54 protein-coding genes and 1 pseudogene (2 of these 55 cut by a window edge) are annotated in these 56,948 nt (G+C 59.6%); 27 read left to right on the top strand and 28 right to left on the bottom strand.

Features of this window, described 5'->3' with window-relative positions:
- Positions 1-1,094 carry the 3' portion of an ATPase gene (locus FQ320_RS04815; RefSeq protein ID WP_148470467.1) on the top strand. It extends 214 nt beyond the left edge of the window, so the window shows 1,094 of its 1,308 coding nt (coding positions 215-1,308); the start codon falls outside the window, past its left edge; its stop codon occupies positions 1,092-1,094.
- A gap of 142 nt (positions 1,095-1,236) precedes the next feature.
- Here the strand turns inward: FQ320_RS04815 and FQ320_RS04810 are convergent, their stop codons facing one another.
- Positions 1,237-2,745 carry a malonyl-CoA synthase gene (locus FQ320_RS04810; RefSeq protein ID WP_148470466.1) on the bottom strand — a complete coding sequence of 503 codons (1,509 nt, stop codon included), beginning with the start codon at positions 2,743-2,745 and terminating at the stop codon, positions 1,237-1,239.
- Positions 2,746-2,774: 29 nt separating this feature from the next.
- Positions 2,775-3,473, bottom strand: coding sequence for a GntR family transcriptional regulator (locus FQ320_RS04805; protein ID WP_255509369.1), 699 nt, complete (start codon positions 3,471-3,473; stop codon positions 2,775-2,777).
- 113 nt (positions 3,474-3,586) lie between these two features.
- On the opposite strand from FQ320_RS04805, the gene FQ320_RS04800 reads away from it, so the two are divergent.
- From FQ320_RS04800 to FQ320_RS04790, 3 genes are read left to right on the top strand one after another with little or no spacing between them, the layout of a single operon-like run.
- Positions 3,587-4,810, top strand: coding sequence for a CaiB/BaiF CoA-transferase family protein (locus tag FQ320_RS04800; protein ID WP_148470464.1), 1,224 nt, complete (start codon positions 3,587-3,589; stop codon positions 4,808-4,810).
- A gap of 24 nt (positions 4,811-4,834) precedes the next feature.
- On the top strand, positions 4,835-5,620 hold the full coding sequence (locus FQ320_RS04795) for an enoyl-CoA hydratase (protein WP_148470463.1): 786 nt from the start codon (positions 4,835-4,837) through the stop codon (positions 5,618-5,620).
- On the top strand, positions 5,620-6,090 hold the full coding sequence (locus FQ320_RS04790) for a PaaI family thioesterase (RefSeq protein ID WP_148470462.1): 471 nt from the start codon (positions 5,620-5,622) through the stop codon (positions 6,088-6,090). Before FQ320_RS04795 ends, FQ320_RS04790 begins: the two co-directional genes overlap by 1 nt.
- A 194-nt stretch (positions 6,091-6,284) precedes the next feature.
- On the opposite strand, the gene FQ320_RS04785 is transcribed toward FQ320_RS04790, so the two are convergent.
- The 5 genes from FQ320_RS04785 to FQ320_RS04765 form a co-directional block, all read right to left on the bottom strand.
- On the bottom strand, positions 6,285-7,307 hold the full coding sequence (locus FQ320_RS04785; protein ID WP_148470461.1) for an Ldh family oxidoreductase: 1,023 nt from the start codon (positions 7,305-7,307) through the stop codon (positions 6,285-6,287).
- Positions 7,308-7,310: 3 nt separating this feature from the next.
- Positions 7,311-8,834: a tripartite tricarboxylate transporter permease gene (locus tag FQ320_RS04780; protein WP_148470460.1), complete on the bottom strand. Its 1,524-nt coding sequence runs from the start codon at positions 8,832-8,834 to the stop codon at positions 7,311-7,313.
- Positions 8,835-8,887: 53 nt separating this feature from the next.
- Positions 8,888-9,337, bottom strand: a complete 450-nt coding sequence (locus FQ320_RS04775; protein ID WP_148470459.1) for a tripartite tricarboxylate transporter TctB family protein — start codon at positions 9,335-9,337, stop codon at positions 8,888-8,890.
- 74 nt (positions 9,338-9,411) lie between these two features.
- Entirely contained in the window at positions 9,412-10,398 is a 987-nt protein-coding gene (locus FQ320_RS04770) for a tripartite tricarboxylate transporter substrate binding protein (protein ID WP_148470458.1), read from the bottom strand.
- 95 nt (positions 10,399-10,493) lie between these two features.
- Positions 10,494-11,168: a GntR family transcriptional regulator gene (locus tag FQ320_RS04765; RefSeq protein WP_148470457.1), complete on the bottom strand. Its 675-nt coding sequence runs from the start codon at positions 11,166-11,168 to the stop codon at positions 10,494-10,496.
- A 178-nt stretch (positions 11,169-11,346) separates the two neighbouring features.
- Here FQ320_RS04765 and FQ320_RS04760 point away from each other — a divergent pair, with 178 nt between their 5' ends.
- Entirely contained in the window at positions 11,347-12,087 is a 741-nt protein-coding gene (locus tag FQ320_RS04760; RefSeq protein ID WP_255509368.1) for an SDR family NAD(P)-dependent oxidoreductase, read from the top strand.
- A 138-nt stretch (positions 12,088-12,225) separates the two neighbouring features.
- On the opposite strand, the gene FQ320_RS04755 is transcribed toward FQ320_RS04760, so the two are convergent.
- Positions 12,226-13,299: an AbrB family transcriptional regulator gene (locus FQ320_RS04755; RefSeq protein ID WP_148470455.1), complete on the bottom strand. Its 1,074-nt coding sequence runs from the start codon at positions 13,297-13,299 to the stop codon at positions 12,226-12,228.
- A gap of 34 nt (positions 13,300-13,333) precedes the next feature.
- Between FQ320_RS04755 and FQ320_RS04750 the strand changes: the two genes are divergently transcribed.
- The 3 genes from FQ320_RS04750 (at position 13,334) to FQ320_RS04735 (ending at position 17,730) form a co-directional block, all read left to right on the top strand.
- Positions 13,334-14,017: a GntR family transcriptional regulator gene (locus tag FQ320_RS04750; RefSeq protein ID WP_148470454.1), complete on the top strand. Its 684-nt coding sequence runs from the start codon at positions 13,334-13,336 to the stop codon at positions 14,015-14,017.
- A 274-nt stretch (positions 14,018-14,291) separates the two neighbouring features.
- The gene (locus FQ320_RS04740) at positions 14,292-15,155 is read left to right on the top strand and encodes a universal stress protein (protein ID WP_148470452.1); all 864 of its coding nucleotides are present in this window, start codon (positions 14,292-14,294) and stop codon (positions 15,153-15,155) included.
- Between the two features lie 61 nt (positions 15,156-15,216).
- Complete coding sequence (locus tag FQ320_RS04735) at positions 15,217-17,730, top strand: cation:proton antiporter (RefSeq protein WP_148470451.1); 2,514 nt, start codon at positions 15,217-15,219, stop codon at positions 17,728-17,730.
- A 24-nt stretch (positions 17,731-17,754) separates the two neighbouring features.
- Here FQ320_RS04735 and FQ320_RS04730 read toward each other — a convergent pair whose 3' ends face one another.
- Genes FQ320_RS04730 through FQ320_RS04720 form a run of 3 tightly spaced genes read right to left on the bottom strand, consistent with a single transcriptional unit; the run spans position 17,755 to position 20,783 of the window.
- The gene (locus FQ320_RS04730) at positions 17,755-18,729 is read right to left on the bottom strand and encodes a nucleoside hydrolase (RefSeq protein WP_148470450.1); all 975 of its coding nucleotides are present in this window, start codon (positions 18,727-18,729) and stop codon (positions 17,755-17,757) included.
- Between the two features lie 23 nt (positions 18,730-18,752).
- Positions 18,753-19,670, bottom strand: a complete 918-nt coding sequence (locus FQ320_RS04725) for a nucleoside hydrolase (RefSeq protein ID WP_148470449.1) — start codon at positions 19,668-19,670, stop codon at positions 18,753-18,755.
- Between the two features lie 36 nt (positions 19,671-19,706).
- Positions 19,707-20,783 carry an ABC transporter ATP-binding protein gene (locus FQ320_RS04720; RefSeq protein ID WP_148470448.1) on the bottom strand — a complete coding sequence of 359 codons (1,077 nt, stop codon included), beginning with the start codon at positions 20,781-20,783 and terminating at the stop codon, positions 19,707-19,709.
- 110 nt (positions 20,784-20,893) lie between these two features.
- Here FQ320_RS04720 and FQ320_RS04715 point away from each other — a divergent pair, with 110 nt between their 5' ends.
- From FQ320_RS04715 to FQ320_RS04700, 4 genes are all read left to right on the top strand, one after another.
- The gene (locus FQ320_RS04715; protein WP_148470447.1) at positions 20,894-21,904 is read left to right on the top strand and encodes a LacI family DNA-binding transcriptional regulator; all 1,011 of its coding nucleotides are present in this window, start codon (positions 20,894-20,896) and stop codon (positions 21,902-21,904) included.
- Between the two features lie 85 nt (positions 21,905-21,989).
- Positions 21,990-23,270 carry a sugar ABC transporter substrate-binding protein gene (locus tag FQ320_RS04710; RefSeq protein ID WP_187393773.1) on the top strand — a complete coding sequence of 427 codons (1,281 nt, stop codon included), beginning with the start codon at positions 21,990-21,992 and terminating at the stop codon, positions 23,268-23,270.
- 65 nt (positions 23,271-23,335) lie between these two features.
- Positions 23,336-24,193 carry a carbohydrate ABC transporter permease gene (locus FQ320_RS04705; RefSeq protein ID WP_148470445.1) on the top strand — a complete coding sequence of 286 codons (858 nt, stop codon included), beginning with the start codon at positions 23,336-23,338 and terminating at the stop codon, positions 24,191-24,193.
- Positions 24,186-25,022, top strand: coding sequence for a carbohydrate ABC transporter permease (locus FQ320_RS04700; RefSeq protein WP_148470444.1), 837 nt, complete (start codon positions 24,186-24,188; stop codon positions 25,020-25,022). Before FQ320_RS04705 ends, FQ320_RS04700 begins: the two co-directional genes overlap by 8 nt.
- 144 nt (positions 25,023-25,166) lie before the next feature.
- Here the strand turns inward: FQ320_RS04700 and FQ320_RS04695 are convergent, their stop codons facing one another.
- The 4 genes and pseudogenes from FQ320_RS04695 to FQ320_RS25990 all read right to left on the bottom strand — a co-directional run.
- Complete coding sequence (locus FQ320_RS04695) at positions 25,167-25,502, bottom strand: arsenate reductase family protein (RefSeq protein ID WP_148470443.1); 336 nt, start codon at positions 25,500-25,502, stop codon at positions 25,167-25,169.
- Between the two features lie 207 nt (positions 25,503-25,709).
- Positions 25,710-26,186, bottom strand: coding sequence for a dihydrofolate reductase (locus FQ320_RS04690; protein WP_148470442.1), 477 nt, complete (start codon positions 26,184-26,186; stop codon positions 25,710-25,712).
- Positions 26,187-26,978 carry a thymidylate synthase gene (locus tag FQ320_RS04685; RefSeq protein WP_148470441.1) on the bottom strand — a complete coding sequence of 264 codons (792 nt, stop codon included), beginning with the start codon at positions 26,976-26,978 and terminating at the stop codon, positions 26,187-26,189.
- Between the two features lie 125 nt (positions 26,979-27,103).
- Positions 27,104-27,292 (bottom strand): annotated as a pseudogene (locus FQ320_RS25990) (bestrophin family ion channel); the annotation flags it as partial.
- Positions 27,293-27,624: 332 nt separating this feature from the next.
- On the opposite strand from FQ320_RS25990, the gene FQ320_RS04675 reads away from it, so the two are divergent.
- From FQ320_RS04675 to FQ320_RS04665, 3 genes are all read left to right on the top strand, one after another.
- On the top strand, positions 27,625-28,644 hold the full coding sequence (locus FQ320_RS04675; RefSeq protein WP_148470440.1) for a hypothetical protein: 1,020 nt from the start codon (positions 27,625-27,627) through the stop codon (positions 28,642-28,644).
- 4 nt (positions 28,645-28,648) lie between these two features.
- Positions 28,649-30,070 (top strand): surface lipoprotein assembly modifier, encoded by a 1,422-nt coding sequence (locus FQ320_RS04670; RefSeq protein WP_148470439.1) that lies wholly within the window; start codon positions 28,649-28,651, stop codon positions 30,068-30,070.
- Positions 30,071-30,132: 62 nt separating this feature from the next.
- Positions 30,133-30,561 carry a VOC family protein gene (locus FQ320_RS04665; protein ID WP_148470438.1) on the top strand — a complete coding sequence of 143 codons (429 nt, stop codon included), beginning with the start codon at positions 30,133-30,135 and terminating at the stop codon, positions 30,559-30,561.
- 142 nt (positions 30,562-30,703) lie between these two features.
- On the opposite strand, the gene FQ320_RS04660 is transcribed toward FQ320_RS04665, so the two are convergent.
- From FQ320_RS04660 to FQ320_RS04650, 3 genes are all read right to left on the bottom strand, one after another.
- Positions 30,704-31,201: a MarR family winged helix-turn-helix transcriptional regulator gene (locus FQ320_RS04660; RefSeq protein WP_148470437.1), complete on the bottom strand. Its 498-nt coding sequence runs from the start codon at positions 31,199-31,201 to the stop codon at positions 30,704-30,706.
- 82 nt (positions 31,202-31,283) lie between these two features.
- On the bottom strand, positions 31,284-31,547 hold the full coding sequence (locus FQ320_RS04655) for a succinate dehydrogenase assembly factor 2 (RefSeq protein WP_370513014.1): 264 nt from the start codon (positions 31,545-31,547) through the stop codon (positions 31,284-31,286).
- Entirely contained in the window at positions 31,544-31,936 is a 393-nt protein-coding gene (locus FQ320_RS04650) for a helix-turn-helix transcriptional regulator (protein ID WP_148470435.1), read from the bottom strand. The genes FQ320_RS04655 and FQ320_RS04650 overlap by 4 nt, the downstream gene beginning before the upstream one ends.
- 99 nt (positions 31,937-32,035) lie before the next feature.
- Here FQ320_RS04650 and FQ320_RS04645 point away from each other — a divergent pair, with 99 nt between their 5' ends.
- Together FQ320_RS04645 and FQ320_RS04640 are read left to right on the top strand one after the other, a co-directional pair.
- Positions 32,036-33,238, top strand: coding sequence for a pyridoxal phosphate-dependent aminotransferase (locus FQ320_RS04645; RefSeq protein ID WP_148470434.1), 1,203 nt, complete (start codon positions 32,036-32,038; stop codon positions 33,236-33,238).
- 3 nt (positions 33,239-33,241) lie between these two features.
- Positions 33,242-33,637: a hypothetical protein gene (locus FQ320_RS04640; RefSeq protein WP_148470433.1), complete on the top strand. Its 396-nt coding sequence runs from the start codon at positions 33,242-33,244 to the stop codon at positions 33,635-33,637.
- Between the two features lie 225 nt (positions 33,638-33,862).
- On the opposite strand, the gene FQ320_RS04635 is transcribed toward FQ320_RS04640, so the two are convergent.
- The gene (locus FQ320_RS04635; protein ID WP_187393772.1) at positions 33,863-34,672 is read right to left on the bottom strand and encodes a DUF4198 domain-containing protein; all 810 of its coding nucleotides are present in this window, start codon (positions 34,670-34,672) and stop codon (positions 33,863-33,865) included.
- Here FQ320_RS04635 and FQ320_RS04630 point away from each other — a divergent pair.
- Complete coding sequence (locus FQ320_RS04630; RefSeq protein ID WP_148470431.1) at positions 34,671-35,840, top strand: HupE/UreJ family protein; 1,170 nt, start codon at positions 34,671-34,673, stop codon at positions 35,838-35,840. The two genes, FQ320_RS04635 and FQ320_RS04630, sit on opposite strands and share 2 nt — an antisense overlap.
- Positions 35,841-35,922: 82 nt before the next feature.
- Here the strand turns inward: FQ320_RS04630 and FQ320_RS04625 are convergent, their stop codons facing one another.
- A complete protein-coding gene (locus tag FQ320_RS04625) occupies positions 35,923-37,041 on the bottom strand; it encodes a polysaccharide biosynthesis/export family protein (RefSeq protein ID WP_148470430.1) in 1,119 nt (372 codons plus the stop codon).
- A gap of 119 nt (positions 37,042-37,160) precedes the next feature.
- On the opposite strand from FQ320_RS04625, the gene FQ320_RS04620 reads away from it, so the two are divergent.
- Positions 37,161-38,018, top strand: a complete 858-nt coding sequence (locus tag FQ320_RS04620) for an NAD-dependent epimerase/dehydratase family protein (protein ID WP_148470429.1) — start codon at positions 37,161-37,163, stop codon at positions 38,016-38,018.
- Positions 38,015-38,626, top strand: a complete 612-nt coding sequence (locus FQ320_RS04615) for a sugar transferase (RefSeq protein ID WP_148470428.1) — start codon at positions 38,015-38,017, stop codon at positions 38,624-38,626. The genes FQ320_RS04620 and FQ320_RS04615 overlap by 4 nt, the downstream gene beginning before the upstream one ends.
- On the opposite strand, the gene FQ320_RS04610 is transcribed toward FQ320_RS04615, so the two are convergent.
- The 3 genes from FQ320_RS04610 to FQ320_RS04600 form a co-directional block, all read right to left on the bottom strand.
- Positions 38,613-39,347, bottom strand: a complete 735-nt coding sequence (locus tag FQ320_RS04610) for a YjbF family lipoprotein (RefSeq protein WP_148470427.1) — start codon at positions 39,345-39,347, stop codon at positions 38,613-38,615. The genes FQ320_RS04615 and FQ320_RS04610 overlap by 14 nt on opposite strands.
- Positions 39,344-41,521 (bottom strand): YjbH domain-containing protein, encoded by a 2,178-nt coding sequence (locus tag FQ320_RS04605; protein WP_148470426.1) that lies wholly within the window; start codon positions 41,519-41,521, stop codon positions 39,344-39,346. Before FQ320_RS04605 ends, FQ320_RS04610 begins: the two co-directional genes overlap by 4 nt.
- 153 nt (positions 41,522-41,674) lie before the next feature.
- Positions 41,675-43,570: a polysaccharide biosynthesis protein gene (locus FQ320_RS04600; RefSeq protein WP_370513023.1), complete on the bottom strand. Its 1,896-nt coding sequence runs from the start codon at positions 43,568-43,570 to the stop codon at positions 41,675-41,677.
- Positions 43,571-44,241: 671 nt separating this feature from the next.
- Here FQ320_RS04600 and FQ320_RS04595 point away from each other — a divergent pair.
- The 7 genes from FQ320_RS04595 to FQ320_RS04565 all read left to right on the top strand — a co-directional run bounded on the left by FQ320_RS04595 (position 44,242) and on the right by FQ320_RS04565 (position 51,922).
- Positions 44,242-45,024, top strand: coding sequence for an N-formylglutamate amidohydrolase (locus FQ320_RS04595; protein ID WP_148470424.1), 783 nt, complete (start codon positions 44,242-44,244; stop codon positions 45,022-45,024).
- The gene (locus FQ320_RS04590; protein WP_148470423.1) at positions 45,021-45,527 is read left to right on the top strand and encodes a TRAP transporter small permease subunit; all 507 of its coding nucleotides are present in this window, start codon (positions 45,021-45,023) and stop codon (positions 45,525-45,527) included. The genes FQ320_RS04595 and FQ320_RS04590 overlap by 4 nt, the downstream gene beginning before the upstream one ends.
- Positions 45,527-46,852, top strand: a complete 1,326-nt coding sequence (locus FQ320_RS04585; protein ID WP_148470422.1) for a TRAP transporter large permease subunit — start codon at positions 45,527-45,529, stop codon at positions 46,850-46,852. The genes FQ320_RS04590 and FQ320_RS04585 overlap by 1 nt, the downstream gene beginning before the upstream one ends.
- 49 nt (positions 46,853-46,901) lie before the next feature.
- Positions 46,902-47,930, top strand: coding sequence for a TRAP transporter substrate-binding protein (locus FQ320_RS04580; RefSeq protein WP_148470421.1), 1,029 nt, complete (start codon positions 46,902-46,904; stop codon positions 47,928-47,930).
- Between the two features lie 88 nt (positions 47,931-48,018).
- Positions 48,019-49,377, top strand: a complete 1,359-nt coding sequence (locus FQ320_RS04575; RefSeq protein ID WP_148470420.1) for a glutamine synthetase family protein — start codon at positions 48,019-48,021, stop codon at positions 49,375-49,377.
- A 22-nt stretch (positions 49,378-49,399) separates the two neighbouring features.
- Entirely contained in the window at positions 49,400-50,779 is a 1,380-nt protein-coding gene (locus FQ320_RS04570) for an aldehyde dehydrogenase family protein (RefSeq protein ID WP_148470419.1), read from the top strand.
- A gap of 3 nt (positions 50,780-50,782) precedes the next feature.
- The gene (locus FQ320_RS04565; protein ID WP_148470418.1) at positions 50,783-51,922 is read left to right on the top strand and encodes an iron-containing alcohol dehydrogenase; all 1,140 of its coding nucleotides are present in this window, start codon (positions 50,783-50,785) and stop codon (positions 51,920-51,922) included.
- 4 nt (positions 51,923-51,926) lie between these two features.
- On the opposite strand, the gene FQ320_RS04560 is transcribed toward FQ320_RS04565, so the two are convergent.
- From FQ320_RS04560 to FQ320_RS04540, 5 genes are all read right to left on the bottom strand, one after another.
- Positions 51,927-52,811 (bottom strand): carbohydrate kinase family protein, encoded by an 885-nt coding sequence (locus FQ320_RS04560; protein WP_148470417.1) that lies wholly within the window; start codon positions 52,809-52,811, stop codon positions 51,927-51,929.
- Positions 52,808-53,866: an ABC transporter ATP-binding protein gene (locus FQ320_RS04555; protein ID WP_148470416.1), complete on the bottom strand. Its 1,059-nt coding sequence runs from the start codon at positions 53,864-53,866 to the stop codon at positions 52,808-52,810. Before FQ320_RS04555 ends, FQ320_RS04560 begins: the two co-directional genes overlap by 4 nt.
- A gap of 4 nt (positions 53,867-53,870) precedes the next feature.
- Positions 53,871-55,355, bottom strand: a complete 1,485-nt coding sequence (locus FQ320_RS04550; protein ID WP_148470415.1) for an argininosuccinate lyase — start codon at positions 55,353-55,355, stop codon at positions 53,871-53,873.
- Between the two features lie 123 nt (positions 55,356-55,478).
- Positions 55,479-56,357 (bottom strand): carbohydrate ABC transporter permease, encoded by an 879-nt coding sequence (locus FQ320_RS04545; RefSeq protein ID WP_148470414.1) that lies wholly within the window; start codon positions 56,355-56,357, stop codon positions 55,479-55,481.
- Positions 56,354-56,948 carry the 3' portion of a carbohydrate ABC transporter permease gene (locus FQ320_RS04540; RefSeq protein ID WP_148470413.1) on the bottom strand. 293 nt of this gene lie beyond the right edge of the window, so the window shows 595 of its 888 coding nt (coding positions 294-888); its start codon lies beyond the right edge, outside the window; the stop codon is at positions 56,354-56,356. The genes FQ320_RS04545 and FQ320_RS04540 overlap by 4 nt, the downstream gene beginning before the upstream one ends.

Here is a 56,948-nt window from a genome sequence, read left to right as displayed (position 1 = left end):
CGACAGGTACGCTGCACGCCACCTCCTCCTCGGAAATGGGGTATCAGCTTTCGGATGCGGGCAAGGCGCGGGCACTGGATGCCCTGAGCCAATCGGAATATTATGGCGCGATGCCGGTGCCGCTGACCGTCTATGCCGAGCAGGTAAAACGCCAGTCCATCCGCAACATCCAGATCACCCGCCAACAGTTGACCGGCGCAATGGGCCATCTGATCCTGCCTGACGACCTGCTGGATAATCTGGGCCCGGCCGTGGGATCGGGCCGCTCGATCCTGATGTACGGCCCGCCCGGCAACGGAAAATCCTCGATTTCGAACGGCGTGCGGGATGCCATCGGCGACAAGGTTTATGTGCCGCGCGCCATCGAATATTCCGGTCAGGTGATCACGGTTTATGACCCGATCGTCCACACCGCCGCCACGTTTGATGAACAGGATCCGAACTCCCTGCGCCGGATCACACGCTTTGACACCCGCTATGTGCTCTGCGACCGGCCGACGGTTGTGACGGGCGGCGAGCTGTCGCTTTCGATGCTGGATCTGGTCTATAACCCGGTCGCGCGCACCTATCAGGCGCCGCTGCAGCTGAAATCTTCGGGCGGCATCTTTATTGTCGACGACCTTGGCCGTCAGGCCGAACCGCCGCAGGCGCTGGTCAACCGCTGGATCGTCCCGCTGGAAGAATCCCGCGACATCCTCGCCCTGCAATCGGGCGAAAAATTCGAAGTGCCCTTCGATACGCTGGTGATCTTTTCCACCAACTTTCACCCCAACAAGATCTTCGATCAGGCCGCACTGCGTCGGATCTTTTACAAGATCAAGATCGACGGACCGAACCAGTCGGATTTCCTGAAAATCTTTGCCATGGTGGCCAAGAAGAAAAAAATGCCCCTGTCAGAACCGGCGCTGATCCATCTGCTAAAGAAAAAATACCCGACAATCGACAACGTCTATGCCAACTATCAACCGGTCTTTTTGATCGATCAGATGATCTCGATCTGCGAGTTCGAAGGCATTCCCTATCAAATGACCCCCGAACTGATCGACCGCGCCTGGGCAAACATGTTCGTCGTGGAAGAAGATATCGTGCGCTAAATCTCAAGGGCGTTTTGCAGTGGCATGCCGCATAGAGAATGCAGTGCAAATCATTCCGCGAATTGTAGTTTGCGAAGGTATATTCCCCAAGGGTGCCCGCAGTTGAAACCTGCAGCATAGACCCTCGGAATCCTCCCCAAGATTAGAAAACCGACCGGTACCTGTCGCGAAGCTGGTTTTTCTGGACTTTTCCCATTGTATTGCGCGGTAGCTCTTTCACGATCTCGGTAAGGCGCGGCCGCTTGAAATTGGCAAGGTCGCGTTTCACCGCTGCCTCGATGGCCTGCAGATCCAGTGTTACGCCGGTTTGGGGCACCAGCACGGCAACCACGCTTTCGCCGAAATCCGGGTGCGGCACACCGATCACCGCACTTTCCTGCACGCCATCCTGCGCATCGAGGAACATCTCGATCTCTTTCGGATAGATGTTATAGCCGCCGGAAATGATCAGATCCTTGCCGCGCCCGACAATTGACAGGTATCCATCGGCATCGATCTGCGCCAGATCTCCGGTGATGAAAAAGCCGTCTGCACGCAACTCTTCCGCAGTCTTTTCCGGCATTCGCCAATAGCCCTTGAAGACATTCGGCCCGCGGACTTCCAACACGCCGATCTCGCCCTGCGGCAATTCGGCACCGGTCTGCGAATCGCAGACCTTCACTTCGACACCGGGCAGGGCAAATCCCACCGTGCCAGCACGCCGCTCGCCGTCATAGGGATTGGAGGTGTTCATGCTGGTTTCCGTCATCCCATAACGTTCCAGAATGCGGTGGCCAGTACGGGCCTCGAACCGTTCGTGGGTTTCCGCCAACAGCGGTGCAGAGCCCGAGATGAACAGCCGCATATGCGCCGCACGCTCGGTGCTGAAGCGCGGATCGTCCAAAAGCCGAGTGTAGAAGGTTGGCACACCCATCATCGCGGTCGCCTCGGGCAGCCGATCCAGCACGATGTCGGGGTCGAATTTCGGCAGAAAGATCATCGCGCCACCGGCCAGAAGCATCACGTTGGTGGCGACGAACAAACCGTGGCTATGAAAGATCGGCAGCGCGTGAAGCAGCACGTCGTCTGCGGTAAAGCGCCAACACTCCACCAGCGCACGGGCGTTCGACAGCAGGTTGCGATGCGTCAGCATTGCACCCTTGGACCGCCCAGTCGTTCCGGAGGTATAGAGCAGTGCCGCAAGGTCATCCTCATCCCGGGCCACTGTATCGAAATCAGACTTCTGCCCGGCAACAAGATCCGAAAGCGTCCCGCTGCCGTCGCCCGCAAGGGTGCGCAACGTACAGCCGTTCGCCTCGGCAATCGGGGTCAGGTCTTCGGCCTCGGCCGGATCACAGACAAACAACGCCGCGCCGCTGTCACCGACAAAATATTCCAGTTCAGCCGGCGTATAGGCGGTGTTGAGCGGCAGGAATACCGCGCCCGCCTGTACGCAACCGGCATAGAGCGCGAGCGCCTGCGGAGATTTCTGAATATGAACCGCAACCCGGTCACCCGGCTTCACACCCAAAGCTGTCAGCGCATTGGCATAGCGCGCCGCCTCGTCCAAAAACGCACCATGGGTGGTGGTCTGCCCGTTCACATCGTGCAGAAAGGCCGTATCGCGCCCTGAGTGAGGTGCAAAAAGCGCGTCAAATAACGGGTTGGTCATTGCTGTCCTTCGGTGCTTTCAGGATCTGGTCAGTCGGATGTGGCCGACACCCGATCCGTAATTTTCATGTAACGGGCAAAGCCGGCGACGAGGTGCTGGTGCGCGGCAGCGTGTGCAGCCTCGACTTCACCACCAATGACGGCGGCGCTGATTGCACGGTGCTCTTCAAGCGATCGCTCCATGTTCATCGGCACCGAAAGGCCCTTGCGGCGGTACAGGTGCATTTCTTTAACCAGATTGCCGTAAACCGTCTTGGCCTTGGGGTTGCCCGCCCCTTGCAGCAGCAGATCGTGAAATTCGATGTTAAGTGTGTAGTACTTCGCGGTGTCCGCTTTGAGCGCCGCCGCCTGCATCTGGGTCAGGTTCCGATCCAGCATTTTGGGAAGGCCGGGTTCGGCTCCTTCGGCAACGCGACGCGCCGCGGACGCGCAAGCCATTGCAAAAACCGCCCCCCGCAAATCATAAAGATTGCGGACTTCGGCCAGCGTTGTCACGTGCACATAGGCTCCGCGATTGGCAATCAGGTCGATCAGTCCGGAATCCGCCAGTGACCGGATTGCTTCCCGTACAGTGCCACGGCTGACCCCCATGGCACTGGACAGCGCCACCTCGTTCATCTTCTCGCCGCCGGCAAGGTCGCCCTCGACGATCATGCGCTCGAGTTCCGAACGGACTTCGCCGGCAAGCGTGACGCGTCGGTGCCCTATGGATTGACTGGTCATGATCATGTTCTTTCTTGGTACCAACAATGCAGTTCTGTCAACATTTAACATTTTTATTGTCATCAAGGAATGTATACCCTAAGGCATATGGTAGCAGATCTTCCACGAGAGGAGCCAGCATGTCGCAGCAAGCGATTCCGGTACCCGACGACAAGACCAAGGCGCACAGCGCCGCAAGCGGGGCCTTGTCCGGGCTGCGGGTCCTTGACCTGACCCGCGTCAGATCCGGCCCCACCTGTGTGCGCCAACTGGCCGACTGGGGCGCGGATGTCATCAAGATCGAGGCCCCGGTAGATACCGCACAGTTCGGCGGACCACGCTCGGGCCCTGACTTCCAGAATCTTCATCGAAATAAACGCAGCCTGACCCTGGACCTCAAATCCGAGACCGGACTGGCCGCATTTCGCAAACTGGCCGACACCGCTGATGTGATCGTTGAGAACTTCCGCCCCGGCGTCAAATCGCGGCTTGGAATCGACTATGACACTCTGTCCCAGAGCAATCCGCGTCTGGTCTATGCCTCGATTTCGGGCTTTGGGCAGGATGGCCCGATGGCCGACCGTCCGGGTTTTGACCAGATCGCACAGGGCATGGGCGGGCTGATGTCGATCACCGGTGAACCGGGTGGCGGTCCGATGCGGGTCGGCATCCCGGTCGCAGATCTCTGCGCCGGTCTGTTCGCTGCGCAGGGTATTCTCATCGCCCTCTTTGAACGGACGCAGTCGGGCAAGGGCCAGTGGGTGCAGACCTCGCTTTTGCAGGCGCAGGTCTTCATGTTGGATTTTCAGGCCGCGCGTTTCCTGATGGACGGCGATATTCCGAAACAGGCAGGCAACAACCACCCAACCTCCATCCCCACGGGCGTATTCAAGACCAGCGATGGGCATATGAACATCGCCGTGACGGGTAACAATATCTGGTCGAATTTCTGCGAGGTGATGGATCGGAAAGACTGGCTGGCGGACGCGCGGTTTGCCACCGCCCCCGCCCGTTCTGAGCACCGCGACGCGCTTGGACAAGAGATCGAAGCGATCACCCTCACCCAATCCACCGCTGACTGGATCGACTTATTCACCAAAGCCGGCGTGCCCGCAGGTGAAATCAACGACATCGGTCAGGTCTTTGCCAATGAGCAGGTCCGCCATCTCGGCCTCGCACAGCCCTTCGTCAGTCAGGAGCGCGGCGCGACCGAACTTGTCGGCCAGCCGATCCTGATGAGCCGCACACCAAGCCGTATCGCCTCTCCTCCGCCCCTCGCCGGACAGCACAGCACCGAGATCCTGACCGAAATCGGCCTGACTCCCGACGAGATCGCCGGGATGAAAGCCTCGGGCGCAACCTAACCGATCAAGAAAGCTGAGAGCCTCATGACCGATAAAGTCCTCACAGAACAATCGGGTGAAATCGCCCGCATCATCTTTAACCAGCCGGAAAAGCGCAACGCCGTCTCGCTTGAGATGTGGGAAGCGGTCGAGACCGCCGTCACCCGCTTTGCTGCGGATGACAGCGTGCGCATCCTCATATTGTCGGGCGCGGGCGGTAAGGCCTTCGTATCGGGCGCCGATATCTCCAAGTTCGAAACAGAACGCGCGAGCACCGAAGCCGTCGCCCATTACAATGCCACGACCAAGCGCGTCTACGACATGGTCGAAGGCTTTCCCAAGCCGACCATCGCGCAGATTGACGGGTTCTGCATCGGCGGCGGCGTCGCGCTGTCCTTGTGTTGCGACCTGCGCATCTGCGGCGAAGGATCAAACTTTGCGGTTCCGGCGGCCAAACTGGGTCTGGGCTATGGGTTTTCGGGGCTGAAACGGCTGGTTGACGTGGTTGGCCCGGCGTTTGCCAAGGAGATCTTCTTCACCGCGCGCCGGTTCAGTGCCGAAGAGGCGCGCACCATGGGACTTGTCAATCGCGTGGTTGCGGATGGAGAGGTTTCCGATGCCGCCGAAGAAACCGCACGGATGATTGCCGCCAATGCACCGTTGACCCTGGAGTCAGTAAAATACATCGTCGGCCAGACTGTCCTGCCGGCATCCGAGCGCGATCTTGCGGAATGCGCTGCCCGCGTAAAGGCCTGTTTTGACAGCGATGATTATGTTGAGGGCCGCCGCGCCTTTCTGGAGAAACGCAAACCCAACTTTGTGGGCGCCTGATGTCGGACACTGAGCCAAAGCGCGTGGACGAAGACATCGCCCGCGCGCATTTCGACACCGCCCTGAACGATCACGCGCAGGGCTTTGAAAGCTTCTTCTTTGCGCGGTTTCTGGGGCTGAACTTTGAGTACTTGCCTCTTGATGCGCCCGACGCCGAAAAAGACGTCTGTCGCCTGACGTTCGAGGTCGCGGACGTGCTGAGGAACCCGCAAGGTTCGCTGCACGGCGGCGCAATTGCATCGGCCATGGACATTTCGATGGGCCATCTCGTCAACAAGGTCGCAGGCCCCGGCGCCACGATCGAGATGAAGGTGCAGTTCATGCGCCCTGTCATGACTGGTACCGTCACCTGCGAAGGCCGGTTCACCAAGCGTGGGCGCAGCCTGTCCTTCATGGAAAGCCGCGTTTTTCGCTCTGACGGCAAGCTTGCCGCGCAGGCAACCGCCACGTGGAAAATGCCCAATCCGTGATATCTTGAGAAAGTCCAGATGCCGACTTTCTCGCTGGAGCTGCCTTGTCAGGTGCGCGCCCGGGTCGACACTGGCGCGTTCGAATGGCCGCGACACCCCGGCGGCCCATGCGCGTCACGTCTCATAGGTGACGGATCGGTTTGAACGGCCAGTAAACCTACGCGGCTCCCATAGGTGCATAGAGACAAAGCGCTTCAGCCCGCATCTTTGGCCAGTGCGCGAAGCTCATCAATCAGGCTTTCGGACAGGCTCAGCCCGTGCTCGCGCGCGTCCCGCAGCGCGCGGATCGCCCGGTCACCGGGCATCCGCACCGGATGCGCAGGATCGATTGGCGTGCAATGCGCCAGGCTTTGTCGGGCCAGTGCCATCTGATCGGCCAACCCGTCCTCTGACAGCAGCTGCCCTGTGTCGATTAACAGGATCATTTGACCGAGGTTCTGTCGCCTCCCCGGCGTATCGGCGGCGCCAATGTCCGACAGCATCGCCGCCCCGGACAGCCCGCCTGCCAGCAAATCAAGGCTCAGCGCGAGGTTCGCGCCCTTGTCGCCACCGATTGCCTGCATCAGCCCCTGCATCGCCGCCTTTGCGTCGGTGGTCGCGCGGCCCTTTGCATCTGTCGCCCAGCTCTCCGGGATCGCCTCTCCGGCCTCGGCAGCGGCGCGCACTCGCGATCTTGCGGCGACCGACAGCGCCATGTCCAAAATCACATGGGCCCCGTTCGGATCAGGCACACCGATGCCAATCGGGTTGTTGCCCACCACCGCATCGCGTCCGCCCGCAGGCGCGATCATCGCGGCGGTGTTGGTGGTCATGACACAGGCAAATCCAGCGTCCGCCGCGATCCAGAGATAGGGTGCAAGCGCCCCCAGATGGCTGCTGCCCCGTACAAACGCCGCCCCGACACCCACTGTCCGGGCCGCCTCCATCGCCGCATACAGTGCCCGGTGCGCGATGGCCGGTCCAAGTCCGGCGTTGCCTTGCACACGCCGCAAAGCCAGAGCGGGCGCCGAGATCAGGATTGCTGCGTCGGGAACTATTGCGCCGCTGGAAATCCGCTCGGCATAGACGGCGACCCGACTTAGGCCATGTGTGCGAATGCCCATCATCTCGGCCAAGGTGAGGATCTCGGCAGCCTCACCGGCAGCCGTCTCGGCCACGCCCAAACGCACAAAGGCGCGGGTCGCAAGCGCCCGCGCCTTCTGTTCGCTCAGGTGCACCGGCTAGGTCCCGGCCTTCTCGGCTTCACCGGCGGATTTGCCGAAACGGCTCATGAGCGGCAGCACGATCACCAACATGATCGTCACCGCAATGATCCAGCGCGACGCCGGACGTTCAAGAAAGATCATCCCCGAACCGCGCGAGATCGTCAGTGTCTGCCGCAACGCTTCTTCAGCCAATGGCCCAAGAACCAGCGCCAGCACCAGCGCCGCAGGCGAGAACCCGTAAAGCCGCATGAAAAATCCGACAATGCCCGCAGCGAACATCAGATAGGTCTCGATGAATGAGGCATGCACGCTGAAGGTCCCAAGCGCGCAGATCACCACAATCACCGGACCAAGAAGACGATACGGCACCTTGATGATCTGGACGAACAGCGGAATGGCGAAAATGCTGACCGCCAGCAGGATCATGTTGCCAAGGTACATCGAAGCGATGAGCCCCCAGGCCAACTCGGGGTTCTGCTCCATGAACAGTGGGCCCGGTCGCAACCCCCACAGCATGAAGGCGGCCAACAGAACCGCAGTCGAGGCCGAACCGGGAATGCCCAGCGTCAACAGCGGGATCATCGCACCCGAAGACGCGGCGTTGTTCGCGGTCTCGGGGGCGACCAGCCCGGCCATCTCTCCGGTGCCGAACTTTTCAGGCGTTTTCGACATGGAGCGTTCGGTGGAATATGCCATGAGCGAGGCAATCGTGGCCCCTGCCCCCGGGATCACCCCGACTACAAACCCGAGGATCGAGCCACGAACCATGGTCATCCGGGTCGACAACCAGTCATGCGCCGAGGGCCAGAACTCGGCCTCTTTGTCGTATTGCACGATTCCGCCGCTGCCGGATCTGTGCATCCCGACATAGAAAGAATAGAACAACTCGCCCAGCCCGAACAATCCGATGGCGATGGGAATGAAATAGATGCCGCCGATCAATTCCGCTGATCCAAAGGTATACCGCCCCTGACCGGACTCGAGGTCGACTCCCACTGTGCCGAGGGCAAAGCCGATCAGCGCCGATATCAGACCCAGTTTCCAGTGGTTGCCGATCATCACAACCAGCGTCAACATTCCCATCATCGCCAGCAGGAAATATTCCGGCGGGCCAAAGCTGCGCGAGACCTGTGCAAACATCGGCGCCAATATGGTAATCAGAATGACTCCAACCGTACCGCCGACAAAGGACGCAACCGCCTGCATCACCAGCGCAGGACCCGCCCGACCTTTCTTGGCCAGCGGATAGCCGTCAAAGGTGCTGGCCACCGTTGCGCTTTCACCGGGCGTATTGAGCAGGATCGAAGTGATCGTCCCGCCGTACATCGCCCCATAATATATCGCCGCCAACATCATGATGGCACCCGTCGGATCCATCCCGAAGGTCACCGGCAAAAGGATGGCAAGGCCGGCGGACGGCCCGAACCCCGGGATCACCCCGACCACCATGCCGACCATCGCGCCGACCAGAAGATAGAGCAGATTGATCGGGGTGATAGCGATAGAAAGCCCCATCAAGAGATCGCCGAAAATGTCCATCGTAGTCGCTCCTGTTGGCGGTCAGCCGTGGCCCGTCGCCGCCTTCATTGTTCTCAGATCGGCAATATGTTAATGAGACCCGGCGGCATGCTGGCATTCAACACCCGGTCGAAGAGCAGATAGACTGCGGTGGGCACGAGGATGGACAGCAGCGCATTCTGCACGAACTTACCCCGGTTCAACACCGACAGGGTCACTGCCAGATAAATCACCGTTGCAACGAAGCCGCCAAACAGCCGCAACGCCACCGCAAAGCAGAGTGCCAGCCCGATCAGCACGATGACATCGCGCCAGCGCCCGGCATCGGGCTGATCTTGGCGCCCTGCTCTCAGCGCATCGACGAGCGCCCAGATCGTCAGCAAGACAATCAACACCCCGACATTTCGCGGAAAGAACCCCGGCCCGAGACGTCCGGTTCGCGTCAGAAAGTTCAGATCCACGAAGGCGACGTAGGTGTAAAAGACACCTCCCGCGAGCACTGCGAGCAGAAATGCGATCCGCATGGTAGATTGTCCCGATAAGATCGGACCGGCCCCGACGTTTCCGCGAGACCGGTCCTGATTGCAGTTACGCGGTGTCAGTCGATTGCGCCGACGGACCTGAGAACCTTCTCAAAGCCATCCTTGGTTTCGGTCAGGAATGTGCGGAAGTCTTCACCGTAAATCACTGTGGGCGTCAGTGTGTTGGTCTTGATATAGGTCGTCCATTCGGGCGTCTCGACGACCTTTTTCATCGTCGCGATCCACCATTCCTGCGCCTCGACTGGCACGTCTGGCGGCAAAATCAGACCGCGCGGCATCGACACGCCGATGTCATACCCAAGTTCAGCCATCGTCGGCACGCCTTCAAGTCCCTCGGGCACGCTGTCGCCCGAATAAACCAACGGCCGCAAATCGCCCGAGTCGATCATGCCGAGAATTTCGCCCGGATTGCCGACCATTGCGTCCAGCGCTTCCGACAAGAGCGCCGTGGTCTGATCTGCCATCGAGTTGAACGAAACGTATTCAAACTCGAACCCGGCCTTCTCGGCGAAGAGGGACGGCACGATAAAGTCGACGTTTACGGTCCCCGTGCCGCCAATGTTCATCGGCTTCGCTTTGGCTGCGGCGATGAAATCCTCGATGTTCTGGATATCAGAGGAGCCGTTCACCACCAACACAAGGTCGTCAGTGGCCAGCAGCGCCACAGGCGTAAAGTCGGAAGGCTCCCAAGGCGTGTCTGCCTGCAGCGGTGTGGTCACAAAGCTGCCCGATGTGGTCGAGATGCCATAAGGGTTGCCGGATTGGCCATAAAGATAGCCCCATCCGACAGCGCCTGACCCGCCTGCACGGTTCTGGGGCGAGATGTTACCGGGGTAAAGTTCGTACTTAGTCAGGATGTCGATGATGGTACGCGCCATGAGATCGTTGCCGCCACCCGGCCCAAAAGCGATGGTCCAGTCCAGTTTCTGATCCGCAGACGGATAAACATCCTGAGCGACGGCCGGCGCGGCAAGCCCGACGGGTACCGCAATCAGCGCAGCGAAAAACCCGCTACGCATCCAGTTACTTTCGATGTTGAACATTGTGTCCTCCCTGTTTTCGATTTGCCACCGCAGCTCCCCTCCTCAAGGATCGTGCCGCGATGGATTATTCAGCCGGGCTGCGTGCCCGGGTCGTCTTAAAGCGTCTCGAGCAACCGCATTTTCCCGTTCATATGGTGCTGAGCGCCCTCTTTACCGGCGGCATCGCTTTCGCCTCGTTCGATGGCGGTGACGATGCGGTCGTGCTCGGAATTTGACACTTTCAATGACGTCCCACCGGTCAGAACCCGCAGCCGCATCAGCCGCACTTCCTTGCCAAGCGAGGTGTAAAGTTCTTTGGCGCGCGACGCGCCCGATACCAGCGCAACGCAGTCATGGAAGGCAAGGTTGAGCTCGAAGTACCGCTTCTCGTCGCCATCGCGCATTGCATCGTCCATCCGCACGACAAAGGCACGCAGATCGCGCTTGTCCTCCGGGGTCGCGCATCCGGCGGCGCGGGCACAAAGCAGCCCTGCAATGCCCGCCCGCAGATCATAAAGCTCAAGGACATCGTCCAGCGACAGCATCCGGACAAACACCCCCTGATTGGCAACGGCGTTCACCAGTCCTTCACGCTCCAGCGACCGGGCAGCTTCGCGCACGGGGCCCCGACTGACACCAAGCCGCTGCGCCAGGTCGATTTCGTTCAGGCGCTCGCCGGCAGGAAGCTCTCCGCGCAGGATCATCCCTTCCAACGCGTCACGCACTTCCTGCACCAGCGATCTCTGCTGCAGCTTCTGCGTCGGTTTGCGAATGTTTTGCCCAAGTTCCATAGCTGCATGACGCCGGTGGAATCGCAATATGTCAACATTATTCTGTTGATTGACAATTTAAGTGAGACTGCGGATGGTAAGTCACTGTGGGACGGATACCGTCACCACCTGCCCGATCCGAAGGGCAAAGCTGACACCTTAGATGTATGAAACAAAACATGAAAAGGTCGCCACCAAGATGAAGAATCCTGTTCTTACCGGAAAAACCGCCTTTGTCTCCGGCTCGGGACGCAACATCGGGCGCGCCATTGCGGTGCATCTCGCTCAGCTTGGATGCAATGTTATCGTCAACGGCTCCAAAGACGAGCAAGCCGCCCGGGAAACCGCAGAGCTTGTCGCCAGAGCCGGCACTCAGGCACTGGTTGCCATGGGCGATGTCAGCCGGTCGGACTGTGTTGCAGAAATCGCCGACATGGCGCTAAGCCAGTTCGGGGCAGTCGATATTGTGGTCAACAACGCCGCGCGACGTCCACATAAGCCATTCCTGGAAATGTCGGACGAGGATTGGCACAGCGTCGTTGATGCCGCCCTCACCGGGCCGTTCTACACCTGTCGTGCGTTTTTGCCCGGGATGGTGGATCGCGGCTGGGGCCGGATCATCAATTTCGCCGGGATGAAGGCGATCGGCGGCTATTTCGAAGGTGCTCCGATTTCCGCTGCCAAACATGGGGTCTGGGGGCTCACCAAGGCGCTTTCGACCGAGTTCGCGTCAAAGGGGATCACCGCGAACATCGTCTCCCCCGGCCAAATCCGCCAAGACAGCGAAACCCAGGACGACCCCGCACGCGCTGCGAAGATTCCAACCGGCTTCATGGGCGTCTCCGATGATATCGCCGCAATGGTCGGGTTTCTCGCGTCGCCCTCGGCCCGTTTTGTTACCGGCCAGATGATTGCCGTGAACGGCGGCCAAGTGACCTGAGCCACGCCCGCTGAAAAACGAAGATGTGGCCGGCCTTCTGCGCCTCGCGAAAGAATATCAAGGCGGCGAATGCACCAAGGAAAATCGCGGAAAGCAGCAATTTCCGGACAACGGATTGACCAAGTCCTCTTTCGGCGGTCAGTTTCGGGTTTTCTTGTCGCGCACACCGATAATCGCCGCAATGATAGGCGCACCGATAATGACAAGCGTGAGACGCACCAGATGGTGCACAACGACAAAACCAAGGTCGGCACCGGCAATAATGGCCAGAACCGTCATTTCTGCCTGCCCTCCCGGGGCAAATGACAGAAATCCCTCAAGCGGTGAGGCCAGTCCAAGCTGCACAACGATTTCGGTAACGATAAACGCAAGAACGGCAAGGATAACGACAAAAACCAAACCGGCAACGACGTCTCGGCGCAGCTCGTGAAGCGTCACGCCGACATATCCGACGCCGATTCCCATTCCGATAAAGAATTGTGCGGCAAGGATCGCTTCGCCCGGCGGACGGTTTTCGATCACCCCTGCCAAAGACAGGATCGCGGTAACGATCATCGGCCCAAGTATCGCGGCGCCGAACAATCCGACGCGCGCCGCCAGCAACCAGCCGCCGACGGCCGCCGCCGCCATGATCGCAAGTTCCACGGGCTCCAAGTCTGCCACGGGCGTGCCGATCGGTTCGGACAACGGACTGTCGAAGAAATAGATCAACATCGCAGGCACAATCGCGACGATGATCAGCACCCGTGTCGCATGGATCAACGCAAGAGCACGCACGTCTGCTCCGGCCTCTTCGCCGAAGATCACCATGTCCTGCAAGCCGCCAGGCATGGCGGCAAAATAGGCGGTGGGAAGATCAAATCCGCATATCTTGTGGAAATAAGGTACGCCCACAAGGCCGATGACCGCAATGTAGAGCGGAATGAAGGCCACCGACCCAGCCATCTGCGGCAATTGGGTAATCACAGCGGGGGTGATCGAAGCCCCGACCGCCACGCCAAGGATGGTTCGCGCGCTCAGGGAAAGCGAGCTTATTCCCTTCAGCGGTGCGCCAACAAGGGCAGCACCAAGGCAAGCGAACATCGGTCCGAACAAAAAGGGCAAAGGCAGATTGAGCGACCAGAGCACAAATGTGCCCAGCGCTGCGAGCAATAGCGTCAGGACGCGATGCAACGTGCTGCGGTTGAAAAAGGGCACCGAATCTTGACTCATATGTATCCAATTGTATACGGCTGGATGCATGGCGATGAAAGAGAAATTCGTGGTTCAGTCGGAAATATCAATACAGGCGTTACAGGGCGTAAGCGCATATGAACGGTTGTGCGAAGACATCCGGTCCGGCGCTTTGAAACCCGGCGCGCGGCTGACGGAAACCGAGATTGCAAAGCGACTTGCGATCAGCAGAACACCCGTGCGCGAGGCGATCAGGCGGCTCGAAGCGGATGGTCTCGTCACGCATCTGCCGCGCACCGGTGCCGTGGTCCGCAAACTGGACTATTCCGAGATCATGGAGCTTTACGAAATGCGCACCGTACTCGAAGGCACCGCGGCACGGCTCGCAGCCAGAGCGGCATCGCCGGTCGAGCTTGAAGAGCTTCAGGCGATCAATGAGGAGATGGGCGCCGCGACCGGAGATAGCGCAGCGCTCGTCCGCTTGAACCGTCAATTCCACGCGCGGCTGTTCGATGCGGCGCGCAATCGGTTTCTGCTCAAATCCATGGCCTCGGTTGAAACCACTCTGCTCATACTCGGGCCTTCAAGCATGGAATCACCAGAGCGCGTGCAAGAGGCGCTTGTCGAACACCGCGCTTTGCTGGATGCATTGTTCATCCGAGACCCGGTGGCGGCCGAGACAGCGATGCGCCAGCACATGGAACATGCACAACTGACGCGGTTGCGGATGTTGCGGCGGTCGGAACCGATGGGTTGACGATGGCGTGGCGCAACCCAAGGCAACTGTCGAGCCAAGAGTGGGGCGCTGTGATTGCTGGTGAACACTGGCACAGGACGGGTGCTTGCCGGCTCGGCCAGTAAAAAATACTCGCTGAAATTGACGAAATGGATGTTTTGCTGGGAAACTGCGGATGGCGCTCCAGACTCGACGCTTCTTGCCCGCCGGAATATGATCGTTGTCTGGACGGAGTTTGGCCCGTCCATGGTCCGTGGTTACATTTTTGGGGATATCTGAAGCCGGAGGCGACGGAATGGACAAGATACTAGTCGCGACGGACTTTTCCGAACGCTCGGACCGGGCATTGGCGCGGGCCGTCTTGATTGCCGCACGCACCAACGCGCGGCTGCATCTGATCCACTCGGTGGACGATGACCAGCGACAAAGGATCATTGACAGCGAAACCGCACTGGCCCGGCAGATGTTGCGCGAAGAGGTCCGGCGGCTGAAAGACGGCGGCGGGCCGGACTGCACCATCGAAGTTGTGCTGGGCGATCCGTTCGAGGGGATCTGCAACGCCGCCGACGCTCTGGATCCGGATCTTGTGATTTTGGGCGCGCACCGCCGCCGGGTGCTGCGCGATGTGTTCGTCGGCACCACGGCGCAACGGACGATCCGCCGGGCACGCTGGCCTGTGCTGATGGTCAACGCGGCGCCGGAACGCGATTATACCAGCCTGCTGGTCGCCACCGATCTGTCCGAAACTTCGCACCGGGCGGTCGTGCACCTTGCCGACTTGGGGCTGGGCAAACCGCACGACATTACGCTGCTGCATATTTTCGACGCGCCCGCACAACACCTATCCATGCGCGACGCAATTCCGGGGGCGCGAATGGGGCAATATCTCTATGAACTCCGGATCGAGGCCGAACAGAAGCTTGCCGAATTCGCCGCGACCCTGCCATCGGACGAGTACAAAAAGATCGCGCGTCACCACGAGACCGCCGCGTCGCTGGGGATTTTGGAGAACGCGAGTCATATCAGTGCCGATTTGATCGTGGTCGCCACCAAAGGACGTGTCGGGCTGAGCAAAACCTTTCTGGGCAGTGTCGCCGAAGAGGTGCTGCGCCGCGCCGATCGCGATGTTCTGGCGATTCCACCCGCCAAAACCTCCTGATCCGGCAAGCAACCGATCCCTTTGATCTTTCTTGCTGCGACGGTTCTGGTATTCCGGTTGCATGGACATCATTCTGATCACCACCATCATTGCCTGGCTTTTTCTGCTGATCGGCGCGGCCGAGCCTTTGGCGCACCGTCTGCGCATGCCCTATGCCGTCATCATCGCCTGTCTCGGCATTCTTGTCGGTGTGGCCGCCACGTTCTTTTTGCGAACCGAATTGACCGACGCCCTGAACCCGGTGGCCGAGGCGATCCTTGCTCTGCCGATCCGCTCCAACGTGTTCCTCTATGTCTTTTTGCCGACGCTGGTCTTTCAGGTCACGCTGGGTCTGAACCTGCGGCGGATGGCCGACGACTGGGTGCCGATTCTGGTGCTGGCCGTGGTGGCGGTGTTCGTCGCGACCTTCGTCGTCGGCTATTCGCTGGCCTATGTCAGCACCTTGTCCCTGTCGGCGGCCTTGCTGGTGGGTGCCATTGTTTCAACCACCGACCCTTCTGCGGTGGTTAGCATCTTCCGCTCGATCTCGGCCCCTCGCAGGCTGGCCCGGATCATTGAGGGTGAAAGCCTTTTGAACGACGCGGCCGCCATCGCTCTGGCCGCGCTGTTCATGGAATACGTCAAGGCCGGCGCGCCGGATCCGTCGGTGCAAAGCGCGCTGGCGCGGTTTCCCGTGCTGCTGGCGGGGGGCGTTCTGACCGGCTGGATCGCGGCGCGGATCGCAATCTGGATCATGGGCCTGTTCAGCCAGTACGAGTTGGCGGTCATCTCGGTGTCGATCGCCCTGCCCTATCTGGCCTATATCGTTGCCGAACAAAGCGTCGGCGCGTCGGGGGTAATCGCCGTGGTGGTTGCGGCGATGACACTACAACTGACCGGGCCGGGCCGCCTGCCGCCAAACACATGGCAAAACCTGCGCGAAGTCTGGGATCTTCTGGCCCATTGGGCCGGGGCGCTGATCTTTATCCTCGCAGCATTGCTGATCCCGCGGATGCTGGAATCCGTACAGCTGGCCGATCTGGGGTTGATCATGGTGGTTGTGGGGGCGGCCATCGTTGCGCGGGGGATCATCCTTTTCGGGCTGCTGCCGCTGCTGACACGGCTGCGTCTTTCCCCGGTTGTCGAACGCCCCTACCGGGTGGCGATCATGTGGGGGGGGCTGCGCGGTGCGGTCACCCTGTCGCTGGCGCTGGCCGTGACCGAGAGTTTCCTTGTCCCGGTCGAGGTGAAGCGGCAGGTGGCGATACTGGCGACCGGATTTACGCTGTTCACACTGCTGATTCAGGGCACCACCCTGCGCTGGGTGATCGGCTGGCTTGGGTTGGATAAACTGTCGCCGCTGGACAATGCGCTTTATAATCAGGTGATCGCAGTCGCACTTCAGACCGTACGCGAGGATCTGGCGAAGGTGACGGAGAACTATGACCTGACCCGCGAAACCGTACGCGCCGAAGCCAAGAAATTTGGCGAGCGGTTGGATCTTGCGATCAAATCCGCGGACGACAAGACCGAAATACTCGACCGCGACCGGGTGACACTAGGGCTGGTCGCGCTGGCCAGTGCGGAACGCGACGCCATCATCGCCCGTTTTCGGGACCGCACAATCTCGGCCAATTTGTCCGAGCGCCTGCTGTCCGAGGCCGACGCGCTGATCGAGGCGTCGCGCCACGGCGGGCGCAGCGGCTATAAGAAAGAGGCGCGGCGCAGTTTGGGTTTCGGTCACTGGCTTCGACCGGCGATCTTTCTGCACAATCGGTTGCGAATTTCGAGACCTCTGGCACGGATCACCGCCACGCGCTTTGGGCTGCTGCTATCGCAACGCCTGATCCTGCGCGACCTGCACGGCTTTATCGACGGACGTATTCGCCGGATTCACGGGCGGCGGGTCGCTGAACTGCTGCACGCGATGCTGGACCGGCGCATCGAGACGGTGGAACAGGCGCTGGAAGGGCTGCGCCTGCAATATCCCGGATATGCCGAAGAAATGGAGCGTCGCTTCATTCGTCGGACGGCATTGCGCTTTGAGGAACGGGAATATGACACGTTGCTGGAGGACGGGTTGATCGGCGAAGAGGTCCACAGCGCGCTGACCAGTGACATTGGCACCCGGCGCCTGCGCGCCGAAGCGGCGCCGCAACTGGATCTCGCGATGCATAAGACCGAACTGGTGCGCCGCTTTCCGCTGTTTTCGGATATGGAAGACCGCGTTCTGAACAGGCTCGCGCGCTCTCTGGTGACGCGCTATATCAACGTTGGCGACCGGATCCTGCGCCGCGACGATGCCTCCCGCAATGTCTATTTCGTGGCAACGGGTGCGGTCGAACTTGAGGTCGGTGGCCAGACCTGGCGATTGGGACGTGGCGACATGTTCGGTCAGATGAGCATGCTGATGCGGCGGCGCCAACGGGCCGAGGTGCGTGCCATCGCGCCTTCAACGCTTCTGGTGCTGGACGAAGCACGCTTTCTGCGGCTTCTGAAACGCAGCAAGGCGATTCAGGCCGCAGTCTACGCGAGCGCGGTGCGCCGCGGAATTCCGATCGAGCAACTTTCGGTCGAGATTGAGGCGATGGAATAAGGTCTTTCGGTCATGCAGCCTGGATCAGGTTTTCACGCTGCCTGAAATGCCGGGGTGTGTGACACTGATGGTTCCGGCCTCGAAAGCCTCGAGACGGCGGAAGAAATCCTTCATGATCGCGTCCCGATCAATGTAACGCACATAGCGCATCACATGACGCGCTTCGTCCGACTGCCAGGTGATATCGTCGGCAAGGATCGGGGTCGGCATTAGGATCGACGGTGCCCAGGCGTCATTCAACAGCCAGGCAATGGCCGCCATGTCCCATATTTCCTTGGTCCAACCTACATGATCGTCGGAATACTCTTTGAAACGCCGGGCCAGAAACGCGCCGATCTCGCCCTGCGGCTCGACATGTTTTTCAATCTCCAACACACTGCTGGTCAGATGCGAAGTTACACCCATGGCCGGTATCAAAATAACCGGCACCCCGCTGTCAAACAGAACCTGCGCCCCGCCGACATCTTGCATCAGGTTGAATTCCGCATTCTTTTTAAAGGCGCGGGGCCAGTCGAGAGCATCTCCGCCCAGCCAGATCACCACAATCCGCTCGGCAATGTCGGGCGCCTTCAGCAAGGCCGAGGCCACATTGCTGATCGCACCGATGGCGATGACATAGAGCGGGCTTTGCGCACTGTCGTCACGTGCACGGCGGATAAGATCGTCCACCGCCGCGCCGGGTTGCGCCACCTTGGCAAAGCCAACGTATTCGGTCACGCCCCGATGGGCAAAGCCGTCGTGCGGCACACCCAGCCGTTCCAGCAATCGGCCGATTTCGTCAAAGCTCAGCTCCATGCCGATCCCCGGAGTTTCGGCCCGGGTATTGCGGAACGGCGCGGCATAGATCGCCTCGACCGCCAGACGTTCAGGGGACAACAGCATCTGAACGACGGCGAACTGATCGTCGATCTCGTTGTAAGTATCGGTGTCGAGAACGACGCGAACCCGGCCTTCGGGTGGCATCAATCGCTTAAGGTGTTCTTCTTGGCTCAGGCCCATGATGCCCCCCTTTTTAATGCTGGTCAGGCGGCGTGGGCCGCGATCTTGCGGAAGAAATCCTTCAGGATCGCGTCACGGTCGATGTGATGGACATACCGCATCAGGTGACGCGAACGGTCTGTGCTCCAGGTCGGGATTTCGGTCAGGACCGGAGTTGCCACCAGATCGGACGGACACATCGACGAATCCAACAGCCAGGCCACCGGCGCCATGTCCCAGATCTCTTTCGACCAGCCCATGTGATCGTCGTTATATTCCTTGTATCGCTGGGCCAGGAACCTGCCGATCTCGCCATGGGGTTCAACGTATTTTTCAATCTCCGGAACAGTGCTGAGCAGGTGCGAGACAACGCCCATGCAAGGCAGCAGGACCATCGGCACACCGCTGTCCAGAACGACCTGTGCCGCGCCCACATCCTGTTTCAGGTTGAATTCACGGACATGGGGCCATTCCAACGCGTGACCGCCAAGCCAGACAACAACAGTGCGGTCAATGATCTCCGGCGCCGTCAGCAAGGCCGAGGCAACGTTGGTGATTGCGCCAATGGCAACGATATAAAGCGGGTCTTCGGGGGTGGATGCCTTGGCGCGGGCCACCATGTCGGTCACGGCGTCCGAGGCGACAATCTTTTTCTCCGGCCCCATGAAACGGGTTGCGCCGCGATGGACGAACCCATCAGGGCTGCGGTCCATCCGTTTCAAAAGGCGCAGGATTTCGTCAAAGCTCAGTTCCATTCCGTGACCCGCATTGTCGGATCTGTGGTTGTGGAATGGCGCCGCATAGATCGCTTCCAGATCGATTTTATCCGGTGAAAGCAGCATCTGGACGATTGCGAACTGGTCGTCGATTTCGTTGTAAGTATCAGTGTCGAGCACCGCGCGCACCTTGCCGGTGGGTGGCGTCAAAAGACGAAGTCGTTCGGCATCGCTCAGCTGGGTCATGGGTATTCCCTTCAGGTATTACTGCGGATCGGCAGATTATCGGTGTGCCTGCAGGACGGCGCGGCCGTCGTCAGCGTCGAAAAGATAAATGTGGTCGGATGCAACATTCAGCGAAACGCTCTCCCCTGCATGCAGGGGAAGCATCCCTTCAAACACCGCCTGAAGAAGATGTTGCCCACAGCGCACTGCGGCATGGGTTTGCGATCCGGTGGGTTCAACCTGTTCGATGATACCTTTCAGGTTTCCGCCGCTGTCGCTGATGCGAATATGTTCGGGGCGCACCCCAACGGCAAGATTGCGACCATCCGCGACGCCGTGCTCGGGCGGCAATGTCAGGGTTCCGGCCTCATCAGCCAAATGCACCTGATCGCCGTCAATCTTTCCATCCAGAAAGTTCATCGCCGGTGAACCGATAAATCCTGCCACGAACCTGTTCACCGGTGCGGAGTAAAGCTCCATCGGCGTGCCCAGTTGTTCGATCCGACCGGCATTCAGCACCGCGATCCGGTCGGCCAAAGTCAGCGCCTCGATCTGATCGTGAGTGACATAGATCGCCGTGGTGCGGACCTTGTTGTGCAATGCCTTGATTTCGGCGCGCATCTGCACCCGCAACTTGGCATCAAGGTTCGATAGCGGCTCATCGAACAGAAAGACTTCGGGATCGCGGACGATCGCACGGCCCATGGCGACCCTTTGGCGCTGTCCCCCGGACAGTTGTGCAGGTTTGCGATCAAGAATTTCTTCGATCTCAAGCAGGCGCGCAGCATCATCGACGCGTTTGCGGATTTCGGTTTTGGGAATGCCCGCGAGACGAAGGTTCAACGAGACATTCTCGCGCACCGTCATATGCGGGTACAGCGCGTAGTTCTGGAAAACCATCGCCACATTGCGTTTCTTGGGCGTGCTTTCATTCATCCGCCGCCCATCGAATCGGACCTCACCGTCGGTGATGCTTTCAAGACCGGCGATCATCCGAAGGATCGTCGATTTGCCGCACCCGGACGGGCCGACCAACGCCAGAAATTCGCCCTCGGCAATCGACAGGTCCACGCCATGAATCACCTCGGTCTGGCCGTAGGATTTTCGCAGCCCGACGAGTTCCACCGTGCTCATTGTCCGCGTGTCCTTTCGCAATCACCAGTTCAGAGACAGAGATTTGATTCCACTCTGCACATGTGTGCAGCATATTGTGAAGAGATGACAGGTCAAGGTAAGCAGATGCAATGATCAGAAAAACCAAAGTGCAGATTCGATCTTTGGATGTGGCCCGGCTTGCCGGTGTCAGCCGTTCAGCGGTTTCGCGCACCTACACAACCGGCGCCTATGTGTCCGAGGAAACCCGCCAGAAGGTTTTGTCGGCCGCCGAAATGCTTGGCTATGCGCCGAACGCACTGGCCCGCAGCCTGATCACGAAACGGACCGGGATCGTCGGGATCGTATCGACCGATCTGGACAATCCGTTTTACGCGGCGCTTCTTCAGCAGCTTGGCACAGCGCTTCAGGACGCCGGTCTTGCCCCGCTGCTTTTGTTTGGCGACGAGAACAGCACAGATCAGCAAATCACCCAGATGATGTCTTACCGGGTGGATGCTCTGGCGATGACAAATGCGACCCTGTCATCCCGTATGGCGGCCCGTTTCGCTGCGTCTGACAAGCCTATTGTGGCGATCAACAGATATCTGGCGCAGGAAGAGATCACCTCCATAACCTGCGATAATGCCGACGGGGCCGCCAAAGTGGTGGATCATCTGGTGGAAATCGGCTGCCGCAAGATCGCTTTTGTCGCCGGCCATCCCGACGCCTCCAGCAGCCGCGACCGCGAGTCGGGTTTTTTGCGTCAGATGGCGCAGCACGGCCTGTCGCCGACGTTGATCGCGGTTGGTGATTACACACATTATGGTGGCGCCGAAGCCGCACGGCGCATCCTGGGGGCGGGCAAGACGCCAGACGCGATCGCCTGTGCTAACGATCTGATGGCCTTCGGCGTGATGGATGTGGCCCGCAACACCTTTGGCATCAACATTCCCGGACAACTGAAAGTCACCGGTTTCGACAATTCCAGCCTTGCCGACTGGCCGTCACACGCGCTGACATCAGTGGATCAAAACGTCGCAAAAATGGTCCAGCTGGCCGTCGCACTGATACTGGCCGGCATCACCGGCACACCGCAAGCGACGCCTTCCCACCTCCAGATATCCAGTAGGTTGGTCTTGCGTGCCTCTACTATCGGATAGGTGGAACCGGTGGATTCCCAGCTTCGCTGTTGACAGTTTTTCGACCGACCTGCACACTTGTGCAGACATTTGGGAGGAGACAATGATGAACGATAAAATGAGTCGGAGAACACTGGGTGCCGCCCTCTTGGTCGGTGCGGGGATGATGACCACGGGCACTGCCGTATTCGCGCAGGACGTGACAATCAACTTTCTGAGCGCGCAGCGCGACGATATCATGCAGCCGATGATCAAAGGGTTCGAAGCGGCAAACCCCGGCATCAAAGTCGTACATCAATCCGTACCCTTCAACGACCTGAACGCCGCAACCGAGTCGCGGATCGGGCAGGGTGACACAAGCATCGACGTGCTTCATGCCGACACGCCGCGCATCCCCGCCTTTGCGTCACAGGGGTATCTTCTTAACCTCGACGACCGGCGCGACGTGATCGATGCGGCAGTTCCGAACGCAGTCGATCTTGAACAGGTCAGCTATGACGGCAGTCTTTACGCATATCCGATGTGGACATCGACGCAGTTGATGTATTTCAACCGTGACGTCCTCGAAAAAGCGGGTCTCGAGATGCCCAGCGGCGATCCCGAACAGCGCCTGACCTGGGAGGCGCTGCTGGATATGGCGCGCACCGCCAAGGACAGTGGGATCAAATACGGCCTGACGTTCCAGCAGGTCGACCGCTATTACCAGCTTCAGTTTCTGTTTGAATCCAACGGCGCGGGTTCCGGGCTGACCGGGGATGAGATGCTGACTCCGACGATCACCAACGACGGTTGGATCGAGACGGCAAAATGGTATGGCGATCTCTACGAGAGCGGATTGGCACCCAGAGGCGTCACGCCCGAGCAGACAGACGATTTGTTCATCAACGGCGAAGTCGCGTTCATGATTGCCGGTCCCTGGGCAATCGCACGTTATGAAAACGCTGCCGATCTGAACTATGGCGTTGCGCCAGTCCCGTATTTCGAGGGCGGCAAACCTGTCACCCCCACGGGTTCCTGGTCAGTGGCGATCAACCCCAACTCCGAAAAGAAGGACGCAGCGCGCGCATTCGCCGAGTATATCTCGCTCGATCCCGAAGGTGCCTATCTGTCGATCAAGAACAACCCCAACATTCTGGTAAACGCGGAAGCCTTCAAGAACTATTCTGCCGACATGGATGGTCTTACCGACAAGATCGGCTCTGCGATCGACATCATCTCTTACGAAACGAAGAATACCGCAGTTGGTCGCCCCAGAAGCCGGGGTTTCGTCACGTTCGAGACGATCATGAACCGCACCTTCAGCGATCTGCGCAATGGTACGGATGCTGAAACCGCGCTGAAAGGCGCCGAGCGCCAGTTGGACCGCGCCTTGGGCCGGATCCAGTAAACCACACAGAGACGACCGGCCCCCCTGCCCGGTCGTCTGTTCTATTCACATCAGCGATTGACGATATGACGCAACGCAGTGCCATCCTAGCAGCTCTCGCTTTCCTGATGCCCGCGCTGGTTTCAGTCTTCCTGTTGCGTCTGTGGCCAGCGGCGGTTGCTGTGAATACCTCACTTATCCCACCCGGTGGCGGTGGCTACAGTCTTGAGAACTTTAGATATATCTTCACCGATCCCGTATTTCTGAACAGTCTGAAGGTGACGATCGTCTTCCTGTTGATCGTCAATCCACTGCAGATCGCCATATCGCTGGCCTTGGCCCTGCTGATGAACACCATGGTGCCGCTGATCGGTTTCTGGCGCACGGTCATTCTGCTGCCTGTTGCAATCCCGCAAAGTGTCTCGGCCGTTGTCTGGGGCGTCGCCCTCAGACCCGATGGGTTGGTCAATGCCGTTCTCGTCGCCTTGGGGATGGAGCCGCAGCGGTTTCTTACCTCATCGGATCAGGCGTTGGCCTCGATCATTCTGATCGTCAGTTGGATTGGCGTTGGATATTGGATGACCTTCATCCTTGCCGGGCTTCAGGACATTCCGAAATCGCTTTATGAGGCGGTGCGGATCGATGGCGCGAACCGCTGGCAGCAATTCCGCTTTGTCACCCTGCCGCAACTGCGTCGCCCGCTGACTTTCGTCCTTGTCGCCAACACCGTGGCCAATTTCCTGATCTTTGCGCCTGTGCAGATCCTGACTGCCGGTGGGCCAGAGGGATCGACCGACCTCATCATGAACACGGTCTACACGCAGGCCTTCATCATCTCGGACCCTGAAAGCGCCGCCGCATCGACGGTGGTTCTGGTTGGGGTCGTCTTGTTGATCGTCATTCTTCAGTTCCGCCTGATGCGCGCCGAGGACAGCAATGAATAGCGACAAACGCTTCAGCTACGCCCGATTTGCCGTCATTGTTCTGGTCGCGATAGTCTTTTTCGTGCCCCTTTGGTGGATGACTGTCAGCGCATTTCGTCCGACCGACGCCATCTTTCGCTATCTTTCCCCTCTCAGCCCGTGGAGCTTTTTCCCACGCACTTGGACGCTCGAAAATATCACAGGGATCTGGTACGGCAACTTCGGTCGCGCCATATTCAACTCGATATTCATCACTCTGGTCACAGTCGTCCTTGGACTCGCGATCTGTTCCACGGCTGCTTTCGCCCTGGCGGTCATTGAATTTCCGTTCAGGAAGTCGGTCTTCATGGTGATGGTGATTTCCTTCCTGATTCCATTCGACGCGATCGCGGTGCCGCTTTACGGCATCATGCGCATGATGAACCTGCAAAACACCTATACCGGGCTGATCCTGCCGGGGATCGGCAATGGTCTGGCCGTTTTCCTGCTGCGGCAATTCTTTCTGGGAATCCCAAAAGAACTGCGCGAGGCAGCCTTTGTCGACGGAATGGGGTGGTTCGGTATCTACTGGCGGGTATATCTGCCGCTGTCGGGTCCGGCGATGCTCAGCGCAGCGTTGATCCTGTTCGTCTTCCAGTGGCAGGCATATCTGTGGCCTCTGCTGATCGCACCCGCCCCGGACTACAAGGTCGCCGCGGTGGCGATTGCCCAGTTTTCCGCCGAGTACAATCCGAACTTCGGTCTGATCTTCGCCGCGTCGCTGGTGATTTCAGTCATCCCGATGATCGTTCTGACGGTACTGCAAAGATATTACTCCACCTCAGTCGCTTCGACCGGTGGCAAGGAATAAAAGTGACTGAGCCCCGGCGTGGCGGATTCAACTGCCCTGCCCGGGTCGGGATTGTCGTGAAATCCGCAATCACATTCCCACCGCGCGGGTGGTGGCAGGCCAGTCAGTATTATCTCAGGCGCCGCCAAATGTGGCAGGGCGCGGTCAGCTCAGCAATGCAGTCTGAACGCCAGAATCCCAGCCCAGATACAGCTTTTCCTCACTGCGGATGACCGGGCGTTTCATCAGCGCGGGATGATTGGCCAATTGCTCTTCCGCCTCGGAGGCCTTCATCCAGTCAGACAACCCGCGATAGGTGGTCGACGCGCGGTTGACCAGACGGTCACCGAATTCAAGAATCAGTTCGTCCCATTCAGAGGGGCTGAGAGGATCGGCGCGGATATCTCGAAATGTGACATCATGGTCGGCACTTTCCAGTGCTTTAATGGCTTTTTTGCAGGTGTCGCAGGTCGGAATACCGTAGAGAGTGAGGGCGGTCATTTGGAGCCTTCGGTTGCGAAATGATCAGATGGATGCCTTTGGTGGGCAGATTATGGGGCAAAATCCAAGCGCTGTCATCCGCCAAGAAGCCCGCGCGCCGCCGATTCTGCCGGGCCACAGTTGTGCAAAGCCCTGCATCGCGCGACGACAGCCCCGACCACATAGAATGCAGACAATCCGCCGCTCCCCTCGGCAGGCTGATCGCAGTCAGGCGCGAATGAATTCATGCAAGACACATCTGGGGGATGACTCACGAATGACCGGGCTGCGTTTCAGCTTCCATTCCGTGGCGTCGAATTCTGGAAAGAACGCATCGCCATCCTCGATTGAAATATCAACTTCCGTTATCATCAGGCGATCCGCAATCGGCAACAAGGCTGCATAGATCGATTGGCCGCCGATGCCATATATCCGCGTGTACCCAGCCGCATAGCATTCCTTCACCGCATCGCCCGGGTTGGAACTGGTCAAATCAGCCTCAATGTCTGAGCGCGTCACGACACAATTGAAACGGTTGCGCAGCGGGCGAACCGGCAGGCTTTCCCATGTGCGTCGCCCCATAACAACAGCCCCGCCTAACGTTTCTCGCTGGAAAACCTTTAAATCTTCGGGGGCCGACCACGGAATATCGCCGCGACGGCCAATGGCACCATTTGTGGCGCGGGCAACAATCAAAGTCAGCATCTAGACTGCCACCGGCGCTTTAATGGGCGGAAAAGGATCGTAGTCCACAAACTCGAAATCCTCATACTTGAAATCGAAAAGCGATTTAACGTCGCCGTTGATCTTCAACCGGGGAAGAGGTCGCGGTGAACGCGAGAGTTGAAGCGCGACTTGCTCTCGGTGATTGTCGTAGATATGCGCGTCACCGATGGAGTGAATGAATTCCCCGGCCTCATATCCGGTCACCTGCGCCAACATCTGCAACAAGAGCGCATAGGAGGCAATATTGAACGGTACTCCAAGAAACATATCTGCGGATCGTTGGTAAAGCTGAAGATGCATCCGGCCATCCGCGATGCGCACCTGCCACATCGTATGGCATGGAGGCAGCGCCATTTGGTCAATATCATCCGGGTTCCACGCGCTTACAATCAGGCGCCTGCTGTCAGGAGCCTTTTTGATCGCATCAAGGAGTTTACTAATCTGATCAATTGGTCCCGAGCGCCCCGGAAAGCTGCGCCATTGGTATCCATAGACAGGTCCAAGGTCGCCATTCTCATCGGCCCATTCATTCCAGATAGACACACCATTCTGTTGTAGATATTTGATATTCGTATCGCCGGAAAGAAACCAAAGCAATTCATGAACAATCGATTTGATGTGCAGTTTCTTGGTGGTGACAAGAGGAAATCCATCACCAAGGTCGTACCTGCATTGCATACCAAAGTGGGACAACGTGCCCGTTCCCGTCCGATCGGAAGACCCGACGCCCTTGTCCAGAACCGTTTGAAGCGCATCCAGATATTGCTGCACGATGTATATTCCTTCAGAACTTGATTGCGATCAATGGACCTTTGCCCACATGCACGGGTTCAACTGACATCTATCGCATCGCACCGCAAACCAACAGTCGCCACTGCACTGGGCATCGGCGCGACTTAACTCAACACACGATTCTTCGGGTAAAGTTCTGCAGGCGGTGTCCGGTCCAGCGCCTCGCAGACCGAAATTTCACTCATTCGGCACATGGCATCCAGCGGCAATCCATTCTGCACATTGCGAAACGGCAATTCAGACTCGTTGGTCACCGCTTGCAAGCCAAAGAATACATAGGCCACGACCGCTGAAAATACCGGGGCATTTTTTCGGCAACATCAAGGAAATCCGCAGATATTTCTGCAATTATCTTCGCCTGGGGCGGGTGTAAATCCCGCTCCGGCACCGTCGGCCTGGCCTTCGTCTCTCTGGCACCAGTGCCGCACCCGCCGGATTCGACTGGGAAAGCCCGCGTCGCCTTAACCGTACCCCCATGCGGGATCGTCAAGCTCTGGCGGCTGGTGCGAAAATTCCACATCGGTTCGAAGGAATCGCGCGCGTACCGAACTTTCCTTGACTTGAATCCTCCAACCCCCGACCTTGATCGAAAATATAAAATCGGCAGAGATCGGGCAGAAAATTGATGATCAGAAAACTAATCGCCGCCAGCGCGCTGGTCGGTCTTGCGGCATGCAGCGGCGGTGAATTCCTGTTTCCCGTGGAAGAGGAAGAGGAAGGGTCAATCACCGACCCGAGCCCGATGTTCACAGGCGAGGTGAATAAGGTCGACTATGACGCGGACAACAATCAGTTGGTTGTGAACAACCTTCCCTTCGATGGTCCCGATGGCATCTATCAACAAGTGGCCGCGCGCACCGAGGTGAACGGTTTCGGCGTTTACACCAGCCTGCAAACTGCCAATACCGGTCAACGCCGGTACTTTGCCGTCTTCCGCCAGTCGGAGCACGGCGAAGTGGCGGCGATCGCGACCGGCGACTACAAAAATTTCGGTTTCGGAGGGACATCGGTTGCCCGCGATGGCACGACGGCGATGCGGGCAACGGGTGAATACGTCTATCGTGGGCTGTACGGCGGGTTGCGCACCTTCAGTGATGACACCTTCAAAGATCGCGGGGGAATTGAACTGGTCGAAGGCGATGTCCTGCTTGAGATCGACTTGGCCGATTTCGACGATACCGGCGCCGTCGAGGGGCGGGTATCGAACCGGACCGCGTACAGTATCAATGGGGTGCCGCTGCAGCCGCTGCCAAACATCGTCTTCTCAACCACATCGATTTCGGCAGGCGGGGTGATCGACCCGGGTACCGCGTCCACAAGCAACAGGGATGGCTCGGCCCGGGATAGCGGCACCTATCAGGGCTTGTTCGTGGGTCCCGACGGCGAAGAAATTCTTGGCGCCGTAGACATCTCGGGCACGTTCGTTTCCTATCAGATCACCGAGACCATTCCGACCTATGACGACACTGGCGCTCAGGTGTTCGACAATAACGGCGATCCTGTCACCGAAGGTGTCCGGATCAGTTATCAGGACTTGCTGGATCTGCGCGCGACAGGCAGCGATCGGCTGGACAGCATCACCATAGCGGAAAACAACGAGGATTTTCAGGTGCGTGAGCTGGGTGTCTTCACCTCGCAGGAATAGACCGATGCGCGCCGTTCCATTCATGACCGGGCGTCTGGCCGTCGGGGCTCTGGCCACGATGCTGGCGTTTTTCGGCGGTTTGACACCGAATTATCCGTTGGCGGGCACGGCAATGGCGCGCGAGGTCAGCGGCGAGGCCATCCGTCTGGACATCAACGAGGCGCGCAAACTGGCCGCGATCATGCTGCGCGACGGGCAATCGGGTGACGCGCGTACGCTCGCGCTGGGCCTGTTGAAACGGGATCCACGCGATGTCGATGCGCTGCTGATCCTTGCGCAGTCCGAATTTCGGCTCGGGAATCTGGATCAGGCTGTGCGGGCAGGACGCCGGGCTTTTGCGGCGGCCCGCACCGACGCTGCGCGATATCAGGCGGCCCATGTTACAGCGGCCGCGCTGAACCTTGACGGGGCGCACACCCGCTCGCAAATCTGGCTGCGGCGGGCGGCACAACATGCGCCCGATGACGGGTCGCGCCAACAGGTGAGGCGGGATTTCCGCAGTGTCGCCGCTGCCAATCCGCTTGAGTTCAGCCTGAATTTCGGCCTGCGCCCCAGTTCCAATGTCAACAACGGATCGCAACACGACACCGAGCAATTGGGCGGGTTGACCCGGGTGCTTGACGGTTCGGAAAAGGCGCTGAGCGGACTGGAATATTCACTGGACGCCGACCTGCGGTATCGGTTGTCCGAATCCAAGCGGCGGCGGTTTTGGGTTGGCGCGAGCGCGCTTGGTTTGGGCTATGCCCTGTCGGATGAGGCGAAAACCATCGCGCCCAATGCCCGGGCTCAGGACTTTTCCTATCTCAAGGCCGGCGTGAATCTGGGTGCCGACCTGCGCGACGCGTCGGGGCGAGGCGAAACCCTATTTCAATTTTCGCTTGCGCAGGTTTGGTCTGGCGGTCATCGGACCACCCATTCTGCGGAAGTTTCAGCGACCCGAAGGCATCTGATCAGCCCGACGGCTCAGCTTCAACTGCGCGCAAGTGCCGAAAACCGATGGAACCCGAAGCGTCCGATTGAGGATTCGGTGATCCTGACCCTGTCGGGAAGTTGGCAGAAACGTCTGGTCTCGGGCGCGCAATTGGGGCTGGAGCTGGGTGTTTCCGACAGCGATTCAGACTCGTATCGCACCGCGAGCAAGGCGGTCTTTGCGGGCGCCAGCCTGTCCTTGGCAAAACCCGTACTTGGCGCCGCGACAAACCTGTGGGCCCGGATGCAGATGCGCGATTTCGACCTGCCGTTCCTTGTGTTCGATGCGCGCGAAGACACGCGGATCAGCATCGGCACCACGCTGTTTTTCCGCGATCTCGACTATTACGGTTTCGCCCCGACCCTCGACATCGGATACAGCCGCAGCCGGTCGAACATCGGGGCCTATGACGGGCGGTCTTTTGGTGTCGGGGTCGGCGTCCGCTCGGTGTTCTGAGCGCCCCCCCTTTCCCGCGCGCGTATGCGTGCTAGAGTTGGGACAACATCAAGGAGTCCCAGATGAAAATTACTTACCTTCACACCATGGTCCGGGTTCTGGATCTCGAAAAGTCTAAAGCGTTCTATGAACTGCTCGGGTTGGTCGAAACCCGCCGCGTCGACAATGACAAGGGCCGGTTCTCGCTGGTTTTCATGTCGCCCCCCGGGCAGGAAAATGCCGCCGTTGAGATGACATATAACTGGGACGGCGATGATGGCCTGCCGTCGGATGGGCGTCATTTCGGCCATTTGGCGTATCGCGTCGCGAATATCTATGACCTGTGCCAGCATTTGATGGACAATGGCGTGACCATCAACCGACCGCCGCGCGACGGTAACATGGCCTTTGTCCGCTCGCCCGACAACGTCTCGGTCGAATTGCTGCAAGAGGGCGACCCCCTGCCCCCGGCCGAACCTTGGGCCAGCATGGAAAACACCGGTCACTGGTAGGCCTGGATAAAAGAATGGCTGCGGCGATGGATAGTTTTGTCCAGATCGCCGCGGTTTTTTCCGCCTGTCACGGCGATAGAGCACAAGCGGCTGCGCGATCTGCCGATAATGGCCCTGGCCGCCCCGGCATTTGCGCAGTGGATCAATAGATATAGCGGATCTGATCCGTCCAATACCGCTCGACCCGGCGCAGGGTGACGTTGATGTTTTCGATTCCTTCGCGCCCCAGAACGCCGCGCGACTGCAGACCCTCGGCGTGGCGCTGGAACAGCTTGCGCACCACATCATGCACCGCGCGTCCTTTGGACGTCAGCCTCACCCGCACCGCCCGCCGATCGATGCCGCAACGCTGGTGGTGCATATAGCCCATTTCAACCAGCTTTTTCAGGTTATAGGAAACATTGCTGCCCTGATAATAGCCGCGCGATTTCAGCTCGCCCGCCGTCACCTCGTTGTCGCCAACGTTGAACAACAAAAGCGCCTGTACCGGATTGATTTCCAGCACGCCGACCCGTTCGAATTCGTCCTTGAGAACATCCAGCAACAGCCGGTGCAATCGTTCGACCAGCGACAGGCTGTCGAGGTATTCCGTCATGAACCCGCGCTCGACGGGCGCGCCCATACGTTCGTGAACACTCATATCAATCTCCGCAAAATCTGCATTGACGACAGGAATGGCGAAGAAACCCTAATTTTTTACAAACTATGCCACGAATTCGTGCTTAACGGCCGTGATGGTGGCGCGCGATGTCATCAATCAATTCCGCGAAACGATCCGGGACCGCCAGTTTTCGGCTGACCCACATGTAAAGATCATGATCGTTTTCAGACAGGATTTCATCATAGAGATCCAGCATTTCGGGCGAAAGCCGCCCCAGCCCGGCGTCAGAATAGGCCCCGAGAATCAGATCCATTTCCTTGATCCCGCGCCGCCAGGATCGCATCTGCATCCGTTTGATTCGGTTTTCCGGCGTCTCGTCCATCATGACAGTGCCGCTTTCAGCCGCTTTTCCAACCGTCCCACCCGGTTGGCAATCAGCGCCAATTCGCCCTGGGTCTGGCGCAGATCGGTCAGGATCGCGGCAACATCATGGGACATCGGGCTCTCGCTCGGGGGGGACAGACCGTCGCCTTCTCCGGTCAACAGCCAGCGCAGGGTAACATTCAACAGTCCCGACAACATGTTCAGTTGGTTGGCACGCGGTTCGGAAACGTCGTCTTCCCATTTCTGGAGCGTGGACAGCTTGACCCCGACGCGTTTCGCCAGATCGGCCTGTGACATGTCCAGAACCTGCCGTGCATCGGCAAGACGGTCGCCAAAAGTGGCGGTTTCGTTCGAATACCAATCTTGGGCGATGGCGTCTTCTTCGGTCATGCCTGCTCCTGCGTGAGTCGTGGCCCCGCGATCGGGGCTTGATCCGGTTTCCCACGAACCCTAGAACAATCCAACCGTGACTTCTACCGGGAGACTGCAATGGATTTCCTGTCCGCCACACTGAACCGCGTCAAACCGTCGCCCACGATCGCCGTGACCACCAAGGCCGCCGAACTGAAGGCCGCCGGACGCGACATCATCGGCCTTGGCGCGGGGGAACCCGATTTCGACACGCCTGAAAACATCCGCGAGGCGGCCAAGGCGGCCATCGACGCGGGAAAGACCCGCTATACTCCGGTCGACGGCATCCCCGAGTTGAAGCGCGCCATCTGCGACAAGTTTCTGCGCGAGAACCGGCTGACCTATTCCCCCGATCAGATCAGCGTCGGCACCGGCGGCAAACAGATCCTGTACAACGCCCTGATGGCCACGTTGAACCCCGGTGACGAAGTGGTGATCCCCGCACCCTATTGGGTCAGCTATCCCGACATGGTGCTGCTGGCCGGGGGCACGCCGGTGGTGGCCGAGGCATCCATGCAGACCGGGTTCAAACTGACCGCTGATCAGTTGGAATCTGCCATCACAGACAAGACGAAATGGCTGATCTTCAATTCGCCGTCCAATCCCACCGGTGCGGGATACACTTGGGAAGAGCTGAAGCAACTAACGGATGTGTTGCTGCGCCATCCCGATGTCTGGATCATGTCCGACGATATGTATGAACATCTGACCTTTGGCGACTTCACCTTTTGCACCCCTGCCGAGGTAGAGCCGCTGTTGTATGACCGCACGTTGACGGTCAACGGCGTGTCCAAGGCCTATGCCATGACGGGATGGCGGATCGGCTATGCCGGAGGGCCGAAACATCTGATCGCCGCAATGCGCAAGATCCAGTCGCAAAGCACGTCCAACCCCTCTTCCGTCAGCCAATGGGCCGCGGTCGAGGCATTGACCGGTCCGCAGGATTTCCTTGGTCCCAATCGCGCGCTGTTTCAACGCCGCCGCGATCTGGTGGTGGCGATGCTGAATGATTGCGCCGGTATTCACTGTCCGGTCCCTGACGGGGCATTCTATGTCTATCCATCGATCGCCGAATGTATCGGAAAAACCAGCGCAGGCGGGGTTGCGATCACGGATGACGAAGCGTTTGCCACCGCATTGCTTGAGGAAACCGGCGTAGCGGTGGTGTTCGGTGCGGCGTTCGGCCTGTCTCCGAATTTCCGCATCAGCTATGCCACCGGTGACGATGAACTGCGCGACGCCTGTACCCGGATCCGGACATTCTGTGCCGGGCTGAGCTGAGCGATGGACTTGCCCGAGTATTTCTTTCGTACCCGCGAAAACGGCGCCTTCGTGTTCCGGGTCGAAAACGATGCCCGTCAGCGACGGCTGGATATGGATCAGATCGCCGTGGTCAACATTCGCAACGGCGAAGTGAAACCCCATGGCGACAGGGTCTTATCGGTCGGGGACAAGGCCGCGATTGCCGAGTGGATGCGCGACAGGCGCGCGGTTCTGGCGGCGCGTGACATCGATGATATCCACCGCGCCGTCGATTTCCTCCACGCGACCAGCCATTGGGTGCAGTCCAAGGCAACAGATGACGAGATCGATGCGGTGACGGATGCGCTTTTGCTGGCGATGCATGACCTGCGCGGCGTACTGGTCCGGAAAAAGGCTGACCGGTTGGGTCGAGCCTGAACCCAAGGATGCGGGCTTTGAGTGCGGATGCCTCCGGCGGGAGTATTTTTGCAAAGAAGAAGCCGCGGGTCATGAATTCTTAGTACTCTCGGCGCAATCTGGTGGCACGTCCGGTCGAGGCGTAGCATCAGGAGACTGTCATGGAGTACGGGCTGTACGAAATCATGATCGCGTGTATCGCCGTGCTGGCTTTGCGCGATCTGCGCCGCGCTGTGTTCGGGTCGTCTATCCGGGGATTTTCACAGTAAGGCTTGCCCACAGGCTTTCCCATTGCGCATCTTTGATGATCTGGTCACCTGCCGGGCGGCGCAGAACGACCGTGTCGAACAGATAGGTCATGCCGGGCTCCACGGGAATTGTTGCGATCCCCTCGGCATTGGTCCGGTAGGTATTGACGGTCACCGATCCTTCGGCAGTCTTGGCGAAAACTTCGATCTGGGCGGTGTCGCGGGGTTTGTCGTCATAGAAAACCTGCAGGGGCAAGCCTTGCGAAAGATCATCGGTATAGGGATTGGCCAGCGCAACGATTTCGGTCAGCAGGCCATAGCGGCGGTCGGCGCCTGCCCCGTCACCCACCGCAACGAGGCTTTTGCCATAGCGCGAGTAGGCTTCGATGATATCCACTTTTGGGGCGCCGCTGGCTTCGTGTTCGGCTGCAACCCAATCTGCGTCCTTGTGGTGCAGGAAGGCGGTGAATTTATCCCACTCTTTCCACGTCACATCATAGTCGCGGGTGACATGCAGGATCACGTTCAACCCGTCGCCCAAGGGCGCCTGGTTCAGCGCCGGACGATCGCCCACCCGGCCTGTGACCGCGACGCGGATATCGCCCCGCGCCAGCTCAAAAAGGCGAAAATTCTGCGGAATGAAAGCATAGGGCGATCCGACGAAATCCTGGCCGACGCGGATATCGGCCTGAATGTTCGCGCCCGGATCGAGTGTGAAATCAACCGGATCGATCCAGAATTCGTGGCCAATGGCCAGCGTTGTGCTAAACGCGAAAGCGGCAAGGGTCAGCACAAGAGGTTTGAACATGGTCACGACTCCACCTGATCTGCAACATAGGGGGGGCGTGGCCGCATTGCTGTCAACCCTGCTGTGGGTCACTTTGGCGTGCCTCATTGCGCCCGCCCTGCCCGCCCGTGCCCATGAGGTTCAGCCGGCGGTGTCGGATCTGACCATCGACGGCAATACGATGACGCTGGACATCGTGCTGTCACTGGAACCGCTGGTGGCGGGGGCCGATCTGGAGGGGCTGGAGGATACCAACGCGAGCGACCGCGCAGAAGAAATCGACCGTCTGCGCGCGTTGAATCCTGCCGCGTTGGAACAGGCGTTCACCCCCATTTGGCCGCGCATTCGCGACGGAATCGTGGTCCGGTCGGACGATCGGCCGGTGGTGCTCGAACTGGTCGGTCTGGAGATCCCCGAGGTGGGCGACACAGCCTTGCCCCGCCTGTCTCGACTGCACTTGGCGGCCGCCCTGCCCACCGGCGACAGCCCGGTCATCGTCGGATGGAACGCGGAGTTCGGCGCGCTGGTTGTACGACAGATGGGGGCGGGCGATGACGCCTATTCCGGGTATTTGACCGGGGGCGCGGCAAGCGTGCCAATCCCGCGCACCGGCGCAGTGCAGCAATCGGCGATTACCGTCTTTCTCGATTATGTCGGAATCGGATTTGAACATATCATTCCCAAGGGGCTGGACCACATCCTGTTTGTTCTCGGGTTGTTTTTCCTGTCGACGCGGCTTGCACCCCTTCTGTGGCAGGTGACGGCGTTTACCCTTGCCCATACCCTGACCCTCGCGCTGGGAATTCTTGGTTATGTCAGCGTCCCGGCCAGCATCGTCGAGCCGCTGATTGCGATCTCTATCGCCTATGTCGGGATTGAGAACGTGCTTTCCCGGGGGCTGACGCCCTGGCGGCCTGTCATCGTGTTCATGTTCGGATTGCTGCATGGGCTGGGGTTTGCCAGCGTCTTGGGCGACATCGGGCTGAACCCGACCCAATTCGCCACAGGATTGATCAGCTTCAACGTCGGGGTAGAGCTTGGCCAGTTGAGCGTGATCGCGATTGGCTTTCTGCTGATCGGATACTGGTTCCGCAACAAGCCGTGGTATCGCAGCCGGATTTCCAATCCCGCGTCCATTGCCATCGCATCGATGGGAATTTACTGGGCGATCGAACGGACTGTTCTCTGATTGATTGTTGAAAAAATGCAAGACCCCGGCGGGATTTACCGCCGGGGTCACAGTGAATCGCCGGAATAGCGACAGTTCGGATCTAGAGCCTGTTGGCTGTGTTGATCAGACCAAAGCCCGAACCAATCAGCTGCACCACGGTTTGTACGCGCGTGACGGGGCTTTCCGTGGCAAGCACCACATCGCCGGGCTGAATGTACAGATTACGTGCGCTGAACAGCCCATCCGCCGAGGTCATGTCGATGGCAAAGACCACCCGTTGTTTTTGCGGCCCACGCACCCCGGCCGAAAGTGCCGAGCGGGGATATTCGCGCAGCACCAGCACGCCTTCCGGATCAGCCCGAGAATCTGACAAGCCACCGATCATCGAAATCGCCTCGAGCGCCGTGATATTTTCGCGGTCGAAATACACAATCTCTTCCTTGCCGGCCGCACCCAGTGACAGGAAAAAGCGCTTGTCCTCCTGCACGATTACCTTGTCGCCGCCACTCAGGACGGTATCGATCTGCGGATCCTTGTACAGGCGTTCGATCGAGGTGACATACGTCGAATTCCCACGCTGCAATTTCACACGCGGGTTGCGCAGGGTCGGGGGCACGCCGCCGCCCTGGCTGATCAGCGCGAGTACCGAGAAATTGTTGTCAGGCAAGGGATAGTTGCCGGGGCTAGACACGCCCGCGACCAGATCGACCGTGTTCTGCCGCCCCGCTGCCATGGTCAGTTGAACCTGCGCCGAAGGGGAAATCTCCAAAAGCTGGCTCTGGATGGCCGAGCGGGCCCGCTCGGGGCCCATCCCGGCAATCCGGATATCGCCAACATAGGGGATGAACACCCGGCCCGACGGCGACACTGCCATTTCACCCAAGGGCGCCACCCGCTGACCATCGGACAGCAACAGCGAATTTTCCTGATTGTCCCAGATCGACACCGTCACCCGGTCGCCCGGGGCGATCACCTGCCCCAGTGAACCCTGATCAGACTTCGGCCAGCCGTTCGAGAACTCGGAATTCACCGGCGGCCAGGCCTCAATTGCCGGCAGCAGCGCGCGATTGACCTGATAAAATGCCAGATCATTCTCTAATGTATGGGCATCCTTGGTGATGTCAGTGCGCAACGCGGCACCCTGAGGCAGATTGCTGCACCCCGCAGCGAAAGCGGCCAGGCTTAGCGACGCCCAAAGTGTCGTGCGCAATCGGGTCATGATTCCTCCTGGACGTTCGATGTGGCGCTGCCGACACCGCCTTGTTAAACAGATCCCAACGCGGGCCCGACTTAGCCATCGGTTACAGCAATACAGACGTTTCGGACAAGAACTGTCGCATGAATTCACCGGTTTTTCTGGGCTCTGGTGCCCGTGTTGCCCGATTGGTTGCCAAAAGGTGGCCAAATTTCGACACAGGTGGCGATTTTCCGCTTAGGGTGGCGCGGAGACCGGGGCGCGATTGCGATATTCTGTGGGACATGACAGCGCCGCCACCATCCCTTGAGGTCGGGCACTCGGTTGCCGTTTGCTTTGCCGGGGCGACGCCGCGCGGCGATGGCCCACTTGATACCAACACCACTCTGGCACTGGCGGCGCTGTCTGCGGCACGCCGATGGCGGCTGAAACACCTGTTCCTGTGTTCCTCTTCGGCCGTCTATGGGGATCCGGGCCCGGACACTGTGCCCGAGGTTGAACTGCCTGCACCCGGCGCCCCCTATGGCCGCGCGAAACTGGCGATGGAACAAGCGGTGCGGGCCGATATACGCGTCGGGGATCCGGGCGTCACGATCCTGCGGCTGGCCAATGTGGCCGGCGCAGGTGAACCTTTCGACAGCGCACAAAAGCGCGATCTGCCCGCCCTGCCGCTGCACCAGTTCGCCGATGGGCTTGGCCCCAGTCGCAGCTATATTTCGCCCCGGGATCTGGCGCGCGTGCTGCACCGGCTGTGTTATCTCGCAAACGAAGCGGCACGGCTGCCCTTTTTGCTGAATGTTGCCGCGCCGCAGCCGACGGCGATGGCCGATATCCTGACGGCGCTAAACCGCCGGTGGATCTGGACACAAGCGCCCGCGAATGCGATCCAATGCGTTCACTTGGACACTGCGCGTCTCGCCGCGCTTTGCCACCTGCACCCCGACTCAGGGTCTGCCGCGCGTATGGTGGCCGATCTGTCCGGGACCGAGGCCCCGACATGACACCGCAAAAACGCGCGTTCGACCTGATTCTGGTTTTGCTGATGATCCTGTGGCTGGGGCCGATCCTGCTGCTTGTACTGGCAGTCATGTTGGTGCTGGACGGGCGTCCGCTGTTCTATACTTCGGAGCGGATGAAAACACCCGACAAGGCATTTACCCTGTGGAAACTGCGCACGATGACGGTGAACCGTGGCCCCGAAACCGGCGTGTCGGGCGGTGACAAATCCGCGCGGATCAGCCGTTTCGGGCGGTTCCTGCGCAAGACCCGCGCTGACGAACTGCCGCAATTGTGGAACATCCTGCGGGGCGACATCAGTTTTGTTGGACCGCGCCCACCCCTGCGCGACTATGTCGAACGCTTTCCCGAGCTTTATGCAGAGGTGTTGAAATCGCGCCCCGGGGTGACAGGTCTCGCGACTTTGCGCTTTCACCGGCATGAGGAAAGCCTGCTGGCCCCTTGCGGTGATGCGGCCCAGACCGATGCCGTCTATGCCCGCCGCTGTGTACCGCGAAAGGCCGAAATCGATCTGATCTATCAGAGAAACCAGTCGGTCTGTTACGATCTGAAACTGATCGGTCAGACCTTTGGCAAGGTCATTCCAAAATGAACACCTGCGGCTGTGCCTCGGGGCGGGCCGAAGATGCGACACGCGCACTTGTTCCGCCTGTACGTGGAACATATTCAATCATCAGCGAGCCGATTTCAGGGCCGCCCCACTGAACCGATTTCAGCAATCCGGCGTCAGGCGCGAACCAATACCGATTTTCAAAGCTGTAGTCGTCATTGGCGCAGGTTTCGGTGATCACCCGGGCAGAGAACCCGACACCGACAACCGTCGTCTGTTCGGTTCCCAAGGTCGCCAGCTCACAAAAGAACCGCTGTAACCCAATCCGTTCATTGCCTTGCTGATAGTAATGCTCGCGCAGGACTTCGCCCTTGCCACTGTTGACGCTGGGCACTTTGGCGGACATCAGATCGTTGCCCAAACCCCGGGTCTGGATCAGTAAACCGTTGAAAACGGTCAAAGACTTGTTGTCGGCAGAGGTCCAGGTGACAGCCGCGCCCTTTTCCGACGTCAACGTCAGCGCCGCATCCAACCCGATTTTTAGCTGCGTCACCTTCAGCAACGGACGAGGATAGGCGCGCAACTGCGCATCGGTCGAACTGATCGCCTCGGCACCCAGAACATTGCTTCGGGTTACCGTATCGCTCAGGGTTGACACCGCCGCATTGCCCAGCGCCGCAAACCCGTTGGACGACGAATTGCTGCTGCAAGCTGCCAGTCCAAGAAGCCCCAGCACCGAAACTGCCATCACTTTCATGCTCATTGCCAGAACCGCCCAAAGCTGTCGTCCATCGTCGGCCTCTGATATTGGCGCACCCGTTCATAGAGTCGTCCACCGACATCCAGCTTGGCGCCGCCGTCGCGTGTCACCGGGCGGAGCGTGGTGCCCAGACGATTGGTGTTGGGCGTGCCAAGGAACCATGACACCGGGATCGAGAACCGGATTCCCTTGTCAAAAGAGCCTTCACCGAATTCCTCGGCCGATGCGCTGGTCAATGTGGTGAACGCCCCGACCCGCCAGCCATTGCGGAACTCACGATCAAGAAACAGTGTCGCGCCAACATCGCCCGCCAGATAGCGCCCGACGTCCAGTTGCGCATGAAATCCGTTTTCAAACTGATAGTAAGCCGACACATGTCCCGTCGCCACGCTGTAGTCGCGGAACCCGAACTGCAGGTCATATTCCCGCTGCTTTACATAGTTCAACTCGGCCCCGACGGCCAAGCGGCTGTTAACCGGACGCCACAGGAGTTCACCCGACACCCCCCCGAACATCCTCTCAAGATAACCGCCCGATACCCGGCCATACAGGTTTTCACCCGGCTGGAAATAATAGGTGGCGGTCAGATGTTCGAGAGCCGGATCGCCCTGCCGGTCATAGTAATATTGATCGGTACGCACGCCGGGAAGGTTCGATTTCGGAAGCCGCGTGGGATCGTCGATATTGCCGAACGCCTTTTTCGTGACCGATCCCGAAAAGATCAGGCCCGGTGTCGGCTCTACAGACGCGCTCAGACGTGCGCCCGCCTCGAACCGGAAAGGGTTGCGCGGATCGAAATAGCTTTGGCGCAGATAGGGACCGAGATTCCAGCTGAATCGCGGGAAATATTCGGTGTTCAGCGCCGATTCTGCGGGGCGCGGCCCGGCCGGGGAATAGTCGGTCAGCGCCTGTGCCTGCGCGGTGCCGTTGGGCGCATGTTCCAATGCTTCGACATCGGACCGCCGGATCGTCACCGCCGAAACCGCGACACCGTTTACCACGGGCACGACCCGGAAATTTTCGACCGAATTGGGCATGACCCCGGTCAGGCCGCGCACGACGCGACCGATAAATTGGGCCGAATTGTCGTAGCGCCCGTTGCGCACCCGCACATCCACCGTGCCAGCGGTGGCCGACAGGGATTCGACAATGATCCCCTGTGGTTCCAGACGCTCACTGAGACGACGCAACAGGTTGGCGTTGATGCCGGGGGCCAATGCCCATTCATCGCTCCAGGCCTCGGCGCTCTGACTGCGGGCGGGGCGGGCGACGACCGGCACAGGGGCCGTGCCACGGCTGCCCTTGATCGGCGGCTTATAGGGATTCAGCGACACGTTGACGTTCAGACCAACCGCCGACCCATACAGGTAATAGGCGCCGAGATTGACAGTGTCGTTGAACTTGTAGTTCAGACCGAAGTTCAGCGGCGACTTGTGCTCGACAATGCGCGACGTTGCGACGTTGATTCCGCCGGTGCGCCCGGTTTCCGCAGCATAGACATCGGATGAATATTCGGCCAACAAGGTCAGCTTGTCCGTCGCGCGCCAAGTGATCCCGGCAAACGGCGCGGCGGGGCCACGAAACCACTGGTCAAAGTTGAACTTTCCGCCGGTATCAAAGACCGTACCCGGGCGCTCGCCAAATGGCGCTCCGATGTCCTTATATGATCCAAGCCGCCCCCAACCCAGACCACCAGACAGGGTGACCCGGTCGCCAAACGTCTTGGTTGCCACGATATACTCGCCCGAGAACAGCCCGGTTCCGACGAAATCCTGCAACCCGATCTTTACTGCTGGCAGCCATGGCGTTTCGTCAAACACCCGAAGCGAGATGTCGAACGACCGGTCGTAATAGTCTGGAAACCCGGCATAGTTCAGTCCGGCGAACTTGGTATAACGAAAGCTGCCTTCGACCCGGGGCAAAACCTGAAACGTCAGGGTTGACCGGGTGATACCGCCGAAATGCGATGCGGTGACCGAAATCTGGGCATCCGGCTGGCTCAGGGCGGAGGGCATGTCGATTACGCCGGTCACGCCATAGAAGTTCAGGTTCGGCCGGTTCGCGATCTCGCGGTACAGTGAATCCTGCGATTCAACGGGATCGCCTGTGACAACAACACCAAAGGTCGCCACTGCAGCCCCGAGCAGCCAGCGTGTCGTTCCTGCCAGTTCGTTCACTGCGATAATCCCACAAATCCGACATCCATCCGGGTGCCTGTCAATAGACGCCACCCTAAGGGCAACCGCGTTAAAATTACAATTCGTTCATGGGACTGCCGTAAACCTGTTGGCGCCTGTGACCCAAAAACCAACGGCGCAAAAGCTTGGTGCTCAGGATTTTACCGATGCGACCAAGGGCTGTGACGGGCGATATCCCTCGACCCAGCGTTCGGCGACGGCCAGCGCGGCCTTGTCATTGCCCGTTGCAAGCGCCTCGCGCAGGGCACGGATGGCCGATGCGACCTCGATTTCCGACAATCGTGCCTCGCGGGCGGAAAATATCTTTTCATGGGGCGTGGTCACATGACCTTCGCCGATCAGCAGTTCTTCGTGCAGCTTTTCGCCCGGACGCAGGCCGATTTCTTCGATCTCGATATCACCATCGGGGTTCGCATCGTCACGGACGGTATATCCGGCATCTTCGATCACCTGACGGGCCATGTCCCAGATGCGGCGGGACTTGCCCATGTCGAGCACGAACACTTCGCCGCCCGAGGCGAAGGACCCCGCCATCAGGACCAGGCTCACCGCTTCCTCGATGGTCATGAAAAACCGGGTAACTTCACGATGGGTGACAGTGACCGGACCGCCATGGTCGATCTGCTCCTGAAACAGGGGAATCACCGATCCGGACGAGCCCAGAACATTGCCAAATCGCACCATGGCAAAGACTGTGCCGGGTGATCTTGCTGCAAGATCCTGCACCACAAGTTCGGCCAGACGCTTGCTGGCGCCCATCACATTGGTGGGGCGCACGGCCTTGTCCGACGAAATCAGGATGAACCGTTCGACTCCCGCCTCACGCGCTTCGCGGGCCAGCGTCCAGGTGCCCAGAACGTTGTTCGCCAGCCCGACCAGCGGGTTATTTTCGACCATCGGCACATGCTTGTATGCGGCGGCGTGAAACAACACGCGGATTGCGTGATCCTGCAAGACCCGGCGAACCAGACGCGCCTCGGTCACCGAACCCAGAACCGGAACGATTTCAGCACCCACCTCTTGTGCAAAAGGGCGCAGCGCACGCTCGGCTTCGAACAGCGCGTATTCGCTGATTTCAAACACCACCAGTTTCGACGGCTTGCACGAGATGATCTGCCGGCACAGCTCCAGCCCGATGGACCCGCCGCCGCCGCTGACCAGCACGGACTTGCCCGCCACATGGGAACAGGCAAAGTCCATCGAGCGATCAAAAGCCTTGCGCCCCAGAAAATGCGCCGGCTGAATCGGGACAAGCTTTTCCAGCAATGTGCGCTCTTCGCCGATCAACTGTGCGAAACTGGGCAGAGCCTGCACCTCAAGCCCATTGCGTTCCAGCCGTCGTGCGATCTGGGTCAGCTTTGGATGCGACAGAGAAGGCATCGCCAGCAAAACACGGTCCACACGCTTTTCGGCAACAATTTCAGCAATCTCGGTCGTTCGCCGCACCGGAAGTCCGGCGATCGACAGCCCCTGAAGCGCGGTATTGTCATCGACAAAGGCCACCGCCTCGATTGTCTTGTGGGCGGCCAAGGCGCGCGCAAGCTGGCTGCCCGTGGTTCCGGCACCATAGATCAGCACCCGGCAGCGTGGGCCTTTGCGCCGGTACATCGACATCACCAGTTCCAGCAGCACAACCCGGCTGGCGGCTGAAAACAGAAAATAGACGATGCCGAACACAATATAGCTGCCGATGGCCAATCCATCGGTTCCGATCTGGTGCAAAGCCGCCGAACAGACCGCCACCAGCGTCGACAGGATTGCGATCCGGCCCATCCCCGAAGCGTCATAAGCGTTCAGCCGAATGTCCGGAATTTTCAGAAAAGACGAAATCGCCGCCGTCAGCGCCATCAGAATCAACAGAACAAGACCGTTCTTGCCAAATAGATCCGCGACGACAAGACGGTCATGCTGCACTGCAAAGGTGAACAGATAGGCCAGCAGGACCATCACCAGATCGACCCCAAGCAAGACGGCCCGCTTTCGGCTGCGCGATAGGGAAATAAGGAAGTTATTCAGTCTTTTCATCATGGTGTCCAAAATTGACGCCTGCACAGGGATACCACGGAAAGTGGTCGTTCAATCGACCACAGTAGCCTTGTTCCGAGTTAGATGCTTAAAACGCGGGCAGATATTTACAACGGCGAATAGACCAATGTATATCCCTGCCGCTTTTATCCGCACAAGACGATTCTTCTTCGTCTGCGAAATGCCGCTTAAGCCTCTGAAAGCACCCCGATCCATTGGGGTGGAAGCCACCGGCGGGACGCCGGGGGGATGGCTTGGAAAATCGTGAAAATGCGGGCCCACGACGGGGGTTGCGGGGTCTGCCGCTAAGCACCCGGAGGCATTACAGAAATGGCGCAGGGCAGATTATCAGCGTTGCCGCGTAGCCGCCGGTGCCCACCCGCCCGCGCACATTGTTTCTGGCCTCGACGTCGGCTTACGCCGCGAACATCGTTATGCTCCATGTCGAAACCCAGAGGGCCGAGAGGCGCAAAGATTTTGCCCTGACCGGCAAAATGTTGAAAAAATGCAGACATCGAACCTAAAACGCGATCATTTGGCGTCGGATTGTCCGTTTGTGGAAAATGATTGCATCTTCGCCGTCGTACCGCAGCCCCCCAATTCGAAGTCACAGTTGCCCGAATTCTGAAAAAACATTGACAGGGGAAACCCTTTCGGAATGCAGTGCTCACAGGATGACGAATTCAGACCCCCCCCTGCTGACCACCGCTGACGGCCCGCCGGTCGAAGTGCTGTGCCCGTCCGGCCAAGGCCCGGTGCTGTTGGTCTGTGAACATGCCGCCAACAGGTTTCCGGCTGGATTGCGCACTCTTGGTCTGTTGCCCGAGGCGCAGTTGTCCCACGCAGCCTGGGATCCCGGGGCGTCCGATCTGGCGTGTGCCCTGTCCGCCCGACTGAACGCGCCGCTTGTCGCCGCACGGTTTTCGCGGCTTGTTTACGATTGCAACCGTCCGCCCGAAGCGCCCGGTGCAATGCCCACACAAAGCGAACGCTTTGCCATTCCCGGTAACGCCGCGCTGAACACGGCCGACCGCGCCGCGCGTACGGCTGGAATCTACCACCCATTTCATAGCGCCCTTGCAGATCAGTTGGCCACGATGAACCGCCCCGCGCTGGTCACCATCCACAGTTTTACGCCGGTGTTTCACGGTCAACGACGCGACACCGAACTGGGCCTGCTGTTCACCGACCGTGACGACCGGCTGGCGCGCGCCATGCTGTCCTGCCCCGGCCTGCCGCCCAACACGGCACCCAACGCGCCCTATGGCCCCGGCGACGGTGTGTTCCACACGCTTGAAATACACGCCCTGCCCCACGGCCTGCTGAACGTCATGATCGAGGTCAGGAACGACCTTCTGACCACGCCTGAAACCGTCGCGCATATGGCGGATACGCTGGAGCGGATGTTGACCTTCGGCCTGTCACGGTTCGAGCGGTTGCAGGCACAACCCTCATGACCGCCGCCCGCCGGTTTATCACCGTGGTCGATGCAGTAAACCGGCGGGTCGGACGGATCACGATGTACGGCATATTCGTCATGATCGGCATCCTGCTGTGGTCTTCGGTAAGCAAGGTATTCTTTCTACCCGCGTTGTGGACTTTGGAGTCCGCACAATTTGCCATGGTCGCCTATTACATCCTCGGCGGGGCCTATGCGATTCAACTGGGCAGCAACGTGCGGATGGATCTGTTGTACGGAGCCTGGTCGCCACGGCGGCGCGCGCTGGTCGATGCCTTTACGATCTTCTGCCTGATCTTCTATCTGGTTGTCCTTTTGTACGGCGGAATCGGCAGTTTCATCTATTCGTTGCAGTATGGGGGCGAGCGTTCGCCAACCGCCTGGCGTCCCTACCTCTGGCCGATCAAGGGGATCATGGTCACCGGGCTGATCCTGATGCTGCTTCAAGCGCTGTCAGAGTTCACCAAAGATATCTTGCGGCTGCGCGGAGAAGACATCTGATGAGCTATGAATACATTGCCATCCTGATGTTCTCGACCATGATGTTGCTGTTGTTGACCGGCCAGCGGGTGTTCGGTGCCATCGGCGCGGTGGCGGCGATTTCGGCGGTGGCGCTGTATGGTACGGGCGGCGTCGACATCCCGTTTACCGCAGCGATGAAACTGATGAAGTGGTATCCGTTGCTGACCCTGCCGATGTTCATTTTCATGGGCTATGTCCTGTCGGAATCGCGTATTGCCGACGATCTGTACCGCATGTTTCACGTCTGGATGGGGCCGGTGCAAGGCGGGCTGGCCATCGGGACAATCCTGTTGATGGTGCTGATTTCTGCGATGAACGGGCTGTCGGTGGCGGGCATGGCCATCGGCGCCACCATCGCCCTGCCCGAGTTGCTGAAACGCGGATACGATAAACGCATGGTCACCGGGGTGATTCAGGCGGGATCGTCGCTGGGCATTCTTGTGCCGCCTTCGGTTGTGCTGGTGCTTTATGCGATGATCGCGCGTCAGCCGGTGGGCCAGTTGTGGTTGGCGGGCGTGTTGCCCGGACTTTTGATGGCCGGGCTGTTCATCGCCTATATCGTCATCCGCTGCCGGTTAAACCCGGCGCTTGGCCCGGTCATTCCGGCCGAGGAACTGGCCGCGATCACCCGCGCCGAAAAGCGCCGCATGCTGCTGGCCGGACTCTTGCCGCTGGTCATCTTTGCCACGATGATGGTGCCCTTCGTCAATGGCTGGACATCTTTGGTAGAGAGCAGTGCAATCGGCGCCATGACCGCTTTTGTCGCCGCCGTTCTGAAGGGCCGCATGACGCGCGAAGTGTTCGAGAATTCGGTTCGGAACACGCTGGGCATTTCCTGCATGTTCATGTGGATCATTCTGGCCGCGCTGGGCTTTGGCGCGGTGTTCGACGGGCTGGGTGCGGTGCGGGCCATTGAAAACCTGTTCACCGAACAGATGGGGCTGGACCCCTGGACGATCCTGATCCTGATGCAGCTGTCGTTCATCCTGATGGGTACTTTTCTTGACGACACTGCGATGCTGGTGATCGTCGCGCCGCTGTACATACCATTGGTGCGTGCGCTGGGGTTCGATCTGATATGGTATGGCATCCTTTATACGATCACGACGCAGATCGCCTATATGACGCCGCCGTTCGGATATAACCTGTTCCTGATGCGGGCGATGGCGCCGGACGAAGTGTCGCTTGGCGATATCTATCGCTCCATCGTGCCCTTCGTGGCCGTGATGGTCCTGGCGCTGGCGATCATCATGGCGTTTCCGCAGATCGCCCTGTGGTTACCCGGCTATGTCTATGGAATTTAACGACTAAGACTCCCGCCAAAGGGGGCATTTCTCAACAAGGAGAGTTCACATGACCACCAGACGTAAGTTCATTACCGCCGCCGCCGCCGCTCCGGCCGCGTTGGCGACTCCGGCGCTTGCACAGTCCAAGATCAAATGGCGGATGCAAACCTATGCCGGCCCTGCCCTGGCCGAACATGTCATCGATCCGGCGATCAAAAGCTTCAACGCCATCGCCGGTGACCAGATGGAGATCGAACTGTTTTATGCCGATCAGCTGGTTCCGACCGGCGAATTGTTCCGAGCCATGCAGCGGGGCACCATCGACGCGGTACAATCTGACGACGACTCCATGGCGTCCCCCACCGAAGTCACTGTTTTCGGCGGTTATTTCCCCTTCGCCTCCCGCTATAGCCTCGATGTGCCGGTCCTGTTCAACCAGTACGGCTTGAACGCGATCTGGGACGAGGAATATTCCAAAGTCGGCGTCAAACACGTCAGCGCGGGTGCCTGGGATCCCTGCCATTTTGCCACCAAAGATCCGATCCGCAGCCTTGAAGATCTGAAGGGCAAGCGCGTCTTCACCTTCCCCACGGCCGGACGTTTCATGGCGCAGTTTGGCGTCGTTCCCGTGTCGCTTCCGTGGGAGGATATCGAGGTCGCCGTGCAGACCGGCGAGCTGGACGGTATCGCATGGTCTGGCATCACCGAGGATTATACGGTCGGCTGGGCGGATGTGACGAACTATTTCCTGACCAACAACATCTCGGGCGCATGGGCGGGATCGTTCTTTGCCAATATGGACCGCTGGAACGAACTTCCGCCGCACCTGCAAGAGTTGTTCCGCGTCTGCTGTGACCAGTCGCATTATTACCGTCAGTGGTGGTACTGGGGGGGCGAGGCGTCTTTGCGGGTTGACGGTTCCAAGATGGAACTGACCAGCATTCCCGACGCTGAATGGCAAACGGTCGAAGATGCGGCACTGGTGTTCTGGGATGAAATCGCCGCCGAATCCGAGACCAAGGCAAGAGTTATCGAGATCTTCAAGAAGTACAATTCCGACATGAAGAAGGCCGGACGCCCCTATCGTTATGGCTGAACCATCACTATTCATGCAATCTGTCTGATATCGGGGCGCGCGGCACAATGTCGTGCGCCTCTCCCTCTCTGCCCAAAGGATCACTGCAATGCCTGCCATGACACTCGACACCCTGCGAGACGCCGCTGCATCCGGCGCGGTCGATACGGTGCTGGTCTGTTTCATCGACATGCAGGGGCGGCTGACCGGCAAGCGGTTCCATGTGGGCAATTTCCTGTCCTCCGGGTACGAGGAAACCCATTGCTGCAATTACCTGCTCGCCACAGATCTGGAGATGACAACTCCCGATGGCTACAAGGCGACCAGTTGGCGCCACGGATACGGCGATTATGTCATGAAGCCCGACCTGACAACGCTGCGCCCGATGCCGTGGCTCGACGGTACGGTGATGGTGCTTTGCGATGTTCTGGACCATACCACCCACGCTCCCGTCGCCCATTCCCCCCGCGCCGTGCTGCAACGCCAGATTGCGCGCCTTGCTGATCTTGGATTTTCGCCAATGATGGCGACCGAGCTGGAATTCTTTTTGTTCGCAGACAGTTACGACGATATCCGCCGCAACAAGTTCCGCGATCTGCAGCCGATCTCGGGCTATAACGAAGATTACAGCATTCAGCAGACGACGCGGGAAGAAGCGGTGATGCGCCCGATCCGCAACCACCTGTTTGCCGCCGGAGTGCCGATCGAGAATTCAAAGGGCGAGGCCGAGACCGGGCAGGAAGAACTGAACATCCGCTATGCCGATGCCATGTCCTGTTGCGACCATCATACGATTGCGAAACAGGCGATCAAGGACATCGCTTGGGCTAAGGGCCACGCCGCGACCTTCCTGCCGAAATGGCACCGTGACAAGGTTGGGTCGGCGGCGCATGTCCATCAAAGCCTGTGGGAGGACGGCGCGAATGTCTTCCATGATCCCGACGCCGATATGGGAATGTCTGACACCATGCGCGCCTATATGGCGGGGTTGATCGCCCATGCGCCTGATTACACGGTGTTTCTTGCGCCCTATGTCAACAGCTACAAACGCTTTGTCGCGGGCACCTTTGCGCCGACAAAAACTGCATGGAGCGTCGACAATCGCACCGCCGGATTCCGTCTTGTGGGGGCCAACACCAAAGGGATCAGGGTCGAATGCCGGATCCCCGGATCGGACATTAACCCCTATCTTGCCTGCGCCGCCCAGATTGCGGCGGGGATTGCCGGGATCGAACAGGGTATGAAGCTGGATCCACCCGTTGGCGGCGATATCTATGCCGCAGAGGTGCCGGAAATTCCGCGCAACCTGCGGGATGCCGCCGAAACGCTGCGTGATTCTGCCATGTTGCGCGCTGCTATGGGCGATGATGTGGTTGAACATTACGTTCGATGCGCAGAAGTGGAGCAAGAAGATTTCGAGCGCGCCGTGACCGACTATGAAATTGCCCGCGGCTTTGAACGTGCCTGAAAAATCCTGAAAGGACGCCCCAATGCCCAGCGTGATACGCTGCATTTCTCCCGTTGACGGTTCGGTCTATGCCGAACGTCCGGCGCTGAGTTTCAACGAGGCGGCGGTGGTCGTCACCCGGGCGCGAACCGCGCAACGGGACTGGGCCGCACGCCCGGTCGCCGAGCGCGTGGCGCTGGTGATGGCCGGTGTCGCTGCCGTGGGCGCGATGAACGACGAGATCGTTCCCGAACTGGCATGGCAGATGGGCCGCCCGGTCAGATACGGCGGTGAATTCGGCGGGTTCGAAGAGCGCGCGAAATATATGGCATCGATCGCCGAGCGCGAGCTGGCTCCGATCGTCATCGAGGCTTCACCCTACTTCGAACGCCGGATCGACCGCTTGCCCCATGGGGTTGTTCTGGTCGTGGCACCCTGGAATTACCCCTACATGACCGCGATCAACACCGTTGCCCCGGCACTGATAGCCGGCAATGCGGTGCTGTTGAAACATGCCAGCCAGACGCTGCTGGTCGGCGAACGGATGGCGCGCGCCTTTGCCTCGGCAGGTGTGCCCGAAGACGTATTCCAGAACATATTTCTTGATCACACGACCACGGCGGGCCTAATTTCGAGCAGCGCCTTTGGATTCGTGAACTTCACCGGCTCGGTTGCGGGCGGGCGCGCCATGGAACAGGCGGCGGCGGGAACCTTCACCTCGGTCTCGACCGAACTGGGCGGAAAAGACCCGGCTTATGTCATGGAAGACGCCGATGTGGCGGCGGCGGCAGAAACTCTGATCGACGGAGCGATGTTCAATTCCGGACAATGCTGTTGCGGAATTGAACGGATTTATGTGCACGAACGGCACTTTTCCGACTTTGTTGATCGCGCAGTTGGCTTGGCCGAAGCCTATCGTCTGGGCAATCCGCTGGACCCGGAAACCACGCTGGGGCCCATGGCCCACGCCCGTTTCGCGAAAGAAGTCCGCGCCCAGGTGGCCGAGGCCGTGGCCGATGGCGCGACCCCGCTGATCGATGCCAAAAAGTTTTCCGACGATGGCGGCGCCTATCTGGCGCCCCAGATCCTGACCGGCGTGACCCATGACATGCGGATCATGACGGACGAAACCTTTGGCCCCGCCGTTGGCATCATGAAAGTGTCGTCCGACGATGAGGCGATCGCGCTGATGAACGACAGTGCCTATGGGCTGACGGCATCCTTGTGGACCGCCGACCGCCAGCGTGCCAATTCTGTCGGTGCTCGGATCGAGACGGGAACGGTGTTCGCCAACCGCTGCGATTATCTTGACCCGGCGCTGTGCTGGACCGGGTGCAAGGACACCGGACGCGGCACCGGCCTGTCGCAACTGGCCTTCGGGGCGCTGACCCGGCCAAAATCCTATCATTTGAAAAAGGGCTGAGACATGCGTGCCAACTGGTCATACCCCACCGCAATTCGCTTCGGTGCCGGGCGAATATCTGAAATCGCCGACGCCTGCCGCGCCGCCGGGATTTCGCGCCCGCTACTGGTCACGGACCGCGGATTGGCCGGCATGGAGATCACGCGCAAGACATTGAAGCTGCTGGCAGAGGCCGGGCTTGGCGATGCGATGTTTTCAGACGTCGACCCAAATCCGAACGAACGCAATGTCGCCGATGGACTGCGCGTTTACCGCGACGGCGGGCATGACGGCGTGGTGGCGTTCGGCGGCGGATCGGGGTTGGATCTGGGCAAGGTGCTGGCCTTCATGGCCGGTCAGAGCCGCCCCCTGTGGGATTTCGAGGATATCGACGACTGGTGGACAAGGGCCGATGCGGACGCGATCCATCCCATCGTCGCCGTCCCGACAACCGCCGGGACCGGCAGCGAAGTGGGCCGCGCCTCGGTCATCACCAACAGCGAAACCGCCGAGAAAAAGATCATCTTTCATCCCAAGTTCATGCCGACTGTGGTGATCTGCGATCCCGAACTGACCGTCGGCATGCCTGCGGCGATCACTGCGGGCACCGGCATGGACGCCTTCGCCCATTGCCTTGAGGCCTATTGCTCGCCCCATTATCACCCCATGTCCCAAGGCATCGCGCTGGAAGGATTGCGGCTGGTGAAAGAAAATCTGCCGCTTGTTTTTGCCACGCCCGGCGACCTGACGGCGCGGGCAAACATGATGTCGGCGGCGATGATGGGTGCGGTGGCGTTTCAAAAGGGGTTGGGGGCGATCCACGCGATCAGCCATCCGGTTGGCGCGATATATCACACTCACCACGGCACGACGAACGCGGTGGTGATGCAACCGGTGCTCCGTTTCAACCGCCCGATGGTCGAAGAGCGTCTTGCGGCGGCGGCGGCATACCTTGGCATCCCGGGCGGGTTCGACGGGTTCTATGAGTTTGTCGGCGAGTTGAATGCGACCCTTGGAATTCCCGCCAACCTGACGGCTCTGGGCGTGACCGATCCGGATATCGACCGGTTGCTTTCCGGCGCCTTGAAGGACCCAAGCTGCGGCGGAAATCCGGTTGAGATGACGTCAGAGAATACGCGCATCCTGCTCGAGAGCTGTTTCTGAACGCTTAACGTAACGCGGCGGCGCGTTGCGGTTCGGGCGGGGCGCAGGTGAACCCTCCGCTTTGCTGGACCGCAACCGCACCGCGCGCATTGCCTGCTGCAAGACACCGGTCCAGCGGCAGATCCGACAACCAGGCATCCAGAAATCCGCTGTTGAACGCATCGCCCGCGCCCGTGGTGTCAATCACCGGCATGGGCACAGTCGGCATATCGACACTGGCGTGTTCGGTGACCGCGCGGGCCCCCGCAGCGCCACGTTTGATCACCGTCAGGGGCGCCAGCAAACCCGTCAGACCAAGGTGCGACAGTTGCGCCACCTCTTCCTCGTTCGGCATGAACACATCCACGGCAGAGATCAGCGCGCCCACATCCGCCGTTGTCCGATCGTCCCACGAACAATCCAGCGAGATGCTCACCCCCGCCCCGCGTGCCAGATCCAGCAACCAGGGACATTCGATCAATGTGGCCAGCTCGCCGATGTGCAGGTGGCCAATCCCTGCCAGATCGCTTCGGTGCAGCCGGGGAACCGCCGCACCGACACGACGTGTCAGGAATGCACGGTCGCCGTCGCCGTTCATCGCAACGGTGATCTGTGGCTCATCGCTCTCTGACGGGCGGCACAGGGCGGCAACGATACCCACCGCCTCCACGTCGGCCCGCAAACACTCGGCGAAGGGCGGCGCGGGCCAATAGGCGGCCAGATAGGCGGGTCGGCCAAGCTGTGCCAGATGCGCCGCAGTGATCACCGCGCCGCCCCCCGCATGCAGGCTGACGCCTTTGGCATAGGTTTCGCGCCCCAGTTGCGGCATGGCAGGCAGCCCGGTGAACACCAGATCGCAATAAAGCCTCCCAACACAGAGCACGCCGTCAGGGCTGGGCACCGCAGTCATCGGATCGTCACGCCAGTCGTGGCGTCAAACAAGTGCAGCGCGCCCGGATCCGCATGGAGCGTCACGGTAGAGCCGACCGCCGGCGGTGTGCGGCCATCCGCCTTGGCGATCACCTCGCCCCCTGCCTGCGCACCCGCATCAACATAGATCAGCGTTTCATTGCCCAGCGGCTCCTGCACGGTGACGCGGCCCGTCAGGATCGGCACGCCGCCAGTCAGCACCAGATCGTCAGGCCGCACCCCCACGTTCAGCACGCCATCGGGGGCGCGGGCCAGATCCAGCGGTGCACCGCCTGCAATGCTGATCGCGCCGTCCTTTGCAGTTGCGGGCAGCATGTTCATGCTGGGCGCACCGATAAACCGGGCGACAAAAGCATTGGCGGGCGAATGATAGACCTCGGCCGGGGTGCCAACCTGCTGAATATGACCGTCTTTCATGATGACGATCCTGTCGGCCATGGTCATCGCCTCGACCTGATCGTGGGTGACAAAGACGATGGTATTGCCGACCCTCTGGTGCAGTTTCTTGATCTCCAGCCGCATCTGGGTGCGCAACTGCGCGTCAAGATTGGACAGCGGCTCGTCAAACAGAAACACCGCCGGATCGCGCACCATGGCCCGCCCGATGGCAACACGCTGGCGCTGTCCGCCTGACAACTGGCTCGGCTTGCGCTCCAGCAGGTCGGTCATATCAAGGATCGCCGCGACCTCTTCAAGCCGCGCGGACTTTTCCAGTTTGGTCATCTTGGCGGTGCGAAGGCCGAACCCGATGTTCTTTCGCACCGTCATATGCGGATAAATCGCATAGTTCTGGAACACCATGGCGATGTCGCGATCCTTCGGCTCGAGATTGTTCACCACACGACCGCCGATTTCAATGGTGCCTTGCGTGACCTCTTCCAACCCGGCAATCATCCGCAAAGTGGTGGATTTACCGCAGCCCGATGGCCCGACAAAGACCACGAACTCTCCGTCCGCGACCTCAAGGTCGATGCCGTGCAAGACTTCGGTCTTGTCATAGCGTTTGACAAGGTTCCTGAGGGCTAGGGTGGCCAAGAGATCAATCCTCTAACAAGGCGGCAAAGGCGGATGAAAGATCGCGGGCGGCATCTGCCCGGCGCCTGTCGCGCTGCGCAGCGGCCGACAAAAGAGTATCGTGCGCCTGCCCATAGGTCTCGAATGCATGTTCGAGCGCGGCGGGTGCCGGGCCGCCGGGGCGGTCGCGGCGGGCAACAAAACTTTCGGGCGCGACGGCGGTGCGGAACTGGCCCTCCGCGATCTGCGGCGCGCGTCCTTCCCCGCTTTGGAACGCGGCCGCAAAGGCGGTGTATCCTTCGCTGAGTGGCTGGCGGTCAGAAATCACCGCGCGCGCCGTTTTCGCCGCAACCTCGTGCGCTTGGCGAAAACTCAGCCCCTCATCACGCACCAGCGTATCGGCCAATTCGGTGATCGTGATACAGGCCGCATCGGTGTTGGCGCGCACCCGGTCGGCATTGATCGAACAGGCCGGAACAAAGCGGGTCAGCAAAGCGAGAACCCGATTGCCCGAGTCGAATGCGGCATAACCGGCCTGCTGCACCTCGCCCTCGGAATCGTTCATATCGGTAAAGGGTGTGTTGTGCATTGTGTTCACCACCATGTCGCATCTGCCCACCGTGACGCTGGACAGATGGCGCAGGTGTTCAATCGGCACCGGATTGCGTTTCTGCGGCATGATTGAACTGATCTGCACCAGACTGTTGGGGACATAAAGCTGCCCGACCTCAAACGCGCTCCAGAACGCGAAATCCTGAACCAACCGGCCCAGATGCAGGAACACCAGCTTGATCGCGGAATACAGCCCGGTGATGTAATCGACCGAGGCAATACAGCCGTAAGAATTCAGCAGCGGCTCGCGAAACCCCAGCAGTTCGGCCATACGCGCCCGGTCCACCGGGAAACCGCTGGTCGTGATCGCCGCCGCGCCCATGGGGCAGAGTTCAACGGTTTTCAGTGCCTGCTCCAACCGTTCGCCGTCGCGCTGCATCACTTCGATCATCGCAGACAGATAATGGCCAAAGGTCGAAGGCTGCGCCGGCTGCCCATGGGTATAGGCCACGATCAGGGTATCGCGTTCGCGCCGGGCCGTCGTCAGCAGCGCGTCGATCAACCCGCACAGCCCCGCCAACAGCGCGTTGCCCTTGTCCATCAAAGCCAGTTTGAACAGCGTGTGATCCATGTCGTTGCGCGACCGCGCTGTGTGCAACGCGCCGCCGGGGTCGCCAAGGCGGTGTTTCAACTCCGCTTCGATCAGGAAAAAGTAATCCTCATGCTCACCGGTATAGTTAAGAGCGGCGAGATCGATCTCGGCCTCGATGGCGGCCAGAGTGCGCGCAATCGCACGGCAGTGCTCCGGCGACAGAATGCCGACCTCGCCAAGCATCACCAGATGGGCGCGGTTGATCTGTCCCATATGGCGCGCATGGTGCATCTTGACGCCCTCGAACAGCGGCGCAAGCACCGTGTCGCGATAGACCGGATCGGGAAAGGTGGACGTGTCGGTCATCGTCTCAAACACCCCACCGGTTGCGCCTGCGGCTAGTTTCCGAGTGAGTATTTATGCAAAGAAGAAACACAGGCTTCTTCTTTGTCCAAATACTCATACTCCGACCGCTCCACGCGCGCAGTTTCATCCTTTGAGTCCCGCCATGACAACCCCGCGGATGATGAACCGCTGGAAAATCAGGAACACCACCAGCGTCGGCAGGGTGGAAATTGCGGCACCCGTCATGATCAGCTCCCAGGCGACATCCGCCTCGTCTCCGAAGGACGACAGGCCCACCGGCAGGGTGTACATATCCACCGAATTCGCGACGATCAGCGGCCAGATGAAGGCGGTCCAGTTGCCCAGGAACACGAAGATCGCGAGGGCCGCCAGCGCCGGTTTGACCAGCGGCATCGCCACGGTCCACCAGATCTGCAGCTCGTTCAGCCCGTCAATGCGCGCCGCCTCGATGAAATCGTCGGGGACGGTTTCGAAGAACTGTTTCATCAGGAAGGTGCCGAAGGCGGTCATCAGCCCCGGGAACATGATGCCCCAATAGCTGTCGAGCCAGCCGAATTGCTGGCTCATCAGATACCAGGGGATGACCAGCATTTCCGTCGGGATCATCAGCGTCGAAAGGATCGCGATGAAGATGATATAGCGCCCCGGAAAGCGGAATTTGCACAGGGTATAGCCGACCAGACTGTCGAACAGGATGTTCGAGACGGTGGTCAACGTGGCAATGACGAGCGAATTGACGAACCAGTGATAGAATCGCCCGTCCTCAAGCACATAGGTATAGTTTTCGATCGTCGGCTCATCGGGGATCAGGTTGACGTTATACACCTCGTGCGGCCATTTCAGCGAGGTCGAGATCATATAGGCGATTGGCATCACCATCGCCACGCCACCCAGAAACAGCAGCAGCCAGCGGATGATCTGCCCCATGTTGGCGGGCCGCTTGGGCGCTGTGACCGACAACAGAGCGTCACTGGTCGGGCGGATGCTGTCGGCGACGGTCATTTGTCCCTCAGGATGCGCAGCTGCACCAGTGACACCACCAGCAGGACGGTGAACAGAACAACCGTCTGTGCGGCGGCATATCCCATATCGAAGGAACTGAACGCTGTGTCATAGATCATCAGGACCAGCGGTTTGGTCGAATTCAGCGGCCCGCCCGGATTGTTCGTGGTCATGTTGAACACATGGTCGAAGATCCGCAGGAAACCGATCGAACTGAACACCACGATGAACACGATGGTGGGTTTCAACAGCGGCAGGGTGATTTCCCACAGGATCGTCCACCAGCCAACGCCGTCGATCCGCGCCGCCTCGTAATAGCTTTTGGGAATCGAGCGCAGACCAGCCATGAAGATGATGATCTGAAACCCCAGCCCGGCCCAGATCGCCGGGGCAAGGATCGCGGGCAGCGCATTGGTGGTGGAATTCAGGAACGCGATCTGCCCGATACCAACCGACGCCAGCAGGTTGTTGAACAGCCCCGTCGGCACCGGCTGATAGAACCAGCGCCAGACCCAGGCCATCGCCACGGCGGATGTCATGAAGGGCAGGAAATACAGCATCCTGAGAAACCCGTGCATGAACCGCAACTGA

The sequence above is a fragment of the Oceaniovalibus sp. ACAM 378 genome (assembly GCF_008085915.1).
Classification (GTDB): domain Bacteria; phylum Pseudomonadota; class Alphaproteobacteria; order Rhodobacterales; family Rhodobacteraceae; genus Oceaniglobus.
Note: the sequence above shows the minus strand (reverse complement) of the source record. Positions and strands in the feature narration are given on the sequence as shown.

Coding starts and splice junctions, on each gene's coding strand:
- FQ320_RS04810 (WP_148470466.1), bottom strand. CDS start 2,745: ATGACCAACCCGTTATTTGACGCGCTTTTTGCACCTCACTCAGGGCGC.
- FQ320_RS04805 (WP_255509369.1), bottom strand. CDS start 3,473: ATGATCATGACCAGTCAATCCATAGGGCACCGACGCGTCACGCTTGCC.
- FQ320_RS04800 (WP_148470464.1), top strand. CDS start 3,587: ATGTCGCAGCAAGCGATTCCGGTACCCGACGACAAGACCAAGGCGCAC.
- FQ320_RS04795 (WP_148470463.1), top strand. CDS start 4,835: ATGACCGATAAAGTCCTCACAGAACAATCGGGTGAAATCGCCCGCATC.
- FQ320_RS04790 (WP_148470462.1), top strand. CDS start 5,620: ATGTCGGACACTGAGCCAAAGCGCGTGGACGAAGACATCGCCCGCGCG.
- FQ320_RS04780 (WP_148470460.1), bottom strand. CDS start 8,834: ATGGACATTTTCGGCGATCTCTTGATGGGGCTTTCTATCGCTATCACC.
- FQ320_RS04775 (WP_148470459.1), bottom strand. CDS start 9,337: ATGCGGATCGCATTTCTGCTCGCAGTGCTCGCGGGAGGTGTCTTTTAC.
- FQ320_RS04770 (WP_148470458.1), bottom strand. CDS start 10,398: ATGTTCAACATCGAAAGTAACTGGATGCGTAGCGGGTTTTTCGCTGCG.
- FQ320_RS04765 (WP_148470457.1), bottom strand. CDS start 11,168: ATGGAACTTGGGCAAAACATTCGCAAACCGACGCAGAAGCTGCAGCAG.
- FQ320_RS04760 (WP_255509368.1), top strand. CDS start 11,347: ATGAAGAATCCTGTTCTTACCGGAAAAACCGCCTTTGTCTCCGGCTCG.
- FQ320_RS04755 (WP_148470455.1), bottom strand. CDS start 13,299: ATGAGTCAAGATTCGGTGCCCTTTTTCAACCGCAGCACGTTGCATCGC.
- FQ320_RS04750 (WP_148470454.1), top strand. CDS start 13,334: ATGAAAGAGAAATTCGTGGTTCAGTCGGAAATATCAATACAGGCGTTA.
- FQ320_RS04740 (WP_148470452.1), top strand. CDS start 14,292: ATGGACAAGATACTAGTCGCGACGGACTTTTCCGAACGCTCGGACCGG.
- FQ320_RS04735 (WP_148470451.1), top strand. CDS start 15,217: ATGGACATCATTCTGATCACCACCATCATTGCCTGGCTTTTTCTGCTG.
- FQ320_RS04730 (WP_148470450.1), bottom strand. CDS start 18,729: ATGGGCCTGAGCCAAGAAGAACACCTTAAGCGATTGATGCCACCCGAA.
- FQ320_RS04725 (WP_148470449.1), bottom strand. CDS start 19,670: ATGACCCAGCTGAGCGATGCCGAACGACTTCGTCTTTTGACGCCACCC.
- FQ320_RS04720 (WP_148470448.1), bottom strand. CDS start 20,783: ATGAGCACGGTGGAACTCGTCGGGCTGCGAAAATCCTACGGCCAGACC.
- FQ320_RS04715 (WP_148470447.1), top strand. CDS start 20,894: ATGATCAGAAAAACCAAAGTGCAGATTCGATCTTTGGATGTGGCCCGG.
- FQ320_RS04710 (WP_187393773.1), top strand. CDS start 21,990: ATGAACGATAAAATGAGTCGGAGAACACTGGGTGCCGCCCTCTTGGTC.
- FQ320_RS04705 (WP_148470445.1), top strand. CDS start 23,336: ATGACGCAACGCAGTGCCATCCTAGCAGCTCTCGCTTTCCTGATGCCC.
- FQ320_RS04700 (WP_148470444.1), top strand. CDS start 24,186: ATGAATAGCGACAAACGCTTCAGCTACGCCCGATTTGCCGTCATTGTT.
- FQ320_RS04695 (WP_148470443.1), bottom strand. CDS start 25,502: ATGACCGCCCTCACTCTCTACGGTATTCCGACCTGCGACACCTGCAAA.
- FQ320_RS04690 (WP_148470442.1), bottom strand. CDS start 26,186: ATGCTGACTTTGATTGTTGCCCGCGCCACAAATGGTGCCATTGGCCGT.
- FQ320_RS04675 (WP_148470440.1), top strand. CDS start 27,625: ATGATCAGAAAACTAATCGCCGCCAGCGCGCTGGTCGGTCTTGCGGCA.
- FQ320_RS04670 (WP_148470439.1), top strand. CDS start 28,649: ATGCGCGCCGTTCCATTCATGACCGGGCGTCTGGCCGTCGGGGCTCTG.
- FQ320_RS04665 (WP_148470438.1), top strand. CDS start 30,133: ATGAAAATTACTTACCTTCACACCATGGTCCGGGTTCTGGATCTCGAA.
- FQ320_RS04660 (WP_148470437.1), bottom strand. CDS start 31,201: ATGAGTGTTCACGAACGTATGGGCGCGCCCGTCGAGCGCGGGTTCATG.
- FQ320_RS04655 (WP_370513014.1), bottom strand. CDS start 31,547: ATGATGGACGAGACGCCGGAAAACCGAATCAAACGGATGCAGATGCGA.
- FQ320_RS04650 (WP_148470435.1), bottom strand. CDS start 31,936: ATGACCGAAGAAGACGCCATCGCCCAAGATTGGTATTCGAACGAAACC.
- FQ320_RS04645 (WP_148470434.1), top strand. CDS start 32,036: ATGGATTTCCTGTCCGCCACACTGAACCGCGTCAAACCGTCGCCCACG.
- FQ320_RS04640 (WP_148470433.1), top strand. CDS start 33,242: ATGGACTTGCCCGAGTATTTCTTTCGTACCCGCGAAAACGGCGCCTTC.
- FQ320_RS04630 (WP_148470431.1), top strand. CDS start 34,671: ATGGTCACGACTCCACCTGATCTGCAACATAGGGGGGGCGTGGCCGCA.
- FQ320_RS04635 (WP_187393772.1), bottom strand. CDS start 34,672: ATGTTCAAACCTCTTGTGCTGACCCTTGCCGCTTTCGCGTTTAGCACA.
- FQ320_RS04625 (WP_148470430.1), bottom strand. CDS start 37,041: ATGACCCGATTGCGCACGACACTTTGGGCGTCGCTAAGCCTGGCCGCT.
- FQ320_RS04620 (WP_148470429.1), top strand. CDS start 37,161: ATGAATTCACCGGTTTTTCTGGGCTCTGGTGCCCGTGTTGCCCGATTG.
- FQ320_RS04615 (WP_148470428.1), top strand. CDS start 38,015: ATGACACCGCAAAAACGCGCGTTCGACCTGATTCTGGTTTTGCTGATG.
- FQ320_RS04610 (WP_148470427.1), bottom strand. CDS start 39,347: ATGAGCATGAAAGTGATGGCAGTTTCGGTGCTGGGGCTTCTTGGACTG.
- FQ320_RS04600 (WP_370513023.1), bottom strand. CDS start 43,570: ATGATGAAAAGACTGAATAACTTCCTTATTTCCCTATCGCGCAGCCGA.
- FQ320_RS04595 (WP_148470424.1), top strand. CDS start 44,242: ATGACGAATTCAGACCCCCCCCTGCTGACCACCGCTGACGGCCCGCCG.
- FQ320_RS04590 (WP_148470423.1), top strand. CDS start 45,021: ATGACCGCCGCCCGCCGGTTTATCACCGTGGTCGATGCAGTAAACCGG.
- FQ320_RS04585 (WP_148470422.1), top strand. CDS start 45,527: ATGAGCTATGAATACATTGCCATCCTGATGTTCTCGACCATGATGTTG.
- FQ320_RS04580 (WP_148470421.1), top strand. CDS start 46,902: ATGACCACCAGACGTAAGTTCATTACCGCCGCCGCCGCCGCTCCGGCC.
- FQ320_RS04575 (WP_148470420.1), top strand. CDS start 48,019: ATGCCTGCCATGACACTCGACACCCTGCGAGACGCCGCTGCATCCGGC.
- FQ320_RS04570 (WP_148470419.1), top strand. CDS start 49,400: ATGCCCAGCGTGATACGCTGCATTTCTCCCGTTGACGGTTCGGTCTAT.
- FQ320_RS04565 (WP_148470418.1), top strand. CDS start 50,783: ATGCGTGCCAACTGGTCATACCCCACCGCAATTCGCTTCGGTGCCGGG.
- FQ320_RS04560 (WP_148470417.1), bottom strand. CDS start 52,811: ATGACTGCGGTGCCCAGCCCTGACGGCGTGCTCTGTGTTGGGAGGCTT.
- FQ320_RS04550 (WP_148470415.1), bottom strand. CDS start 55,355: ATGACCGACACGTCCACCTTTCCCGATCCGGTCTATCGCGACACGGTG.
- FQ320_RS04545 (WP_148470414.1), bottom strand. CDS start 56,357: ATGACCGTCGCCGACAGCATCCGCCCGACCAGTGACGCTCTGTTGTCG.